This window comes from Paenibacillus algorifonticola (genome assembly GCF_050481745.1).
GTDB lineage: Bacteria > Bacillota > Bacilli > Paenibacillales > Paenibacillaceae > Pristimantibacillus > Pristimantibacillus algorifonticola_A.
Map to the genome: position 1 here is coordinate 1 of NZ_JBCNGR010000044.1, position 52,591 is coordinate 52,591.

A 52,591-nucleotide genomic window follows, 5' to 3' on the forward strand; every position below is an offset into this window, starting at 1 on the left:
GACTGAAACGCGCCGCGCCGCCAAAGGACGGCGACAGCCGTTTCACCTTATTTTGTGCTATAATGGCAAAAGGTTTATGGATTTAGTTAATGGAGGGATTATTTTGTCTGGAATGATGAACAACAAAAAAATCGTAGTCATGGGCGTCGCGAATGAGCGCAGCATTGCTTGGGGAATTGCCAAGTCGCTGCATCGGGAAGGGGCTCAGCTTATTTTTACATACAGAAAGGAACGTTCTTTCGAGAAGCTGAAGGGCTTGCTGGAGCAGACAGGCATTACGCCGCTGCTGACGGTACCTTGCGACGTATTGGATGATGAAAGCATAAGCGCAGCTTTTGCCCACATTAAAGAGCAGGCGGGAAGCATTGATGGAATTGTGCATTCCCTTGCTTTTTCGGATAAAGACGAGCTTAAGGGCGAGTACCTGGAAACGTCGCGTGAAGGCTATTTGCTCGCGCAAAATTCCAGCGCTTTTTCCCTTGTGGCGATTGCCAAGCAGGCAAAGGGTGTCATGTCTGAGGGCGGCAGCATCGTTACCCAATCCTATATTGGCGCAGAGCGCGTCATGAAAAACTATAATGTCATGGGCGTTGCCAAGGCAGCGCTTGAAGCAAGCGTAAGATATTTGGCGGAGGATCTTGGCAAATATAATATTCGTGTTAATGCGGTTTCTGCTGGCCCGATCAAAACATTATCAGCAAAAGGCGTGTCTGGCTTCAATGACATTATGCAGACGATCGAAGAGCGTGCGCCGCTGCGGCGCAATATTGATCAGGAGGAAGTCGGCGATGCAACGCTATTCCTTCTTAGCCATCTTTCACGCGGAATAACTGGCGAAGTGCTTCATGTTGATGCAGGCTATCACATATTAGGCATGTAACTTTAAAATAGTACGCAGAGAGTGGAGGGAAACATTTGAACGTCAAGCAATTGGCAGCAGAGAAAGCCGTCCAGCTTGTGCAGGATGGCATGCTTATAGGGCTTGGAACAGGAACGACGGCGTATTGGGCGATTTTGAAGCTGGCACAAAGAATGAAGCTCGAAGGACTGGACATTAAAGCCGTTGCCAGCTCCAAGCAGTCGGAGGATTTAGCGGCTGAATATGGTATTCCGTTAGTTCCGCTCGCTGAAATTACGGCGATTGATTTAACGATAGACGGTGCGGACGAAGTAGACGGCGAGCTTCATTTGATTAAAGGCGGCGGCGGTGCGCTATTGCGGGAAAAAATTCTGGCCGCTCACAGCAAAACCTTTGTCGTAATCGTGGACGAGTCCAAAAAAGTAAGCCAGCTTGGACATTTTCCGCTTCCGGTGGAAGTTGTGCCCTTCGCCTCTAATTTGACGCTGCAAAAGCTGAGAGAGCTTGGCTGCACCGCCGAGCTGCGGGCATCGGCAGACGGGACCTTTGTAACGGATAACGGCAACTATATTGCTGATTGCCGTTTCGGAACGATTGCTTCGCCTTTTGAGCTGCATGAACAGCTGAATGCGATTCCTGGCGTAGTGGAAAATGGCTTGTTTATATCGATGGCAACCCAAGTGATTGTCGGCTTCAATACGGGGGAGACCGAGATGCTGGCTCCGGTCAAACGTTAATCAATTTATAAGGGAATATCGCCTTGAAGGCGGTGTTCCTTTTTTTTTGTATAAAATTGGATCAATAAGGAAACCTATAAGCGCTATTATCGTTTAAATAAACGCTTTGGGTGGGATTTAAAATGGTTAAAGCGCTGCATAAAGTAAGCTTCCTGCAAATATGCATGATTCTCATGATGACCGTTGGTTTAACGAATCACGTCATTGTTAATCCTTTGATTTTGGATGCTTCAGGCAGGGATGCATGGATTTCCGTCTTATTGACAGGTGTATTATTTCTGCCGTGGTGCATTTTGCTGGTGCTATTTATGAAGAGATCGGGTCAACAGAAGCTGCACCCATGGCTGGCGTCCAAAACGAATCCGGTCATAGCTTGGCTGATGATCATTCCGCTCGGTCTGCAATTGCTTTTCATCGGGGGATTTACCTTAATTGATACGGTCCGATGGGCGACCACCAATTATCTGCCCAGCACGCCAAGATCGGCTTTAATTATCACCCTCTGTCTCGTATGCTGCTATTTTGCAATATCTGGAATTCGCATGATTGCGATTGCTGCGGGCATTATGCTTCCTATTGTAATAGCGTTGGGTTACTTTGTGGCGATAGCCAATACGCCAGAGAAGGATTATCGTCTTTTGCAGCCTGTTCTTGAAAATGGCTGGCAGCCCGCCATTCATGGCATGATCTATGTCGGTGGCGGATTTGTAGAAATGATTATGCTTTTAGCTGTCCAGCACCGGATCAAGTCCCGCGTAAAGGCATGGCAGCTTCTCATTTTGGCTGTTCTCTTAATTTATATTACGCTCGGGCCTATTATCGGGGGCATTACGGAGTTCGGACATGTAGAAGCGGCGAAGCAGATGGAGTCCCCTTTTGAGCAATGGAGGCTTGTGAAATTCGGCAACATTGAGCATGTGGATTTTTTATCGGAGTTTCAATGGCTGTCTGGAGCCGTTATTCGTACAAGCTTTGCTATGTTTTTATTGGGAGAGCTCATTCCCTTTAGGAAAAAGGAAGGGACGCGGCGACTCATTCTATTGCTGACACTTGGCTATATTCTCTTGGGGTTCATCCCGATTAATGGTTATTCCTCTTATCTATGGCTCTATCACTATTACTTCCCCGTCACGCTGGCGACGGTTTTGGTTCTTTCAGCCATATTCCTCGCAATCGCTTTGATGAAGCGGCAAAGGGAGGGGAGACTGGCATGAACAAAACCAAACTTCAGCCTGCTGAGCCATGGAGCCTGCAGTCGATATCCGCCTTATTTCCTCAATCTGCGGATGTGTTGATCCAGCGATTTCAATTTGATGAGGATATCCGATCTGAGATCATTCTTGTTTATAGCGAAGGGTTATGTGATACTTCCCAAATTGGAAAATATATTCTTCCGGATCTCGAGCAGCTATACCGTAAAAATGGATTTGCTCATTTGCAAACGGGGAAGCTATACGGGACGCTGCCGCTCATTCCAGCAGCTGCGGATGCGCTGCCAGAGCAGCTTTGCGAGTGGATTTTTCAAGGTGATTTGCTGCTCCTGTTTAATGAGTCAAATGCCTTATTTCGAATGACGCTTGGACATCCCCCTCATCGTACGCCAGAGGAATCAACCACAGAAGTGTCGATTAAAGGGGCTAGAGACGGCTTTGTGGAGGATGTAGGCATTAATGTCGCGCTCATTCGGAAACGAATTCGCAGCAAGTCTTTATGCTATGAGATGGTAACGCTTGGCAGACGAACGAGAACGAAGGTCGGTTTATTGTACATCGACGACATTATAGCGCCAAATGTGCTGAGCGAGGTTAGAGATAGATTAAATAGCATTGATCTGGATGGACTATACAGCATTAATCAATTGGAAGAGATGCTTGTGGAAGAGAAGTATAGCCTATTTCCTTTGCTCGACTTTACGGGACGGCCGGATTATGCAGTAAGCAGCTTGCTCGCAGGCAGATTTATCGTGATTGTGGATGGCAATCCTATGGTTTTAATTGGCCCAAGCACCTTTTTTCTCATGCTGAAATCACCTGAAGATTTATATTTTAATTTTCAATATGTTTCGTTTGCGCGCTTGCTGCGCATTTTTAGTTTTTTCATTTCTATTTTGCTGCCGGGGCTGTGGATTGCGCTTTCCGCCTTTCATCAAGATCAAATCCCGTTTAGGCTAATGTCGACGATTGCTGCTGCCCGAATTGGACTGCCCTTCTCAGGAGCATTGGAATTTTTAATTTTGCTTCTGCTGCTGGAAATATTCAGAGAGGCCGGCGTTCGTCTGCCAAGCTCCATCGGCCAAAGCTTAACCGTTATTGGCGGATTAATTATTGGCGATTCTGCTATTCGGGCCGGCTTTGTGTCGCCGAGCGTCGTCGTTGTGGGGGCGATTACGGCAGTTGCTGGAGCGACACTTGTCAATCAATCGTTAAGTACGACGGTGAGCGTCATCCGTTTTCTGCTGTTTGTAGCAGCCTCCCTATTGGGAATGTACGGATTCATATTAGGAATTGTCGTACTAATCGGATATATGGGACGGCTCAGCTCTTTCGGGGTCCCGTACCTGTCGCCGCTTTCTCCTCCTATTATGAGGGAGCTTCTTACGGCAGCGCTTCGGCTGCCCTGGGTCAAGCAGAAACAAAGGCCGGAAACATTGCATACGGTTGATTCGGACAAGCAAGGGGAAGATTAGCATGAATGTATGGATAAAATGGTGCCTGATCGCTAGTTTGCTGCTGCTGAGTCCAGGCTGCTTTGATTCAAAGCCGATTCAAAACATGGCTTATGTCACAGCTATCGGCCTGGATTATAAGGATGGGATTTTTATATCTTACGCGCAGGTGCTTAACTTCTTGAATGTCGCCAAATCCGATAAAAATGAAATAGGGAAAAACATACCGGTATGGATCGGCCGTGGCACAGGAAAGACGGTAACGGAATCGTTGTCCTCGCTGTCCGAAACTTCGCAGATAAGATTGTTCTGGGGACATGTCAAAGCGATTGTGGTAGATGAGGAGCTTTTAAAATCACAAGAGATTGTTCGGCAAAGCTACGAAGCAATCAATCGTTACCGCGAAGTTCGTTACAATATATTGCTCTATTCAACGAAGACGCCGATCGTAGATATTTTTAAGCAAAAATCGATTTTGAATTTGCCTGTCTTGGATACCATTCTGGATACTCCCGAAGATACCCATGCCCAGCGCTCCAACATTGATCCCCAATATGGCTTCAAATTTATAGCCGAATTTAATGAGCCGGGTAATACCGCCATCATTCCTACGATTGGCATAACGAAGGAGGTATGGAGGGAGGATGCCCGGAAAATGCCGATGTTTAAAATAACGGGCGCCTTTTTCATTCGGCAAAACGAGAATTTAAGCTGGTTTTCTGAAACAGAATTGCTCGGAAGAAGATGGGTGCAGAAAGAAAATAAGCGCTCCGTTCTGCTAATTGGAAATAAAGAGGCTCCGACGGCTAACCTCATTATTGTAAAACCGCAATACCGGATACGGTACGTTAAGAACAGCAAGCCATTGCAGTTTAAGATTGAAATTAAGGCGAGAGCCTATGTGGAGGAAATGATTAAAGATGCCTCAGTGAAAGAGATGGAGGTTCTTGCAGCGAAGGCGATTCGCGATGAAATGATGGCCACCTATGAGAAAGGCCTTGCCACTCAAACCGATCTATTAAATTTATTTGCCGAGCTTTATCGCAGTGACGCCAAGGTGTGGCATCAGCTGCATAATAGCAAACAGCTTCTACTAAATCAAAAAACATTGGGCCAAATCGACGTGAAAGTAACGATTACCAATACTGGAAAATACAAAGGGAGGCTGTAACGTTTGCTAGCCAGATGGAGGGGGCTGTCGGGTTTGGGAGCCTTGACGTATGCGGCCATGAAGTGATATATTATGTCAGATTGCCTGAACGTGTAAATGAAAGGGATGTAAAATATATTGGCTACGAGCGAAGACATTACGAAACCGAAATTATTACCTACCAAAATTTTGAAATGTAAAAACCCCGAATGCAAAGCGTGGGTAAGAGATGAATTCGCCTCGGCAGAGCAAACCTGCCCGATATGCAAAGGACCGATGCTACGAAGCATGAAGCATTTGCCAGCCGTGCAGAACAAGCCAAAACCGCAGCCTAGAAAACCGAAATCTGACTTTTAATTCAATTTGAAAAAAACCGCCCGAACGGCTGCGTGATTTTAGCGCAGCCGTTCGGGCGTCTATTTGGAGGCGCTGCTAAGCATGACACAACACCATTATCCGTTTGATTTTGACCCGTCGCAGCCTTATATGCAGCAGGCAAGCGACTGGATCGCGGATGTTTTTTACGAGAAGCTTCCCGAAGCCGGGCTTGAGCTGCGAGATGAGCAAATTTATATGGCGTTTCAGCTGGAACGAGCTTATGCGGACAAGCAGACGATTTTCGCCGAGGCTGGCGTCGGCACAGGAAAAACCTTCGTTTATTTGCTTTATGCCATTAGCTACGCGCGTTATACCCGGAAGCCCGCTATTATTGCCTGCGCTGATGAATCGCTCATCGAGCAGCTGGTAAAGCCGGAAGGTGATATTGCCAAGCTGTCCCGACATTTAGGACTGACCATCGACAGCAGATTGGGAAGATCGCCTGATCAGTATGTGTGCTTGAACAAGCTGGATGATGCACGGGGCGACGCTCAATTAGAGGGCGCAGAGCATTTTGATGACATTTATCGCAGCTTGCCTGATTTTGTTCATAAGCCAGAAACGATGCAAAGCTTTTATCCTTATGGCAACCGCCGGGATTATCCGGAACTCAGCGATGAAGTATGGGACCATGTCGGTTGGGACGTCTTTCAGGACTGCATGGTATGCAGCCGCAGGCATCGCTGCGGACAAACGCTGTCACGCGATCATTACCGCAAATCAACGGATTTAATTATTTGCTCCCATGACTTTTATATGGAGCATGTATGGACTTATGAAGCACGCAAACGCGAGGGACAACTTCCCTTGCTGCCGGAGCATAGCTCAGTTGTATTCGACGAAGGGCATTTGCTCGAAACGGCGGCGCAGCAGGCACTAACGTATAAGCTCAACCATGCGGTTTTTGAGAGCATTATTACAAGGCTGCTGGAAGGGGAAATCCGCGAATCGCTGGCGCTGGCCATTGAGGATGCGATTGTGCAAAGCGAGCAGCTTTTTGACCGTATACAGCAAAGCAGCCGCGCTGTAGCAGCATCTGATCGTCGTGAGCTGCTGTGGGACAACACGCTTATACAGGAAGTCAACCGACTGCATCAGCTGCTTGATCTCATTGAGGAGGAGCTTGTGTTCGAAAGCGGCTTGTTCACGCTTGATGAATATCAGCTCAAAATCGTCGAGGAGCATTTGGAGATGATTCAATACGCCCTTTCGCTGTTCCGCAAACCCGAAAAACCGATTAGCTGGGTGATGGAGGACAAGTCGGGCATTACTCTTGTCATTATGCCTAAGCTGGTAAAAGAAGTGTTGAAGGAGCATGTGTTCTCTCGCAAAATGCCAATCGTGTTCTCATCGGCTACGCTGTCGGTTGACGGCTCCTTCGAATATACGATGGACAGCCTGGGCATTAAGCAGGCCGAGTCGTTCTCGGTTGCTTCGCCTTATGATTATGAGAATAAAATGCGGGTGCTTGCATCCGATTCGGAAGCATTGGATGAATTCACGAACCAAATGCAGGCAACGGTGAGGCTGCTTGGGGAAGCGGAGGGCGGTACGCTTATTTTGTTTCCTTCCCGTGAAGAGCTTGCACGCTTTAAGCAGGCGATGAATGATGAGCCGCTTGCGCAGCAAAGACGTTTCCTTTATGAAGGAACGTCGGAGATTAGCCATCTAATTGGAGCATTTCAAGCCGATGAGTCCAGCATACTGTGTGCAGTGACACTTTGGGAGGGGCTGGACATACCAGGGCCTTCTTTATCGCAAGTCATTGTATGGTCGCTGCCATTCCCTCCGAACGATCCAGTGTTTGCTGCAAGGCGTGCGGATGCCAAACTGCCTTTCGAGGAAGTGGATATGCCTTATATGCTGCTGCGATTAAAACAGGGTATGGGACGTTTGATCCGCACGAGCAGCGATGAAGGAACGGTAGTCATTTTTGGCGAGGAAATGCGCCAGCCTGCTGTTAAAGAACGTATTAGCGCCATTATGCCCAAAGGGGTTAAGCTGCTGTCTCTATAATTGTATAAATTCATAACCTTGTTATTTTCATATGACACCAGAGAGGAAATTAGCTTCAAATGAAAATAAATAAGAATCATAACCGGCTTAGGCTCGCTTTGCTGCTAGGTTCTTTCTCAGCGCTGGGTCCGCTGACGATTGATATGTATTTGCCGTCATTTCCGCAAATAGCCGAGGATTTTGGTACGAAGGCTTCACTTGTGCAATTGAGTTTGACTGCCTGTTTGATCGGCCTTGGTCTCGGACAGCTGGTCATGGGACCGATGAGTGACGTTCATGGCAGGCGCAAGCCGCTGCTGCTGTCCTTAGTCGTTTATTTGATTGCTTCGCTGGCCTGTGCGCTGGCACCGAATATTACTTTGTTTATCATCGCCCGTTTTATACAAGGCTTTGCTGCTTCATCGGGCATCGTTATTTCAAGAGCCATTGTCCGTGATCTATATAGTGGACATGAGCTCACCAAATATTTTGCACTTATCATGCTTGTAAACAACGTTATGCCTTTGCTGGCGCCTGTTGCCGGAAGCGGAATTATTTCCTTCACCACTTGGATTGGTGTGTTCATCATACTTGGGGCGATAGGCCTTACACTAGCGCTCATTGCAACGTGGCAGCTGGAGGAAACGCTCCCGCTTGAAAAGCGAATTTCCAGTAATTTCGGCGAGCTGCTGCGCAATTTCGGGCAGTTGCTCAAGGATCGCGAGTTTACAGGTTATGCGTTGACGCAAGGACTGATGATCGGCGGCATTTTCGCATATGTCTCAGGTACACCGTTTATTTATCAGCATATCTACGGCACCTCGCCGCAAGTATTTGCCTTTTTGTTCGGTACCAACGGCCTTAGTCTTATTTTGGGCTCGCAGATCGTCGGTCGGCTCAGCCATAAGTGGTCGGAGCAGCAGTTTTTGCTGCTCGGGCTGCTGCTCTCCGGGGCATCGAGCGTTTCATTGCTGATTGCGGTGCTTGTGGAGGGGCCGCTGTGGTCGCTCGTCGTTCCCTTATTTTTCTTTGTATGCTCGATCGGTATTACAGCTACTGCTTCGTTTTCGCTGGCTATGGAAAATCAGGCTCATATTGCGGGCAGTGCATCGGCCTTGCTTGGCTTGCTGCCGTTTATGCTTGGCGCTGTAGCCGCGCCACTCGTCGGTATTGCTGGGGAGGAAACAGCTGTGCCGATGGGCGTTATTATTTTCACCGCCAGCATGCTTGGAATGGTTGCTTATTTCGGCCTTGTCCGCTCTAAGCAGCGTGCTTCAGGAAAATAAGCTAAACTTGCATACGTTGTGAGATGAAAATAGATTAGCAAGCAAAAATTAAATAAAGCACGCCTTATTTAACGGGTACCTATTGTCAGGACACTTTGAAAAAAGTGATCGGACTGTGGGTACCTTTTTTAATTATAAGCATGAAACGGCGACAGCCGTTTCACCTTGAAATATAGGAAAGTATAGCATAGCGCAATGCTTTCTCTATATTTCTCGGAATGAAACGCGCCGCGCCGCCGTAGGTTGGCGACAGCCGTTTCACCTTGAAATATAGGAAAGTATAGCATAACGCGATGCTTTCTCTATATTTCTCGGAATGAAACGCGCCGCGCCGCCGTAGGTTGGCGACAGCCGTTTCACCTTGTTTTTCACAGTAAGTGGTTAAAAACAGGGAAATCAGGAAAACATACACTTTATTCTATGAAGTACAAAACGAAGGGATGGCCATGCAAAATGAACGCATTTCTAGCCTATATACCGAATTACCCTGTCTTCCTTCAGGCGCTGGCCGTGCTTGTCGTTCCACTCATACTCTCCGTTCTATTCAACTGGGCGGGAGTCGAAAGGAATTGAGCCATGATTAGGGAAAACAGCGTTCAAAGCCGTTTAGAGGCAATAAGAGAGCAGCTAAAGGAATACGGGGATGTCAGCGTACGGCAATTTGAACTGGGACAGACAGGGATCAAAGCGGCAATTGTGTATTGTGCTGGACTGACGGACAAGGAGCAAATTGATTTTTATGTGTTAAAAGCGTTAATGTCCTATTCGTTTGATGATCGACCGATTTCGAAGGAGCTTATTCAAAATACGCTGTTATCCATAAGCGAAATTATTGAAGTAGAATCGCAAGAAGAGATGTTTTCTAAAGTGCTGACTGGTTTTACGGCCTTAATGATTGATGGGATAAAAGAAATCACCTTAATCCACGCACTGGCGGGCAAAAGCCGCAGCATTGAAGAGCCTATTTCGGAAGCTTTGGTTCGCGGGCCAAGAGCGGGATTTAATGAAAATCTATCCGACAATATCGCTTTGCTGCGCAAGCAGGGTGAAAATAAGGACCTGTGCTTGCTAAAGCTCCAGGTTGGCGAGCGGGCAAAGAAGGATCTGTATATCGGCTATATGAAAGGGATCGCGAATCCTGAACTAGTGGAGGAGGTGCGCCGGCGGGTATCTAAAATCCGCATCGACAACGTGCTGGAGTCGGGCTATATTGAGCAGCTAATTGAAGATAACTATTTAAGCCCCTTTCCGCAAATTCAAAACACGGAAAGGCCAGATAGAGTGACAGCAGCCCTAATGGAAGGGAAGGTAGCGATTTTGCTTGATGGTACGCCTTTTGCTCTAATCGCACCTGTAACCTTCAGCATGCTGCTGCAGTCGCCAGAGGATTATTATGAGCGCTGGCTTGCGGGCACACTGCTAAGGATTATGCGCTTTTTCGCCGCAATTATGGCCTTGTTTGTTCCGGCTACTTATATTTCCTTCATCTCCTTTCACCCGGGCTTAATTCCAACTAAATTGGTCATTTCCATCATCGCTACGAGAGTAGGCGTACCTTTCTCTTCTCTTGTAGAAGCATTAATGATGGAAATTGCCATTGAAATTTTGCGGGAAGCGGGCCTCCGTCTGCCGAAACCGATTGGTCCGGCAATGGGAATCGTAGGCGGTCTCATTATTGGAGAAGCGGCTGTTCAGGCGGGAATTGTAAGTCCGATTCTCGTTATCGTCGTGGCATTGACCGCCATTTGCTCGTTTTCGATACCGCAATATAGTGCCGGCATTTCTATACGTATGCTGCGCTTTCCCGCGATGTTTTGTGCAGCCGCCTTCGGTATGTATGGCGTTATCTTATATGCTTTGCTGTTAGGCGCCCATATTTCGAGACTGCAAAGCTTTGGCGTTCCGTATGCCAGCCCGGCTGCTCCATATCGGTTAGGGGAATGGAAGGATTTTCTTATGCGCGCGCCACTACGGTTGATGAAGCGGCGGCCAAAGCTGCTGTATCCGCAGGATTCTACTAGAAAAAGGTGAGCCAATGAGCTGGAACCAACAGGAGAAAGGCGGCCTTCCCCAGGAAAAAATCACGACCATCCAGGTCGCGGTTATCATTTCTAACTTCATGCTAGGTTCTGGCATCCTATCGCTCCCCCGGGTAGCCGCGGAAAAGGTGGGCACGCCAGACGCTTGGATATCGGTTATATTGGGTGGTCTTGTAGCCATTGTGGCGGGGGGCATTATGGCGCTTTTATCGCAAGCTTATCCCGGTCAAACCTTCTATGAGTACAGTCGCAAAATTGTGGGCTCATGGCTAGGACATTTGCTAGGCCCGGTCATGATTTTATATTTTGCGGCAACTGCCGCTTTTCAAGTCCGCTCTTTAGCCGAGGTTTCCAGTTTTATATTATTAGAGGGAACACCGCAATGGGCGATCACTTCCGTATTTTTGTGGGTGGGACTGTATTTAATGCTAGGTGGACTTGGAGCCATTGCCCGCCTGTTTGAGCTTATTTTACCGCTGTCGATTTTCATCTATTTACTGGTATTGTTGATGGGGTTTAAAATATTTGATCTGGATAATTTGCGCCCTCTGTTGGGGCAGGGTATTTGGCCTGTTCTAAAAGGGGTTCAGACGACCTCGCTCGCCTTTACGGGTTTTGAGGTCATTATCCTATTAACGGCCTATATGAAAAACCCTAAACAAAACATTAAAGCGGTGACCGCAGGAATAGCTGTTCCGCTCGTTATTTATATTGTTACCGTTTTTATGGTCATTGGCGCGTTGTCCGTTGATGGCACTTTAACGAAAAACTGGCCTACACTTGATATGGCCAGAAGCTTCGAATTGTCGGGCTTGATTTTTGAAAGATTCGAGTTTCTGCTGTTGATTATTTGGATCATGCAAATTTTCTCCAGCTTTTCTACCGCCTTCTATTGTTCAGCTTTGGGCATTTCCCAGCTATACAAGCGCAAAATGAAAACTTGTCTTTATGGGCTGCTTCCATTCGTGTATATTTTCGTTGCTGTCCCGAAAAAATTAAACGATGTATTTATGCTGGGGGATTGGATTGGGAAAGTAGCGCTTTATTTGTTTGGGGTCATTCCGATTGTGTTATTGATTGTGACGAAATGGAGGTCGAGCAAGCATGCCAATTAGACATAAAGTCAAACGCTCGCTTCTTATTGCTTTGTGTGTGATAGCTCTGCCCTTTCAAACGGGCTGCTGGAGCAAGGATGAGATTGAGGATCAAAGTATTTATGTCGGCATGGGCCTGGACCCAGCGAGTGAAACAGAGCTAGAGAAAGAATTGCGCAGCAAGGGAAGCGACTATCTTAAACGCAAACTGCTTACATATACGCTGCAAATTATTAATGTGCAGACCGAAAGCCAGCATAGCGGGGGACAGTCCCCAACATCGCAAAAGCCATATTACAATATTTCCGAAACGGGGGATTCCATGTTTCAGCTCATTCGCGAGTTTTCGACGCGAATGGAGCGTCCAGTCATTGGTCATCATTTGAAGGTCATTGTCATTAATGAGAAGCTTTCCCGAAAATACAGCATGAATGAGCTGCTCGATTTTTTTCTGCGAGACAATGATATTCGGCCAAGCTGTCTCGTTCTGATTAGCAAAGGAAGCGCGCGCAGCACATTGATTGCGAAAGACAAGTCTATTATTCCGTCCTTTCGACTTTCGGGACTCGTGGACAACCGTTACCGCTCCTTGAATATTTTAGAGCCGATGTCATTATCGAAGCTGGAGGGGAAAATACATGGTGAGCAAAGCTATTTACTGCAAAATGTCATCGCCGCAGATGGAGAGGTCAAATTTTCCGGCGGGGCCGTTATTAAAGGCAAAACGCAAAAATTGCAAGGGCTACTAAATGAAGAAGAAACGATTGGCTGCGTATGGCTGACTGGAAAAGGAGAAGGAGGTTTGGTCAAAAGCTATCATGAGGACAACCATCAGCCGATTGTCTATGAGGTCAAAAGCATGAAAAGCAAAATTGACGCCAAAGTAGCAGGAGATGAAATTTCCTTCCATGTCAGCATTAAGTCGAAGGGGCGGCTAATCGAAGAATGGTTGAATAATAATGAACCGATTGACCCTGCTTTCAAAAAACAGGCGGAGGTAGGCAGCCAGAAGGAAGTACGGAGACTGACCAATATGGCGCTAAAAAAGCTGCAGAAGCAATATGGAACGGATGTGCTCGGCTTCGGCAAACAGCTCAGTATTCAGCATCCGCGCAAGTGGGAGAAAATAAAAGACCGATGGGAAGAGATGTTTCCTGATATTCCGATTACAGTCAGCATCGATATGGAAATTACCGAATACGGGGCTAAAATTACGCGTTAGTGCCGAAAAAAGCGGCATTTTGAGCCTATTTTAGAGCTAAAAAAACTGCGTGAAATACATATTTCACGCAGTTTCCCTTTACGCGCATTATATTTATCAGCTATGATAAGGAATATATCAAATTTTAGCTGGAAAAGTTCGAAAATGAGGAGCCGGAGGTAGCAAGCAGCATGTGGCAGCATGAAATTATTGATACGTATACGCAGGAGCTGGAGCTGTTCTCTATCTGGATGAAAAACAAAGGAATGACGGCAGCGACGCAGCGGGCCTATTTAAGTGATACTCAGCAATTTTTACATATGGTACATCCGAAGGCGCTGGATCAGGTGGGGAAATTGGATATGGTGCGATTTATGTCGGCTTGCCGTGAAAAAGGGGCAGGGGATGAAGCGCGCAATCGCAAGCTATCCTCCTTGCGTTCCTTTTATAAAGCGCTGATCGAGCTTGAGGCTCTTAGTGTTAATCCAGCTGCGCTAATTGCCAAGTCAAAGCAAGAGAAGGGGCGCATTCCTGTCTACTTGGAGGAGGGCGAGCTGGAGCAACTTGTTTCTGTGATTGGCGGAAAATATTATGAGCGCAATCTCGCGATTATGCTGCTCATGTGTTATGCCGGACTGCGGGTAGGCGAGGTTCATCGTCTGAACCTGCAGCATTTTCATTCCGACGGCTCGCTTCATATTCTCGGAAAAGGACGGAAATGGCGGGTCGTTCCACTGCCCGCACCGCTTCAGGAGGTGCTGCACCGGGCGATGGAGGCACGAAAAGTGCCGGGACAATTGAAGGAGCAGGCCATGTTCGTCTCGCAATTCGGCAGGAGGCTGTCCATCCGCATGATTCAGACCGTCGCCGATGAGACGATTGGGCAGTTGAAGGACAGGCTGCCAGAGCTTGCGGGCAAAAAAATTTCCAGCCATAAGCTGCGGCATTCCTTTGCTACGCTGCAAATTCGCAGCGGTACGGACATTCGTACGCTGCAGGAGCTTATGGGCCACGCGAGTATAGCGACGACACAAATTTATACGCATATAGACAATAAACAGCTGCAAAATGCGATGAATAATATTGCGGGCAAAATGAAGATTGGCAGCAGAAAAGCTTAGTCGTCTGATTAGCACAATGGTACAGCACAAGAAGGGAAGCGTTGCATCTTTGATGCAGCGTTTCTTTATGTTGTGGATGTAGATTGAAAATAATCTGCTTCCAGCTTGCTGTTTTCCACAACACTAAGTTAACATAACTATAATTACGGTAACTAAATTATTACCCTCAAATTGTATCGAAAATAAATTTAATCTCACATTATTCCCATTGGCGAATTTCTCGTAGAGCTGGGCCTTATTTTAGGAGCTTTCACCACGACAGCTGGCTAGAAGGTTATCTCTTAATTTCAGCCAGCTGCTCTGCGCCACTTACATAATAAGCAGCATCAGACTTTAGATTGATGGGCGCAGCGCAATGGTCGAACAGCCTCGTGCTTGCGTTCAAATATACGACACAAATAGACGAAATCAGCGAATCTTTTTGTATATTGTGAAAAAAATCACATATTAATGTTCTACGATCCCTTATGATAAAGACAGAAACAAACAACACATAAACACATAAGGAGTGAGTGGTCATGTTATACAAATGGCTGAGAGAAAATCGAATTGCAGCAGGTGTGCTTTTACTGCTTAGACTATATGTCGGGTACCACTGGCTGGAATCGGGCTGGGGCAAGCTGACAGGCGGGGGCTTTGATACGGCAGGATTTTTGAATAATGCCGTTCAGAACCCGGTAGCTGACAAGGCGACAGGGCTCCCCGTCTACCCGACGTATACCGCATTCATCGAGCATTTCGCACTGCCTAATGCAAAGCTGTTCAATTTTTTAATCCCGCTTGGCGAATTTCTAGTAGGTTTAGGTCTCATCGTTGGTGCACTTACAACAACAGCAGTATTTTTCGGACTTCTGATGAACTTTATGTTCATGTTCGCTGGAACAATCTCGGTTAACCCATGGATGGTGCTGCTGGGTGTTTTCATCATCGTCGGTGGCGCGAATGCTGGCAAATATGGTCTTGACTACTACGTGCTGCCACTGTTGCGCAAATGGTATAATCGACTTGTTCATCACAAAAATGACGGCGAAAGCACCGGGCTGAAGCCCTCGGCGAGATGACACTGATCCCGGGGACAATTGAATAAATCAAGGCTGCATCGTACAATTCAAGGTTCTCCACGAACCGCTGATGGCTGCGATGCAGCTTTTTTTTGCGTGATAATTACGGATTTTAACAATTTTATTCCTCTTTTGTATGCACAAAGACGTCATATATTGGTATGATGTACAAAACGGGAGGGGGATGAGCCAGATGAGCGCAAATAGCTCCAACGAACGAGGCAGCTTTGCTCGCCCTGCCATTGCACAAGGAGAAGGCATTGCGGCCTTTTTCACCCCAGCTGATTTGGAACGTTTAACCGAGCGGATGAGCATGCACCGTTATGAGTCGGGCAATCATTTATTTTGGGAAGGCGATGCAGCGAGCTACCATTATTTGATTGTTTCAGGAAGAATCAAGCTGACCCGGATGATGTCCGATGGCAAAAGCTTAACGCTGTCTTTTGCCGGGCATGGCGACTTTCTCGGTGAATATGGCGGGGAAGGCGAGCTTATGCATGGCATGAGTGCAGAGGCCACGGAAGAAGTGGTTGCTGGGCTTATTGCTTCAGACGAATTGGAGCTGCTGCTAAATACAAATGGGAGCATGGCGGTCAGTTTCGCCAAGTGGCTAGGAATCATGCAGCAAATTAGCCAATCGAAGCTGCGTGATTTGACCCAGTTTGGCAAGCTCGGGGCGCTCGCTTCGACGCTGATCCGGCTTAGCAATATGTATGGGGTGCTGCGTCCAGAAGGGCTGCATCTCGATATTCGGCTGACTAACAATGAGCTTGCTGAGCTGATTGGAGCGACGCGTGAAAGTGTTAATCGGATGCTCGCCGCGCTAAAGGATGAAGAGGTAATCAAGGTCGTCCGTGGTGAAATTATTATCCTCAAGCTGGATGAGCTTCGTCAACACTGTGAATGTCCGACGGCACCGACCTGCGCGAAAGGCGTTTGCCGTCTGTAAAATAACGTATGGCAATCGCTAATGGTGGTGCGGGGGAAGTGGCGCGCATGCTTCATTAGCGATTTTGTTTTTCCCTTTGATTTCTAAGCTTGCAGCCCAAATCGTTTGAGATATATGACAGTAGTTGTCATCTAGCACACGATATAATGGGAGAGACTAGAAGAAGCAATGAAAAGGGAGCGTGGCTGGTAATGAAAGCATTAGCCGGAAAAGTTGCTGTTGTAGCGGGAGCGACAAGAGGAGCGGGCAGAGGAATTGCAATTGGTTTGGGGAAAGCAGGGGCAACCGTGTATTGTACAGGGCGCAGTGTGCGAGGCGGCTTGTCGAATATGAACAGGCAGGAGACCATTGACGAAACGGCGGAGCTCGTTGATGCAGCTGGGGGTATAGGCATTGCTGTGCGTGTAGATCATACGGTGGAGTCGGAGGTTCGGGCATTGTTCGAGCGGGTTAAAGCTGAGCAGAATGGCCAGCTCGACCTGCTCGTAAATGATGTATGGGGCGGCGATCCATTAACTGTATGGGGCACGCCGTTTTGGGAGCATTCGCTGGCGGATGGGCTGCTTATGCAGCAGCGTGCTGTTTTTTCTCATATGATTACGAGTTATTATGGTGTGCCGCTTATGACCGCTAGAAAGCAAGGGCTTATTATTGAAATTACGGATGGAGTAGACAACGAGTATCGGGGCAATTTGTATTATAGCTTGGCAAAAACATCGGTTATCCATTTGGCTAAAGCGATGGCGGAGGATTTGCGCCCTTTTGGAGTAACGGCTGTAGCTTTAACGCCAGGTTTTCTGCGTTCGGAAGCGATGCTGGACCATTTTGGCGTGACGAAGGAGAATTGGCGGGATGCAGCCGCGCAGGAGCCGCATTTTCTCATGTCTGAAACCCCTGCCTACATTGGCGGAGCGGTTGCTGCGCTCGCATCTGATCCAGAAGTACACCTCAAAACAGGGAAAGCACTGAGCACATGGGGGCTTTCAGAAGAATACAGGTTTGATGATGAAGATGGCAGTCGCCCGCATTGGGGAAACTATGCGGCTACTATCGGTACGGAAGCAAGTTCGGAAGCGGGCGACAGGGAAAAGACATAAGAGGCAGGAGGGAAATCAACTGCGGGCAGATCGATTGATTGCCATATTGCTGCTGCTGCAAAATCGCGGCAGAATGACGTCGCAGGACCTTGCGGACAAGCTTGAAGTATCTGGGAGGACGATCCACCGTGACATGGAGGCGTTAAGCGCTGCAGGCATTCCTGTCGTGGCTGAGCGGGGGACGAATGGCGGCTGGATGCTTGCCGAAGGCTACCGGACGAATTTGACCGGCATGAAGAAGGAAGAGATCCAGTCGCTGCTTTTGTCTCAGCCGACAGGCATAGTCGGAGCTCTGGGAATTAGCGATAATTTTGAAGCTGCCTTTCAGAAGCTAATCGCCGCCTTTCCTTCGATGTATCAAGAGGAGGCGGAAAAGGTGCGGCAGCGCATTCATATTGACGGTGCGGGCTGGCGGGATGCAAGCGAGCAGGTTCCGCTGCTCCCGCTTATTCAAGAAGCGATTTGGCTGGAGCGTCAGCTGCTCCTTGTATACGCTCGCGGAGCGGAGCAGGCTGAGCGGCTAGTCCAGCCACTCGGGCTCGTGGCTAAAAATAATGCTTGGTACCTCGTGGCGGGCACGGAAGGAGGAATGCGCACGTATCGCATTTCTCGGCTGCAAGAAGCTGCTATACAGAGAGAGATGTTCGATCGGCCAGAACGGTTCGACTTAGCCTCCTACTGGCAGCAATCCATTGCGGAGTTCAAGTCTGCGCTGCCGCGTTATCCGGCGAAAATCCGCATAAAGGAAGCAGACCTATCTCGATTTCGCCAGCAATGGTATGTAACGGTTACGAAAGTAGGTGCTGTTTCGCAGGGTGAGCTAAAGGCGGATGTGCTGTTCAATACCCTGGACTCCGCATGCGAAATTTTGCTTAAATTCGGCTCAGCTGTTGAAGCTCTAGACCCGCCAGAGCTGCGCCAGAAGCTGCTTCAAGAGGTAAAGGCAATGGCGAAGCTTTATGCGAACAATCTGGAGGATTACGCTGACATATAGGCAACTGTAAACAAATGGGCTGCACACTCATATGCTGATCTATATTATGATCCTTATTTGTGGAGGCTAATAGATGAATTGGGTTAACCATCAATGGAGAAACACGGTTTTTATGCCAGTATGGGCAACAACCCCGCAGCATGCGCTAACGTTAATCAAAGAAGCTGTACAAGGTGAACGAAATGACGAGTTGTTTTATGATGAACTGATTAGGCTTGCACCAAATGCTGAACAGGCAGGGATCATTATGTCTATTCGCAATGATGAGCGTGGGCACAACCAAATGTTTCGCGGGATTTATAGACAACTTACTGGCCAGGAAATTACCGGAGTCAGCAATGAAGCCCATCAGCCGGTGAGCTCTTATCTTGCTGGGATAGAGGAGGCTTTATTAGGAGAGCTTGCTGCAGTTGAAAAATACCGCAACATTTGGTTCGGCTTGCCCGTGGGTATATATAAAGACACGGTTTTTGGCATTATTTTAGACGAGATGAAACATGCAAGCAAATACAATTATCTTATTACTTTAAATCGAACGAATGGCTAGTTTAGAAAAGGGAAAAGCCGGATGCTCCTGATAGGAGCATGTACCGGCTTTATTTTTTTGTAAGGAGTTCAGTTACTTTTTTTGTCCTCATCTTTCGTACGAACCCTGACATCCGCACTGTAGGCTCTTAAATGACGAACCCCCGGAATAAAATAGCCGATCGTGAGCGCGAATTTTCCAAATCCTTTGAACCAAGCTTGGGCATCTGCATATAATGAAGCCTTCCCTTCGAAATTAAGTATCCCGAAAACATCATCATCGTTGCTCCTTGTTTTGCAACCATTTAACCGTCCCAATGAAGCCTGCCAATCCTATTAAAAATACCAGAAAATAACTGATATCTGCCAAGGGAAAGGATGCGATGCCGTTTTCCTGCAAATGCAAAGCAGGTACAGACCAGGGCAGATACGTCCCAATGGCAGTGGGACCGAATACCAAGGCCAGCATCAAAGTTGTAAAAGCAAAGCCAATAGGCACCAGAAAACCGCGCGATATACAGGCTAATAGGGCAAGAGGGGCACTTAATAATAGGTGGAGAGCACCAATGATAAGTATTAGGAATAAATAATGTTGTACAATCGCAAACGAAAAGCCAGGAAGGCCAATTGCAAAACCAAGTACTAAGGCATAAGCAAAGCTGATCAACATCATTACAAAACACCAAAATATAATTGCGACATATTTGGCAATCGCTATTTTACCGCGCGATATAGGCAAAACGAGCAAATCCTTAAGCGTCCGATCAGAATACTCACGGCCAAATGTCCAGCTTGTCACCAATCCAAACCCCAGCAGCCCAAACACGGATGCATACAAAAACGCAGTCCGTTCAAAAAAAGCAGGCCAATCGGGCTGTCCCAAGAACAACGTGATGACAAACAATATAAACAGAAGCGTGCCCCATAAAACAAAGGATCGTCGCAATTTGTAAACTTCAACGCTACAGGCTGTCAGCAATGGTTTCATTCCGTTTTCCCTCCTCAACTCCGATCACTTTGAGAAAATAATGTTCCAAATTCTCTTCTTCAATGTTAAGCATCGTGAGCGGCACTTCATGCTGAGCAAGCAATTTCGCAATATGTTCGGGATGCTTCACGGCATGATCATCCGGTAGTGCAAGGCAGTTATTCGAAGTCGAATGTACCGCATACCCGGAGTCTGAAAGAATAGCTTGAGCCTTCCGAGCATCCTTCGTACCGATCATCAACTGCTTTCGGCGGATGGTTTCAAAGTCTTTTGTTGTCAGTTCTTCAAGCAATACGCCTTTGTGAATAATGCCGATTCGAGAAGCCATTTTGGACATTTCCTCAAGGATATGGCTCGATATAAACACGGTAACCCCTTGTTGAGAAGCTAGAGCTTTCAGCATCTCCCTTATCTCGACAATTCCGGCTGGGTCAAGTGCATTAGTTGGCTCATCAAGAATCAGAACGTCCGGCTTATGAATTAACGCTTTGGCCAATCCAAGTTTCTGCGCGTTACCAAGTGACAAATCTCTTGCCTTACTATCCGCATATTGGGTCAAATTCAATTGCTCCATAATTTCGTCAACTGCCCTCGGAACCGGTAATCCTCGCAACCTGGCCATCAAACTCAAGTTTTCCCTAACCGTAAAGTTAGGGTAGGCGTAAGGAACTTCCACCATATAACCTACTCGTCTCGACAAATCTGGCTTCCCATTCGCCCAGCGCTGACCAAACAAATACACTTCTCCGGAAGAAGGCTTACTCATTCCGAGAAGAGCTCGAATGGTTGTCGTTTTCCCTGCGCCATTCAACCCCAGGAATCCATAGATTTCTCCTTTTTTAACGGAAATCGAAACGCGATCTACAATGACTTTATTTCCGTATTGCTTTGTCAGGTTAACGGTTCGAATCATTTCTTCCATAGACACAGTCCTTCCCGTATCATCAATTTAAACTCAGTTCATTAATAGTGCCGGCGGTCACCTTAGATGTTGTAAAAGATCGCCGCCGGCTTTTCCAAATCAGTTTTCACGATAAATGAAATTCAAGTAACTCAAGATCGATGTGGTATCATCAATGGAGGTACGCAGTGCGATGTAACCGTCGGGACGAATCAATACGATTTCTTCACTTGCTACATCGTAAATTCTATAGGCATTCCCTGCTGTGTCTATTATGCCTTCCGCCCCCTCCACGTTCGATGGCAGGATATAATGCACATGGAGTTCGTCGTTGGTGAAGTTCTTCAGAGAAGGATCGATGCAGTTTGCAAAAGCCAAAAGCGTCCAGTGCGGGCCGCGCAATAGGTCAAAGACACTTCCTGCAAACCTGGTACCTTGTAGGCCCGTAGCATTAGGAGCGCGATCTCCAGGAAATGAACGGGTAGCATTTGTTCGATCAGACGGACGGGTAAGCGAACTTGACCGATAGGAAATGAGAAGCCCACTCGTCAGATCGTCAGATATGGTGCCCAAGGATTGGGACAACGCTCCACCTTTAGTCGCCGTTCTTACAACCTCACCCATCTTCTTCGTGCTGTCCTCGAGCACGGCTTGAGCCACAGGGCGGCGCTCCTCATCGTACGTGTCGAGCAAAGCGGTGTCCGCTCCGCGTATAACGGCCGCCAGCTTCCAGCCGAGGTTGTACGCATCCTGTATCCCCGTATTCATGCCATGACCGCCAGCTGGCGAATGAACATGAGCAGCATCGCCGGCAAGGAAAACCCGTCTGTTGCGGTAACATTCAACCATACGGACGTTGACCCGGTAGATGGACAGCCAGGAAGCATCCGTGAGCCGAACACGTCCGGCCCCGGCGCGCCGGTCAAACATGGCTTGATACGCCTCTAGCGACGGCTGCTCTGGTTCTTCGATGTCTGCCGGAATTGTAGCCTGCAGTTGCCAAATATCGGATTTCGGCAGCGGTGTCACCCCGACCATCCCCTCCGAAGATGTCCAGATATGGATACGGTCACGCTCCAACCCTTCCAATCGTACATCGCCAAGATACCATCGCTCATGATCGTGTGTTTCCCCAACCAGCGGCAAGTGAATAAGCTTGCGGATATTGCTTTTGCCCCCGTTAGCGCCGACTACATAACGAGCGCGAATTTTCTCTTCCCCTTGTGGTGTATTCACGGTTACCGTTACACCATCCAAATCCTGAACAAGCCCTACAGCTTCCATGCCCAACTCAACTTGACCGCCAAGCACTGCATATCGGTCGCGCAATGCTTTTTCCACATCAAATTGAGCAATCCAGACTGTATCACGATAGGGTGTCTCAAGTTCGGCGCTGGCTGCAACGGTAATAGCCGGCTTGTCCACACTCCTGCCATCTGCGGTATAATAACGAACAGGCATATCCACAACACCTGTGTCAATGATGTAGTGAACGGCCTCCAAATCATCGACGACTTCAAGCGAGCGAGGCTGGATTCCTTTGGCGCGAGATGCAACGTTATTTAAGGTGCTTCGTTCAATAATACGATGGACGACGTTTCGACGGGCAAGGTCGCAGGCAAGTGTAAGCCCTGTGGGTCCGGCCCCGACAATGAGAACATCAACAAAAGACGGTGTGGTATTCATGGTTAGAATCCTCCTTGATCATTGATTTGATATGCTGCATTTGTTATACTACACCGTACAGTGTAATTTGTAAAGCAGGACTCTAATCGATTTCTGATAGTATACCTATAAGGGGGAAACGTAAGAATGGATAATACGGAAAACAAGAAAATCCGCAAAGGCTCTTCAGAAAAACGAGCTAAAATTATTGCGGCGGCACGAGACCTGTTTCTTTCAGATGGGTTTGATCGTTCCAGCGTCGATGCGGTCGCAGCTAAAGCGGCAGTTTCCAAACGGACAGTTTATGATTATTATGGCGACAAACAGAACCTACTGCTTGCCGTTGTGGAAGAATCCAGTTCGGCGGTTCTGGACATGATTGAGCAAGGGATTTCAGACCACCTCTGGGAATTCGAGGATCTGGAGCAGGCGCTTATCTTATTTTGCGAACAAATCGTAGCATCTGCGAACGGTTCGTCCGATTACATGGCTTTGATCCGTCTGGTTATGGTGGAAGCCGCCAACCTGCCGGACTCGTTTTTTGAAAGGCTGGATAACGCAACTGAAGAGGGGATTATCAGGAGGTTTACAGAGTTTGGACAAAAAGGATTGCTCGATGTGCTCGATCCTAAAATGGCTGCAAAGCACTTCGCTGCATTAACGATTTTATTGGTATTTAATCAACCGAGAAAAGCCGGGACATTAGAGGAGGAACAAACCAAACGTATCATCACTGAAGGCGTACGCGTCTTTCTTTGCGCTTATGCACCACGTACCGTTCAAAACGAAAATCAACCATCATACTGATCGCGATTTTGCTTAACGATAAAAGGCTGGTGGGGCCGTATCGGAATCCATGATTCGCCAGGACCCTTCCAAGCCAGTCAGGTTGGTTCCTGAAGAAAAGGTGACCCCTCGTAAGTGAATTTTGTTTACATAAAAAATAATATGTCACCTTTTTTTGTGCGGCCTCTCTTAACTCCCTATCATATTCTCTTTTTTCCTGCATATGTTTAATTTGTTAAGGATAAATTCCAGTCGTATACGGGTGGGGTGTGATGAAAATGAATTCGGATGACATGCAGTGGGTGCGATTGGCTGCCGCCCATTTACCGATTGGTGCGGAGCTTGCTGAAATTTGTTGCCCGTCTCCACATTACGCAGTTGTAGTGGCAGATTTGAATGGGGACGGTTGCCCTGAGGTAGCAGCGGTGTATCGTTTGCATAACGAATATTTTGTTATGATTTTGCAGCATTGTCAGCTTGGCTGGGTTGTAGGCGCTTGTGTGAAAGGAATGGGGTACGGCGTAACGGTGATGACTGCCGCCCCTGTAACCAACTGCTTATGCTGTAATTTAATCATTGGCTGGCAGGTTGGGGCGATATGGTCCACGCTGTCTGTGTATGCCTACAGCAATTTCAAGCTTTGCCTTGTGCTGCCGGATGGCATCAATTTCAGCTATTTGGAAGTGGAGGATATGCCAGGACCGAACGGAAGGGATGGGCAGGCTGAGCTAGCGCTTTGGGCACATGACACGGGGGAAGCATATGATGTCCACGTTATGCGCTGGTCGAAAGGGATGCTTGTTCCAGCGCCAGATGTGTACCCCTATTACTTCAGCAAAGTTGTCCACTATTACGAACGAATGGTAGCTGGGTATCCGGATTATGGTTTTTATTGGTTCCACCTTGCAGACGCACAGTTTAAAGCGTGCCAGCTGCAGGCGGCGCTTGCCTCTGTCCACAAGGCGCTTAGCTTCCCCCAGCCTTATCCATCGCTTGAGGTGCTGAGGCAATTAAAGCATGCCATATTGGCTAGCAGCCGAGAGGAAATGGGCATAGAGGCAGCACGGCCAACAGCAAGTATAACTGCCGATATTGACGGCTTTGAAGCGGAAGATAGGGAGAATGAGCGCAGAGTGGTATTTCTTCCCGCAGCAGTAAAGACGACGAGCGGGACAAAATGGGGCTATATTGATGCAAAAGGCAGCTTCGTCATCGCGCCGCAATTCAGCAGTGCAGATGCTTTTCAGCCGAATGGGCTAGCAGTTGTTCAATTAGGCAATAATAGCGGCCTTATTGACATGTCAGGTGCTTTCCGTATTCGGCCAATTTATGATTTTATCGGCCCGTTCACGGAAGGACGTGCTGTCATCATTGATAGCGCAGGCTTTAAAATCATCGATGAGCGGGGAAATGTGCTGACCACTAAAGCCTATTCATACATCTCTGCGTTTGCAGATGAACGGGCGATGTTCTACATCATGAATGAAGCAGACAGCAGCTCCAAATATGGGTATTTGGACCGCAAAGGGACGGAGGTTATTCCGGCGCAGTTCGAAAGCGCTGGCGATTTTGCCAAAGGAAAAGCAGTCGTAAAGCTGCATGATCAGGCCTTTGCATTAATTGATCGAAGTGGACGCAAGCTTGCCGAATATCCGTTTTATGATGTAGGCCAGCTCGGAGAGGGGCTGCTTTCCTATCAGCCGGAGCAAAACGGCAAATACGGGTACATCAACGAGCGCGGCCAATCGGTCATTTATCCGGCGTTTACAGCGGCCATGCCGTTTCAGGATGGACGGGCGATTGTGAATACAGCGGAGGATTTTGGCGCGCTGTACGGCGTCATTGACAAGCGGGGCGGCTATGTTGTGCAGCCGGCCTATAATGATATTCGCCAGTTGGGCGAGCAGCGGCTGGCGCTGGGCAAGGCGAGAAATGCAGATCAGCCGTATCTCGGCTCGCTGTATGCGATTGCAGATCAAGATGGCAAGCTGCTGACGGACTATTTTTTCACGGATGTGGCGGATTATAAATATGGGCTGGCTTCCGTTACGGATGGGAAACAGACCTATTTTATAAATACGAAGGGGCAGCCCGCACAGGGGTATCCACGCCTGTCCGGAAGAGGCGTATTAACGATTATGGATGGCGTTGTGCAAGCGGTAGTCGATAACCGGGAGTCCTATTATACGCGCAGCGGTCGCCTTATTTGGCAAAGCAACACGATCATTCCGCTGCGGGTTCCACTGCGTGTCAAGGAGCATAAATACAAGCCAAACGTCGATTATTTGGTGTATTATCCAAGCGTTGAGGGCATGGTCAACCAAGCGGCACAGCAGCAGGTGAACCGCAAGCTGGAGGAGCTGTCGCAGGTCAAGAGGGTCCCGGCGAATGTGCAGCTGGAGTATTCGTATGACGGCGATTTTGACGTCACCTGGTTCCACAAAAACCTGCTCGTTTTGCAGTTGAACGGCTACAATTTCCCGTTCGGTGCCGCGCATGGGATGCCGACGATGATTTACAGCCATATCAATGTCATCGACGGGTCGATGTACGAGCTGAGGGATCTGTTCCAGCCAGGCAGCAACTATGTAAAGGTGCTTAGTGATATCGTTGGCGAGCAAATTAAGACAGATCCCCAGTACAGCTACGTGTTCCCGGACACGTATACGGGCATTAAGGCGGATCAGCCTTTTTATGTGACGGAGGATGCGCTGCATCTTTATTTTAACCCGTATGATATTGCACCGTATGCTGCCGGGTTCCCGACGTTCCGCATTCCGTATGCCCAAATAAGCTCCATTATTGCAACAGAAGGTGCTTTTTGGCGATCCTTTCATTGAGAGAAGCGGCTTTTATAGCATAATAGTCGCGCAAGCGGAGAGCATGCTATAATAGCAGGAAGGACTACGTAGCAGAATGGAGCAACGCGCAATGAAGAGGTTTAAAAAGTTTTATGTGGAAATTACGAGCATCTGCAATCTGGCCTGTACCTTCTGTCCCCAGACACAGCGGGCGAAAGGCTTTATCCAGGTCGAGGATTTTGAAAAGCGGCTGGAGCAGATTAAACCGTTTACGGATTATATTTATTTTCATCTCAAAGGCGAACCGCTGCTGCATCCAAAAATTGACGAGCTGCTGGATCTAAGTCAAAAGCACGGCTTTAAAGTCAATTTGACGTCGAACGGGACGCTGCTTCATAAAGTGAAAGAGAAAATTTTGACAAAGCCGGCGCTGCGCCAAATGAATTTCTCTCTGCATAGCTTTGACGGACACATCGGCTCGACGAATAAAGAAGGTTATGTTCGGAGCGTATTGGATTTTGCACGTGAGGCGGTTGAGCGGACAAATATGATCATTTCGCTGCGCCTTTGGAATTTGCATACCGACAATGCGACGAATGCGGAGCGCCAGCGCAATCGCGACGTTTTGGCGATGATTGAACAGCAATTTGGGCTGGATTACTTCATTGAGGAGCGGGTTGCTCCGGGTAAAGGACTGAAAATTGCTGATCGCATTTACTTGAATCAGGATCATGAGTTTGAATGGCCGGATTTGAAGGCGGAAGAGGATGACGGCAAAGGCTTCTGCTACGGGCTGCGCAACCAGGCAGGCATTTTGGTCGATGGAACGGTCGTTCCGTGCTGCCTCGACGGCGAAGGCGTCATTGATCTGGGAAACATTAATGATAAACCGTTTTCGGACATTATTGAGGATGATCGGGCGATTAAGCTGGTCGAAGGCTTCTCCCGCAGGGAAGCGGTCGAGGAGCTATGCCGGAAATGCGGCTATCGCAAGCGCTTCGGAGCTGGGGCATAAGATACGGGGCCAATGCAGCCCAATGCAGCACGTTTGGATCTGCCAAACAAGATGTGAACGATGATAATGCTGAGCTTGATACTGCGTTACAAAAGCACTTAAAGCATGATTGGAATGAATATGGGGAAGAAACTCATGCTATTTAAAAGAAAACTTGTTATGCTAACGGCGAACGTTAGTTCAGCGATCCAGGGAGCAGTTTGCCACAGCGGCAGCTGCTCCTGCTGTTATTAAGCTAAAGGCAGAATCCTTCCAATATTTGTAGAAGTATGATTGGACTGAAAGGGTTTTTCAGGGGAAGGAACAGGACTGTCTTCTTGGTTGTTCAATTCAGAGAACGCTGTCCTTTTCATACCCGCTTTGTGTATACCCTCATTGCAAAGAAATAAGCGATAAGCAAAATCCCGACGCACCACGCAAGAGCGATCCATATATCATTGCCCACTGGCTGCCCTGACAGTAGTGCACGGATGGCTTCCACTATCGAGGTCACCGGTTGGTTTTCGGCAAAGGCACGAACGACCGCAGGCATCGACTCGGTAGGTACAAACGCCGAGCTGATAAACGGCAGGAAGATAATCGGGTAGGAAAAGGCGCTTGCGCCGTCCACCGACTTTGCTGACAGTCCTGCAATTGCCGCGACCCAAGTTAATGCCAACGTAAACAGAGCGAGTATGCCAACTACTGCAAGCCATGACATTGGCCCCGCGGACGAACGAAAGCCCATAACGAGCGCTACGAGTATGATGACGACAATCGATAGTGCGTTGGATACCAGCGAGGTCAGCACATGTCCCCATAGTAAGGTGGAACGTGAAATGGGCATAGAGTGAAACCGCTCGAATATGCCGCGTTGCACATCGGTAAAAAGGCGGAAAGCCGTGTAGGATATACCGCTAGCAATAGCAATGAGTAGGATGCCAGGCAACAAGTAATTTACATAGTTATCCGTTCCGGTTTCAATTGCACCGCCGAAGACATAGACGAACAGCAACAACAAAGCGATCGGCATGATGGTAACCGAGATAATGGTGTCCATACTGCGGAAAATATGGCGCATGGAACGTCCAAGCATAACGCTCAAATCGCTGACAAAGTGTTTCTTTACCGTCTCCAATTATTTTCCCTCCTTGTTGCCGACGATTGCGAGGAATATCTCCTCTAATGTCGGCTGTTTTTCAACATATTCCACCTTTGTCGATGGGAACAGCGTTTTCAGCTCCGAAAGCGTACCGTTGGCAATAATTCTACCCTCGTGCAAAATGGCAATTCGGTCGGCAAGCTGCTCAGCTTCTTCCAAATACTGTGTGGTCAGGAGTACCGTCGTGCCACCATCGGCAAGCTCTTTGACAATCTTCCAGACCTCGATACGCGACTCGGGATCAAGTCCAGTGGTCGGCTCGTCGAGGAAAATGATCTGTGGTTTTCCCACTAGGCTCAGGGCAATGTCGAGCCTGCGGCGCATACCACCTGAATAAGTAGACACCTTGCGGTCGGCGGCGTCTGTCAGGCCGAAGCGTTTAAGGAGATCGTCCGCAGTCTGGCGCGGATTATTGAGGTATCGCAGCTTGGCAATCATGATAAGATTTTCTCGTCCGGTCAAAATTTCGTCCACGGCGGCGAATTGACCGGTCAGACTGATCGCCTGCCGCACATGGTCAGGTTTTGTTGTAACATCGAATCCGTTTACGTATGCGGTTCCGCCGTCTTTTTTGAGCAGCGTGGTGAGGATTTTGACAACGGTTGTTTTGCCCGCCCCGTTGGAGCCGAGCAGGGCGAAAATACTGCCTTTTTCCACCTCGAAATCTACGCCCTTTAGGACTTGCAGCTGCTTGTAGGACTTTTGCAGGCCAATCACTTGAATCGATTTGTGCTCCATATTTTCCCCTCCTTATATAACCGTAACTTTAGACAAATCGGCATCCATGCCTTTAAGGGCAGCATAGGTCAGCTTATCCATTGTCGCGCCTTCAAAGCAGATCGTTTTGATCGCACGGTAATATTTCTTGGACAAAGAAAAGCCAGAAAGGAATGAAACATTTTTGAGTATCGCGCCTTTAAACGAAACCTCATTCAGCGCCGACTTGTCGAATTTGACGCCTATGAAGGTCTGCTCGTCAAATCGCACCCCTCGCAGATCCGAATATTTGAAGTCCACTCCGTTAAAAGTACATCTATCAAAGATTGTTTTTCTAAGATCGGTCATCGTTAACTGGACGTCAGTTAGCTTTACATCTATAAATTTTGCTCCATCCAGACCCGACTTGCTGATGTTGGTACGTATAAGGATGGACTTATTGAAGCTTGAATCCTTAAGGTCAATGGCAGAGAGGTTGCAGTCAGTGAGATTGGCATGGTCAAAAATAGCTTCACCCACATCGCTGCTCGCAAATGTGCTGCCCGTCAAGTCAGCACCCGTAAAGTCGGAGCCCCGTAACGCACTCGCTGCAAATTTTCCTTTATGCGCGATAACGCCCGCAAGGTCACTCTTGGGCAGATAACTCGCACTAAAGTTCGTCACCACTTGCCGTTCCATCGAGCGGGAGAGGTTAGCGACCTCGAGTATCGTTTGTTCGATGTCGCCGATGCTCTCAATGGTCATATGAAACGCGGTTGCATCATCTTTGCCCTCGGTTTTGAGCTCAGCATATCGCTCCTGCAAATCGGAGTGCAGGTCCGCCTTTAATTCGCTGACGCTTTTTACCCCATCGTATGGCGTGAATACACCGTTCAAATAGTTCGTCAATTTCTGATTCATCTCATCAAATCTCCTTTATAATAAATTTTCTAGCACGCGCTTCGAATACTCCCAATTGCTTTTGTTGCGAACGTAAGTCTCCTTGCCCTTGTCGGTAATCCGAAAATACTTGCGCCGTCCTCCCTGAGATTCATCGCCCCAATACCACTCGATATCGCCGTCTGTTTCAAGCCGCCGGACGCTGGAGTACATCGTGGCTTCCTTTAATTCATACTCGCCGCCCGAGCGCTCTGCGATCAGCTTGACAATTTCGTACCCGTAGCGGTCAGCTTCGGATAGGAGCCGTAAAATCATTGTATCGGTATGTCCGCGCAGCAGGTCGGATGTAATTTTGTTCTCGCTCATGTAATCACCTCCGCATTTTTATAATACGATACACTACTGTGACTGTCAAGGTAGTTTATCTAGTGAGATACTTTGCTTGAAAAGAAATATTTATCGCTGAAGGAGTAAGTCGTGGAGAGGCTTCAGTGGATAATGAACAAAAATATACCGATGCCTACTCCGACTTATACATCGGTGTAGACATCGGTATGAAAGAACGAAGGAACATATAGAAGTTTGCGCAATATGGGAATTTAACAGTCATGAAGAGAATTTAAAAAATGAAAACCGAAGCTTACGCTTATGCGTGCGACGAGACCAGTATATGCCCGTATGCCCGGAGAAAAGGTAGCTGATGAGGCAGCTCAGCAGCAAATAAGGAAAGGCCTCGATGCCAAATAACTCCATGCCCATTATGGCAGCGGCGAGCGGGGTATTGGCGGAGCTGCCAAATACAGCAACGAAGCCAATGCCCGCAAGCAGGGGAACAGATACAGTCAGCAGGCCGCCAAGCGCACTGCCTAGTGCAGAACCGATGACGAACAGCGGCGTTACTTCGCCGCCCTGAAATCCGGCGCCAAGCGTAACGGCAGTGAACAGGATTTTCAATAGAAAAGCGAATGGAGATAATGCTTCATGAAAGGCTTGTTCCATTAGCGGAAGCCCAAGGCCAACATAATCCCGCGTCCCTACGGCGTAGACGAGCAAAATGATAAGCAGACCGCCGATGAAGCTTTTGAAAGCTGGATTCGGGATATAATGGCTGAATACCGCTTTGAGCTTATGGGTAAGTACGACGAATAGCCGCGCCGTCAAACCGAACAATATTGAAGCGAGTACAATAGCGAGCAGCAGCTTTATATTGAAGCCTGGCAGGCTGCCGATGGCATAATGGCTATGATGCGTGCCTAACCCAAGGGCGACGGCATGTCCAGTAAAGCCAGCCGCCAAAGCGGGCAGCACCAGCCAGTAGGGGACAAGGCCTATTGCGAGCAGCTCTAAGCTGAATATGGCGCCAGCAAGCGGGGTGCCGAAGACGGAACCGAAGCCGCCGCTTATACCGCAGATAAGCAGCATCTTTCGCTCTAATCCACCGAGCCGACAAAGGCGTCCGATATAGCTAGCCATACTGCCGCCCATTTGCACGGCTGTCCCTTCACGTCCGGCTGAACCACCGAATAGATGGGTGATCATCGTACCGAAAAGAACGAGCGGTGCCATGCGCAGCGGCACTCCGCCATCTTCTGCATGCAGCTGCTCCAGCACAAGGTTATTCCCTTTGCCAGCATCTCCGCCAAGCTTCATATACAGATAGCTGACCAAAGCTCCACCTAGTGGAAGAAGCCAGAGCAGCCATGGATGCGCCAGCCGCTGATTCGTTGCTGCATCCAAAAGCGCCAGCAGCAGCGCAGAAGCAGCTCCCGTGAGTACACCAGTGGATCCAGCAATGCCAAGCCAAATAAGGAAAATGCGTATTCGCTGCTTCATGAATTATAATTCCCCTGACATGATAAGTTGATATTTAAGTCTATATCCCTTTATCGGATGAGTCAATGAATGGCGAGCTTCGCCATATCCTCAAATAATTGTACGTCATACAATTATTCATTTGATGCCATACAAGAGCTCTTGTTACAATGCTCATATATGGAGCATAAATGAAGGAAGGTTGATGAATATGAAATATTATGTCATTGATGCGTTTGCCAATCACCTTTTTGAAGGGAATCCAGCTGGTGTTTGCATTATGGATGCGTGGCTGCCGGATGAGCTCATGCAGAAGATTGCTATCGAGAACAATTTATCCGAAACGGCGTTTGCGGTAAAGGTTGCGGATGATGGTTACCATATAAGGTGGTTCACACCAGGCGGTGAAATTGATTTGTGTGGCCATGCAACGCTGGCAGCAGCTTATGTGCTTGCGAACTTTTATGATACAGCTCTTAGGCGTATTCGTTTCACAACAATGAGCGGCGACTTAATCGTTGTAAGGGACGGAGAGCTGTACGAATTGGATTTCCCGAACAAAATGCCAAAGCCCCATGCGCTCACACAGCAGATGGTTGAAGCGCTCGGAATGGTGCCCGTTGAAACGTATCTTGATCGCGATTTAATGTTTGTACTGGAATCGGAGTCTGATGTCAGCAGCCTGAACCCGGATTTCACAAAACTCGCCGCACTGCCAGAAGGACTCGGCGTGCTGGTTACTGCTAGAAGTGAGCAGTACGATTTCGTATCCCGGTGCTTTTTCCCAAAATTAAAAGTGGAAGAAGATCCTGTATGTGGATCAGCCCACTGCAATTTTATCCCTTATTGGGCTGAGCGTCTGAGCAAGCAGGAAATGACGGCAAGACAGGTTTCTAAAAGGGGAGGCACCTTGTACTGCAAGCTTGCTGGTGATCGCGTGAAGATAAGCGGCCGAGCTGTATTGTATTCGATTGCTGAGCTCTTTGTCGATTAAGATGATGCATATGGAGAAACGGGCATAATTTTATATATATATAAAATTTCACTATTCAACTGTAGCCGTTACTGCCTATACTTATGGCTATAAACAGAAATAGATAGGAAGAGGAGAATGGCATTGAATAACCCATTGCAAATACAATTGAACCGGGAGTACATACTGGAATTTTTGAACCGCTTGCTTCAAACGCCAAGCCCTAGCGGTTACTGCATGGCGATTATGAGGCTGCTGGAGGAGGAAGCTCGCAAGCATGGCTTTGAGCTGGAGCTGACGCCGAAAGGCAATGGAATCATTACGATTCCGGGAACAGGAAATTGTACAGCGGGCACGCTTGCGTTAACCGCTCATGTGGATACGCTTGGCGCGATGGTGCGAGCGATTAAGCCAAGTGGCATGCTGCGCTTTACGCCCATTGGCGGTTATGCCATGCATACAGTGGAAGGCGAATATTGCCTCGTCCATACGCGCGATGGCCGCCAGTATGAAGGAACAGTGCTGTCGACGAAAACGTCTGTCCATGTATATCCAGAGGCACGGGACTGGAAGCGCAGCGAGGAAAACATGGAAATACGCCTGGATGCGGATACGACGTCTAAAGAAGAGACGAAACGACTTGGCATCGAGGTCGGGGATATTATTTCATGGGACCCGCGTACAAAAATTATGGACAATGGCTGGGTAAAATCGCGGCATTTGGATGATAAAGCGAGTGTCGCTGCCTTGTTCGGGCTCTTGGAGTGGTTTGGACGCGAAGGGAAGCGACCGGAGCGCACGCTTAAGCTGATTTTTTCCACGTATGAAGAGGTAGGACATGGCAATGCTTATATGCCGCCGGATGTGACGGAGCTGATCGCGATTGATATGGGCGCTTTAGGCGACGACTTGTCCGCAAGTGAGCGGGATGTATCCATTTGTGCCAAAGATTCCTCGGGCCCTTATGATTATGCGATGACCTCGAAGCTGATTGAGCTGGCAAAGGCTTCAGGCATTTCCTATGCGGTCGATATTTATCCGCAATATGGCTCGGATGCATCGGCTGCACTGCGGGGCGGTAGCAATATACGAGCCGCGCTCATTGGGCCGGGTGTGCATGCTTCGCATGCCATGGAAAGGACGCATGCAGATGCTATTATAAACACGGCAGCATTGTTATTATCCTACATAAGCGAGGGATATTCATGGACAACGAAATCAAGCTAAAGCTGGACACGCAGCAGTTGGGACAGATTGCCCAGCATCATTTCGGCAGGGAGCTTGCGCATTCGCGCGAGCTTACCGATGGCTGGGCCAATACGGCGTATCAACTGACGCTGGTGGACGGCTTCCAGTCGGTTATAAAGGTGGCTCCTACGGCGGTCGGGTCGCTGATGCGCTATGAGCAAGAGATGATGAAAACCGAGGTGGAGGTTATGAGGCTCGTGTCTCAGAATCGCCGTATTCCAATTCCCGAAGTATACGCTTATGACCAATCACGGTCGCTTGTACCGACTGATTATTTTATTATGCAGTGGCTGGAAGGAGAGCCTTATAACAAAGTAAAGGAAAGCTTTACCCAAGAAGAACGCGAGCAAATTGAGCTTCAGTTGGGCGAGTACAATGCCTATATTAATGAGTTCAGCGGGGAAAAGTTCGGTTATTATCCACTGAAGGAGGCGTTTGCGAGCTGGACGGATGCTTTTTGGGCGATGCTGCAAGGCGTGCTTGATGATGCAACGGATGCAGGCGTTACGCTTCCGGCAGAGCGCCTGGTCATTGAACAGGAGGTAAAGGAGCGATTGCCTTATCTGCATGCCGTGACGAAACCAAAGCTGCTGCATTGGGATTTATGGGATGGCAATATATTTGTTAAGGATAAGCAAATTTGCGGGATTATCGACTTTGAACGGGCGATGTGGGGCGATCCGCTGATGGAGCATTATTTTAGCCATTTTAATCTATCAGAGACGTTTTTGCGGGGTTATGGTCGTGAAGCGCTGACGACTGAGGAGCAAATACGACGAAGCTTGTATGATTTGTATTTGGATTTCATTTTATTAATTGAATGCGCTTTCCGCAAATATAGCGACCAAACGCATCTGGAGTGGGCAAGAGACAATGCAGCTGAAGGCTGGGAGCGGTTTATGAAGCTAAGCTGAAATAGCTGAAATAGCTGAAATATTAAGAAGAAGAGCCGGGCAAGGAAAAGAAAAAGTCTGTAATAAGCTTGCTTAACGTTTCCTTGGCCCGGCTCTTTTGTGCAATCAGCGTCCGGAGAGCTGCTGTTCCGCAATTTGAATAAGACGACGGGTAATGGATCCCCCGATGGAGCCCATGTCACGCGTGGTCATATGTCCATAATAACCATCCTGCGGCAAATGAATGCCAAGCTCCTGTGCAACCTCAAACTTCATTTGCTCAAGCGCTGCACGCGCCTGTTGTACAACCAGCTGATTCGAACCTCTAGCCATAAGGGTGACCTCCTCAAGTAATAAGCGGCAGCATTTTTATAAGAAACCAAGCTTTCCCATGATAAAAGAAAAATGGCTTCCAAGCGCTGGCTTATTGCTATTATGTGGAGGTATTTCCTTGAATATTCACCAATTTATCCTGAATTTACCTCAGATCAGCTGAACCGTTCCATGCTAAAATGATAGGACGGCAAGGGGGAATCGGCATGTTTAAGCGACCGATGCTGATGACGGCATGTGATCAGCCTTTTGATAACGAGCAATTTTTATTTGAGCCGCTCATTGATGGGCAGCGCATGCTGCTTTCTTTTATCAATAGGAAGGCGCGTTTGTTCACAAAGCATGGTTATGAGGTCACTCGGCAATATCCGGAGCTACTCAGGCTGCCACTGTCCCGGCCTGTGGACGTTGTGCTGGATGGAGAGCTTTCTTACATGAACCCAGACACACGGAGACTTGAATTTGCTCCGCTCATTGACCGATATAAGATGACGAAGGAAGCACGCATTCGCGAAGGCGCGATAAAATGGCCTGTTCGTTATTATGTGTTTGATTTGCTTTATTATGACGGAGTGGACTTGCGCAGCAAGCCGCTGCTGGAGCGGAAGAAGCTGCTGCAAGCGCTGCTTGAAGATAATGGATTTTTTATGAAGCTGCCATATGTAACCGGGTGCGGCACACAATTGTGGGGACGAATTACCGCTTACGAGCTGGAGGGTATGGCTGGGAAAAGAAGCGAGAGCCTATACCTCGCCGGACGGAGCGCGCATTGGCTGAAAATGACGAATGCGGCGTATTCCCGCATACATATGGACTCGAATACTGCTGCATGGCTCTGATATAGAAGCTAAGCAGTATTTTTTTTTGGAGCACAGCCGATTTTTTGTTTGGCTTTGACCCATTTACACGCAAAGTAATCAATAGCGTAGGAGAACAGCAGGCCAATGCTGTATCTGACTAAATCAATACCGCTGAAGCCTTGTCCTAGCACAAGTCCTCCGAGCGTCGTATGGCGCACATTTCTAATCCATTCCGCCTGATAAAGCTGGCTGAATTCAATGCCGAAGCTGAAGGCCGCGCTGCAAGCGAGCGACAGGAGCAAGGGACGCCTGACCTGCAGCATGCGGAAGCCAAAGTAAACCATGCTGGCCCATAATATATCGCCAAAATGGGCGACGACGAATGACGGCAGCTGGCTGGCGAAATGCCGCGAGCTAAAGCCGAGCGCCATCGTAAGGAGGACGGCTGCGACATAATAAAAGATTGGTTTAAGCATCGTTTGTACCCTTCCTAAATCATTATTTAAAACCGTGCATTTGCTTGAATTCGCCTGGCGTGCAGCCGACATAGGCTTTGAACAATGTATTAAAATACGTCGGGTTTTCGAAGCCGACCTGGCGGGCGATTTCATACAGCTTCATGCCGCCGCCGCGGATGAGCAGCTCTTTGCCTTTATTGATCCGCTCTTTATTGACATATTCCATGGGGCGCAGCTTGAACGTTTTTTTGAAAAGCAGGCATAGATGCTGCGGCGTGACATGAAGCAGCTCCGCCAGCTCGGGCAAAGTAATCGGACGATGCAGGTTCGCCTCGATATAGCGCAGCACAGGATGAAGCCGCTCATTCATTTGCTGCGTGGCCAGACTGCCTTCGGCAAGCTGCTGGCGCAGCCCAAGCAGCACGCTATAAATTTGCTTGGAGCCGAGCATGCCAAGGCCCGGCTCCTTCTCCCGCATAAGGCGCAGCATATCGCTCATCATCTCTAATACAGGGCGGGAGTCGTTAATCGTATAGATGCCAGGGCGAGTCAAGCCTGCCAGCTGGTTTAGCGATTCGGCGAGTGACCCGTCATACGTAAACCAGTAAGCTTCCCAAGGCTCTTTGACCGCATGGTAGCTATGGGCAAGCCTTGGAGGGAGGAGGAAGCCATCGCCTTGCTTCACCAGATAACGTTCCTGATCGATAATAAGCTCTCCTTCTCCTGAGACGACCTGCGTCCACTGGTAATCGGGAAAGCCTTCCGGGCGACGAATACCCTCCTGATGATCCCAATGTCCCACACCGGTTATATAGACGGGCAGCTGATAATCCGTCGTTGTCAGCGTCGTATAAATAATTTCATTCATGGGAAGCATCCCCTCTTAGTTGTTAATATTCAAATCTTTAAGTAAAATACGAAAATAGTTTAATGATCTTTACTTTTCTAGCTTTTATAATGTGAATATTATAACTAAACTTATACTGAGTTGAAAGAGGTGCCTTCATTGTCGAAGAGAAAATTTACGTATCAGGCTCCAGCTAACGGATATCCAGAGTGGAATAACAACCCTACTATTTTTGAGCTTAATCGGTTGGATGCACATGCAACCCGTATTTCTTATACAAGCGTACAAAAAGCGCTTCAAGGCGAGCGTACAGGCTCCGAGCGCTATGTTTCGCTGAATGGAGATTGGAAGTTTTCCTTTGCGGAAAATGCGGAAGCACGCATCGCTGATTTTTATAAATTGGATTATGACTGCAGCAGTTGGGCTTCGATTCCAGTACCGAGCCACTGGCAGCTTCAAGGGTATGATTACCCGCAATATACGAATGTGACTTACCCATGGGTGGGCAAGGAGGATATTAAGCCGCCATTCGCGCCTGTTAAATATAACCCGGTCGGTTCCTATGCGACAACCTTTACCGTTCCTGAGGGCTGGGATGGACAGCCAGTGTTTATCAGCTTCCAAGGTGTGGAGTCTGCCTTCTACGTTTGGGTAAACGGTGATCTTGTTGGTTATAGCGAGGATACATTTACGCCGGCAGATTTTGATTTGACGCCTTATTTGCAAGAGGGTGAAAACAAGCTGGCGGTAGAAGTATACCGTTGGTGCGACGCAAGCTGGCTGGAGGATCAAGATTTTTGGCGGATGAGCGGTATTTTCCGTGAGGTGTACTTGTATACGGCGCCTCAGGTTCATATTTATGACTTCTTCGCTAAGGCGGCGCTGGATGCAAATTATGAAGATGGCGAGCTGACGGTTGAAGTGAAGGTTCGCTTCGAGGAGGAAGCTTCCGAGCAGCAAACAGCTGTAGAAGCGATGCTGTATGATGCCTCCGGCGAGCCGGTTTGGCAGCAGCCGCTGAGTGGAGAAGCGATTCGACAGGAGAAGGGCGAAACCGTTGCAGCATTAGCGCTGAATACAAAGCTTGCGCAGCCGCTCAAATGGAGCGCTGAGGAGCCGCATTTATATACGCTTGTGCTGTCGCTTAAAGATGCAGAGGGCAAGCTGACAGAAGCCGTTAGCTGCAAAGTCGGTTTCCGCACGTTTGAAATAAAAGACGGCTTGATGCAGATCAACGGTCAGCGCATTCTTTTCAAAGGCGTCAATCGTCATGAGTTTTCCTGCGACACCGGGCGTGCGCTCAGCTATGAGGATATGGTGACCGATATTAAGCTGATGAAAGCGCATAATGTCAACGCCGTACGTACTTCGCATTATCCGAATCATCCGCTATGGTATGATCTGTGCGATGAATATGGACTTTATGTCATTGACGAAGTCAATCTCGAAACGCATGGCTCATGGACATATGGGCAAAAAGAGGTTGGAGACGCTGTGCCTGGCAACTTCCCAGAATGGACGGCAAATGTGCTCGACCGCAGCCGCTCTATGCTCGAACGCGATAAAAATCATCCATCAATCGTTATTTGGTCGCTAGGCAATGAATCATTTGGCGGGGATAATTTCCTGAAAATGGCCGATTATTTCCGTAAGACAGATCCGTCCCGCATTGTGCATTACGAGGGCGTTTTCCATTGTCGCGAAAGCGAAGCGGCTTCGGATATTGAGAGCCATATGTATACGAGTCCAGCAGGAGTAGAAGCCTATGCCAAAAATAATCCGCAAAAGCCGTTTATTATTTGCGAATACAGCCATGCAATGGGCAATTCCTGCGGCGGCTTGCATAAATATTGGGAGCTGTTTGACAAATATCCGATCCTTCAAGGCGCTTTCATCTGGGATTGGATCGATCAGGCTATTCGCACGCAAACACCGGATGGCATTACGTACATGGCCTACGGCGGCGATTATGGCGATAGCCCGAACGATGGCAACTTCTGCGGCAATGGTTTGATTTTTGCTGATCGTACCGTTTCCCCTAAGCTGCATGAAGTGAAGGCCTGCTACCAAAACATCAAAATTCATAGCCCGAACTGGGAAGCTGGAACGGTGCGCGTCGACAATAAAAATCTGTTCGTATCGCTGGATGCGTACGAGCTGCACTGGAAGCTGAACAGCAACGGTATTATTATGCAAAAAGGCGTGCTAACTGTAGACATCGCAGCGGGCGCCTCTGCCGAGCTGGCCATCCCGTTCCAAATGCCGACAGAAGCAGGTCTGAATGAAGAAATTACGCTTACGGTCAGAGCTGTCCTGAAGGAAGCTACGCCATGGGCGGAGCAAGGACATGAAGTGGCATTCGGTCAATTTATTGCGCCTGCTTTGCCTGTCTCCCCTGTTGCTGTTGAGATTGCATCGCCACAGTATGGTGCAATAATGGTTGAAGCTGCATCTAATGGAGCCCTTGTGTTGACGGGAGAAGGCTTTGACATTCGCTTCAATCAGGCGAGCGGCGAGCTGGAGTCCTACCAAATTGGCGGTTCTGAGCGGCTGTCTTCGCCGATTGTCCCGAATTTCTGGCGGGCATACACGGATAATGACCGCGGAAATGGACATGTCGAGCGCTGTGCGCCTTGGCAGGCTGCTTCGAAGGAGCGCCAATTGATCCGCTTCAGCTGGGAGGCGCTTGGAGATCGCGTGAGAGTAAAATCGCAATACCGCTTAAGCGCTGCTGCTGAGACACGCTGCGAGCTGGCTTATACGATTTACGGCGATGGGCTGATTGAAGCTGAGCTGCTGCTGCAGCCTGGTGAAGGCTTGCCGGAAATACCGGAAATCGGGCTGCTTTTCACAATGAATGAAACGTTTGATTCTATTGCTTGGTATGGCAATGGCCCCCATGAATCATATTGGGACCGTCAAACTAGTGCGCGTCTGGGACGTTTCGGCGGCAAGGTGAAGGATCAGCTTATGCCTTACATTCGTCCGCAGGAATGCGGCAACAAAACGGAAGTGCGCTTCGCAGCAGTAACCGATGCAAACGGAAGCGGCATTTCGCTTCAGGGCGAGCCGCGCTTTGAATTAAATGTGCTGCCTTATACAGCTGATGAGCTGGAGGGGCATGATCATCCTTACAAGCTGCCTGTGAGCGATAAAACAGTCGTTCGCGTCAATTATCGTCAAATGGGCGTTGGCGGAGATGACAGCTGGGGAGCGCGGGTTCATCCGGAATATACGCTTCCAGCGAATCGCGACTATCGTTTCCGGATCTCGCTGCGCGGACAATAATCGAGGACTAACGCTAGGATTGCTTTGTGTTAATTATATAGCTATGATACGGCAAACTGCCGCTATGACCGATCAGGTCACAGCGGCGGTTTTTTTGCATGTAGCGGGCATATTTGAAGGAAAGAGGATAAGCAGGTATAACAAAAGTGTTGACGAAAACCAAACGAAATAATATTATGTCTAAATAAAAGACAAACAAAAATCAATTTTGTCTAATTAAAATCTAGAGGAGTTGCAAAAATGTTTAGTAATCGATTTTTCCGTACGATCATCCTGTCCAGAATTTTGCTCCAATTGGGTATTTGGATTAGGAACTTTGCGATCTTGCTGTATGTGACGGAAGTCACGAACAACGATCCCTCAGCTGTATCGCTTATTTCGGTGGCAGAGTTTGCGCCGATTTTTGTATTTGCCATCATTGGCGGCACGTTTGCTGACCGCTGGAAGCCTAAACGGACGATGATCGGCTGTGATTTCTTGTCCGCTTTTTCCGTCCTCGGCGTATGGATCGCATTGCTTAGTGGCTCATGGCAAGGGCTGTTGCTGACGACGCTGGTTTCGGCCGTGCTGTCGCAATTTTCCCAGCCATCTGGCATGAAGCTGTTCAAGCAGCATGTGCCACAAGATCAACTGCAAGCTATGATGGGCATGTATCAGACTATAATGGCTATATTTATGGTCATAGGACCGCTGCTCGGTACATTTGTATATCAGCATTATGGCATTGAGGTGGCGATTACGGTTGCTGCTGCGCTGTTTTGCGGCTCAGCAGCCATATTGATGCTTCTGCCGCGCGATGCACAGTCAGAACGTACACAGCAGGCATCGAGCTTCAGGCAAGAGCTTACGGCGGGACTTCATTATGTATGGGGCCAGCATGCCCTGCGCTCTCTGGGACTTACGTTTGCAGCAACTGGCCTCGCTTCTGGACTTACCCAGCCGCTGGCTTTGTTTATTGCCATCGATAATTTAGGACAGGATAAGTCGTTTTTACAGTATTTATTAGTGGTTAGCGGGGCGGCGATGCTAGTTGGCGGAAGTGTGGTTTTGTCGATCGGGAAAAAGGCAAGTCCGCGCAAGCTGCTCCTATTCGGCTTGTCGGCAAGTGCACTGGCTACGCTGGGCACCGGATGGTCGGAGAGCATTCCGCTAACGCTCGCTCTGCTCATGGTCGGCGGCTTCTGTGTTCCGCTTATTCAGGTGGGCATTAACACCATTATTCTGCAAAACACCGATGCAGCCTTCATCGGCCGGGTAGGAGGTACGATTACGCCCATGTTTACCGGCATGATGGTCATCGGAATGTCGCTATCCGGCGTATTAATGGCAGCCTTGACGCTGCCCCTTGTTTACAGCATAAGCGCTTTTATCTTTGTTATTGCCGCCTTTACGGTAAAACTAGGGAATACGGCAAGGTCAAGTATTTCAAAAGCGTCAACGCAGATTTGAAAAATAATCACTGAATTATGGTAAAATAAAGCGATCACACGCTTTTTTGGGGAAGGATACCGTATGCTTTATTATTTTGCAGCGCTGCTTGCCGCTGCTTTACTGCTGCTGCTGACAAATCCGAGGAGCGAGTCAAATCGCTGGGCCGCTTTTTTTCTCGGATTTGCGTCCATAGGTGGGCTGGCAGATACGCTTGCCGCAGCTGAAATGAATACTTTAGCGCATCTCGTTCAAATGCTGAATCACACATTCACGCCTTACGGCGTACTGGTATTCAGCATCGTTTATTCCGATAAAGTGGCAAACGAGAAAGTGCGCCTGCTGCTTAAAGGACTGCTGCTGCTTCCGGTAGTCGGCATGCTGCTGTTAACGCCGATTACACCCAGGCTGGAGCTGGACTACCCTATATTGCTAGCCTGGACAGCCCCTTATTATTTAGCCTCCTGCTATTTGCTGCTCGTCTCGCTATGGAGTGAGGAAAATAGCCGCCGGAAGCGGAGTCGCTTTATTATTGCCCTTATCATGGTGCCGACGCTGCTGGCGGTGCTTGTTCTTATTAATGTAGCGAACGTTATTTCGCCTGCATTCGATTATTTTCGTTACATTTCACTCTTCATCTTTTATTCGCTTACTGTAGCTGTATTGTGCACATTTGCTTATGGCGTGCTTGGCGTCAAGCTGCGGTTTGAACGCGATCAGTGGGAAAGCACTCGCAAGGCGGTCAGTTCCGGGACGACGATACTTAACCATACGATTAAGAACGAAATCGGGAAAATCGCGATCAGCACAGAAAATTTAAAAAGCGAGCTGTCTGCCGGGTCGCTTGAGGCAGCGGAGCAGCTGCGCATCATTGAAACGGCTTCAAGCCATATGCTTGCGATGGTGACGAGCATTCACAGCCAGACTAGAAGCATTGTGCTGCGCGAGCAGCCTGTCCGTTTGGATGAGCTTGTCGAGCGCTGCTTGCAGCAGCAGCAGGTGGAAGGAAGGCCCATTCGGCTCAAGCTGCATTTGTTATGTAGGCCAACTGTGCTGTGCGATCCGCTTCACCTGCTGGAAGCCATAAATAATCTGGTGCAAAATGCGATTGAAGCGATTCCCGAAGGAATAGCTGGAGAAATACACGTGACGCTGAGCTCGCACAAAAAGGCGGTGAGACTCCTCGTGAGCGACACAGGCACTGGAATGAATGAGGAACAGCTGAAGCAAGCGCTGGAGCCTTTTTATAGTACGAAAAACCGCAGCCGCAATTTTGGACTGGGGCTCGCTTATGTGTATAATGTCGTACACCAAAGCGGATGGACGATCGAGCTGTCCAGCATTCTTAATGAAGGAACAGAAGTGCTGCTGCATGTTCCTGGTCGCAAAGTGATGGAAATCAAGGAGGGAATTCGATGAGCCATATACGGGTGCTGCTAGTAGAGGATGATCCCGATTGGGTGAAGGCGATGACGCTCTTTTTGAACAAGGAAGCGGATTTGCTCATAGTAGGGGTGGCTTCGACGGCGGAAGAAGCGCTTAGCCTGGCTCGAACCTTGTCGTTTGATGTCGCATTGCTTGATATTCAATTGGCTGACCACCAGCAAAATGGCATTTATACGGCCGTAGAAATGCATCGCATCCACGCTGCCAAAATCATCATGCTAACCTCAATGAGCGAGGAGGAAGTGATGACCCAGGCGTTCACTGCTGGGGCTATCAATTATATTGAAAAAACAAATTTTCGCCAGCTGCCGGAAGCGATCCGCAGCGCTTACCATCATCCTGCGCCGATGGAGGCGCTGCTTAAGGAATTTGCCAGGTTAAAGCGTGAGGAGCAATTAAAGGATTTAACGTCTGCCGAACGGGAGGTATTCGAGCTGATTGAGCAGGGCTACACGCAGACGCAAATCGAGCAGAAGCTGTATAAGGCGGAGAGCACACTGAAAAATCAAGTGAACAAAATGCTCAAGAAGCTTGGCGTCCGCAGCCGCAAGGAAGCCGTTGAGAAGGTACGGCGCAAAGGGCTGACCGCCGGCATGGAGGAATACAAAGAATAACCGCATAAGCGAGGGGAGGGTACTACGATTTGTAGTACCCTTTTTCGTATGCCCGCTACAAAAGTTAGCACTGAGCAAACTTTGCTTTTGCTACTACAATTAAGGAAGAACGGAGGGGGCATGATGCAGGCGCCTAGAAAAAAACAATCAGGACGAGCGCTGCTGCTCGTTGACGGACAATGCCAGTTGTGCAGCAAAATCTCGCAATTCGTTATTGCACGTGATCCGAAAGCCTACTTTCGCTTCGCTGCGCTGCAATCGCCGGCAGGGCAATATGTGCTGGAAGCGTATTTGCTGCCTCCGAGCGATTTGGACACCTTCATCATGATCGAGGATGGCTGCTGCTACACAAAATCGGAAGCAGCACTGCGCGTCTTGCGGCAATTAAAGGGACTATGGCCGTTGTTATATTGCCTAATAGTCATTCCTGCTTTACTGAGAAACGTTGTGTATGATTGGATCGCGGCTAAGCGTTATGGTTGGTTTGGACATGTGGAGCATTGCTTGCTTCCAAACGCAGATCAGCGATTCCTTCTAATAGAAGAAAGAGAGGAGGCAGCTCCCTATGTCAAGTAAGCGAAGAGATAAGTCGATATATGTCGAAACGACCATTCATACCGATCTGGATACGCTTTGGAACTACACGCAAATTCCGAGCAAGCATGTACAGTGGGATATGCGCTTTACAGAAATTTTATATTTGCCCCGTCTTACGGAAGAAGAAATGCAGAAATTTCATTATCAAACACGCATCGGCTTTGGGCTTGCGATAGCGGGCACAGGAGCGACTCGGGCAAGCTGGATAGAAAAAGAAAAAATTCAGTCCCGCCTGTCTACCCTATCCTTCAGCTCGGAACAGAAGCTGTCGCTGATCAGCAAGGGAAGAGGCTACTGGCAATATACCGAGCAAGGAGACGACGTCATTTTTCTCACCCGCTACGATTATCAAACACGCTTTGGGGCTGTCGGCCAAGCATTTGATCGATTCCTATTTCGCCCGTTATTCGGTTGGGCAACCGCATGGAGCTTCGATGTGCTCAAAATATGGCTGGAGCAGCACATCCCGCCTGCGGCAACGATTCAGCGCACAATCATTCATTATGTGAGCCTGGCGCTGCTCGCTGTACTATGGCTTTATCAGGGCATTGTGCCCAAGCTGCTTTACCCGGAGACGGGAGAGCTTGCACAGATACATGCCTCGGGGCTATTTTCAGGCTGGGAGCAGCAGGCACTCGTCCTTCTTGGGCTCAGTGAAGCGGCGCTGGCCATTATTTTCGTTATATTTCATCGTTTCCCGATTCTTTATAGCTTGCAGCTAGTCCTGCTTCTGCTCTTGCCGGCCGTTGCTCTGGCGAACAGTCCAGAACTGCTGCAAGCCTCTTATAATCCTGCAACCATAACGATTCCGATGATTGGCCTATGCTTTGTGGCGTGGCGGACATGCAAGGGTCTGCCCAATGCGTCGCGCTGCTTGCGCAAACCTAAAGGTAAAGCTAAATAATAGAAGGGGGACATGAACGATGGCTTCGATTTATGAGCAAGTATTAGGAGCGGACTTTGCAAAGCTGCATCCCCGCATTCAAGAGCGGTTTGGCTTCAGCAGTTTGGATGGCATGGCTTCGATTGGCGAAGGCGTCATGGAGGAAATTTGGTACAGCAAGCGGGTAGCCATCCCGCTTTATATTGGCAGCTCGCGCCATATTATGTTCCCGCAGGGAGGCAGACAGATTCCGTTCACGATTGGGAATTATGCCTATGCAGACCGATTCGGCCGGGAAACGGTAACATGGAACAGAACTTTCAAATTTCCGCAAAAAATACGAAAGTTCGACGCTACGATGATTTATAGTCGAAAAAACAATAAAATTGTCGATTATTTAGGGACGAAACAGCATCTCGCTGTAGACCTCGATATTTCTGCCGTACCGGGAGGAGGCATTCGCATCCGTTCAGGCGAGCAGCGCTTCTATGAGCGTTTTCTGCAGTTTCGTTTTCCGCGCCTGTTTACTGGAGAAGCCAATGTAACCGAGTGGTACGATGATGAGCAGGAGAAATTTCGAATTTCGGTTCAAGTGGACAATCCGCTGCTTGGTACGATTTTTCGCTATTCGGGCTCCTTTCAGGCTTATTTCATCGATACCGGCAAGCAGCGGATCCCGCTTGATGCGAAGCCCCTGCGTGAGGAGCACAGAGAGTAGATTCACAACTTGTTCAAAGTATGAATGCGTATTTCTCCCGCCTTGCTGGTATGATTAGGATGTGTTTGAAGATCATTTCGCCAGGAGGTAACACAGATGTCAACCCATACGATGAAAACAGCGATCGGCCGGCTGCGCCTGTTCGGCATAACGGAAGGGATTTCGTTTTTAGTGCTGCTCTTTATTGCCATGCCACTAAAGTACGGTGCAGGCATTGACGAAGCGGTTGCGATTACAGGGATGCTGCATGGCTGGCTGTTTGTCATCTATCTAATCGGCATAGCCAACGCATTTTTCGTCAAGCAATTATCCTTCTTTCATTCTTTTTTGGCAGTTGTTGCTGCCTTTATACCATTTGGCCCATTTCTACTGGATCGAAAGCTGCGTTAACAGAGGTAAATGTGATAAATGTCTCAATTGTTTATGCAGTCTGGAGCCCCGTACTCGGGAAGCCAGACTTTTTCTTATATTCCGTGCACTTTCAGTAAAATTTTTTTGAAAAACGGTGTCATAAGCACTAGTACGATTAAACCGAGATATGCTATGTTATTTCTATGGTTCAACCAACTCCCAATAGAGAACGAAGAAGTATTTTTTGGAAATACATCCAAAAGAAGAGGAATTCGCCGAATCGTGTGGAAACTTACTTAACCAGTATTTGAGACATGACGAATAAGAATCCGAGGTAAATGAATGCAAAATTCAGTATTTTTCAAAAGTGTGATAAACTCTGATTCGATCTTGGATTCAATTGGGTTGTTAGGGCAATACCTGGAGACATTGATCGGTTGCCAGCATATTTGTTTATTGCTGCCGCACGATAATGGGCGAAATAAGCTTATACCATATTCTTTCAAAATCAATCAAGCGGATCTGAAACTGCTGCAGCAAATGGCGATAGACACCGATTTATTTTCAGATATGTCCTCGGGCATGCACCTCTGTATAACGATGAGCAGCGCCAAACCTGCGATTAAACTCCTGTCCATGACAACTTTCCAATCGCTATATACCTTTCACCTAAACCGTTCTGTCTATGGCGCGATTTTATTGTGCTTCCGTTCCCCAGTTCAGTTGACAGACGAGCAGCTTCACATCTGCCAGATGGTTACAATGCAAATGGAACAGTTAATCGAGAAAATTTATTTTCGCAAACAGGTGTTGAAGCAGCAATCCTACGAGAATTTGGTCAACACATTGCGGATGAAGGATGGCTTTACGCTTAATCACTGTTATAATGTGGCCTTCTACGCTTCTTTGTTGGGTGCCAAAGTAGGGGTTGATGCTGAGCAGCTGGAGCAGCTCAAAATCTCGGCACTGCTGCATGACATTGGGAAAATTGCCATACCGGACTCGATACTGCTCAAGCCTGGTCGACTGACGGATGACGAATTTTCGGTCATCAAACAGCATCCTGCAATCGGTTACGAGCTACTCAAGGATTTGCCCGATGTTCAGAAAATATTGCCTGTCGTACGGTGGCATCATGAGCGTATTGATGGCAGTGGCTATCCGGACGGACTTAGCGGAGATGACATTCCTTTGCTCGTGCGGATTGTCAGTCTGGCAGACGCCTTCGACGCCATGACTTCCACGAGAGTGTACCGGCACTCCCTGCCTGTTTTCGAGGTTCGCAGGCAGCTGGAAATCAACGGAGGCAAGCAGTTTGACGGGCAGCTTGTACAGGCATTTCTGCAAATGCTTGATGATCATATGATTATGGACAGATTGGTTTGGGATGAGTGATTTTATAGTGAAGAAGGTTGGGGACATATATGCGCAAGAGGATTTTTATTGTCGACGATGAGCCTCACAACATCCATATACTCCGTGTTTTCTTGACATCGCTGAATTATGACATTTATGTAGCCGAGAACGGCAGGCAGGCGGTGGAAATGATTGACGCTGTTGCTCCGGACTTGATTTTACTGGATGTTATGATGCCGGATTTGTCGGGATTTGAGGTTTATAAACGCTGGCTGGACAAAGATGATTTTGATGTGCCAATCATTTTTCTGTCTGCCAATGTGCAGAAGAAGGCGATGCTGGAAGGACTACAGCTTGGCGCATTCGATTATTTGACCAAGCCCTATGATCTCGATTTGCTGGAGATGAAGGTATCGATTGCCTTGCAGCAAAAAATGAAGCTGTTCAATTTGAAGAAGGATAATGAGCAGCTTGCAGAGCTGGCTTATGTGGATGCACTAACGGGGCTTTACAATCGTACATATTTGGACGTGGTAGCTCAGCAAATTAAAGACGGCGATAAGCATTATGAGTCTGTTTTAATGATTGACATGGATAATTTTAAAACGATTAACGACACCTTCGGTCATATGATCGGCGACCAGACGCTGCGCGACATTGGAAACATCCTGTATCAGGTGATGTCGCCTTATGTCCATGTGACTTTCCGCTATGGGGGAGATGAGTTTCTCGTAATATTGCAGGATAGCGGGGAAGCGCTCGCAGCGGCGGAAGCCATTATTGCGGCTGTTGATCAAATACAGGTCGGCCATCCTTCTCAAAAGCAGATTCAAGTTTCCGTTAGCATCGGAGTGTCTCACAGCTTAGACTCTAGCACCCTTCATCAGATGATATCGCAAGCGGACTCTGCATTGTTAGGCTCCAAACGAGGCGGCAGGCACCAAATAACAGTGAAGTAATCTACGATGAATGGATGATGTGAAGTGATGGAGTTAAAGAGTTTCAAGAAGCTTTTTCATATGACCAAAATTATTAACTCGCAATATGAGCAATCCGAAATTTTACAAGTGTTTGTTGACGCAATAGCGAGTGAGATTACCCAGGCCGACCTTGTTGGCTTTTTTCTCAAGCAGCCGGATGGAACGTATAAGGGCTACAAAGGCAATAAAATGCCTGTCGATATAACAGAGCTAATCATTGATCCATCGAAAGATGCTTTCGTTCACAATATTATGGAAAATCGAACGATTGGCTATATCCCCGATACGAGCAAAGACAATCGCATTGACGATACGAAAAAAAATCTGCTGAGCATCAAGTCGATTCTCGGGATTCCGGTTATTGTCGATGATAAAATATTCGGCCTTGTGTTCGTTCATGACTTTGGCAAGCCTATGAATTTAACGCAGGAGCAAATGGACGTAACGGAAGCGTTCGTCAATATGGCGAGCGTGGCGATCCGCAATTTGCAAATGTTAGAGCAGTCGCAGGAGCTGCTGGAGAAGCAGCAATTGCTGCTTGATGCGACGAAGTCGCTGTCCAAGTCGCTTTCCGTGCGTGAAGTATTGAAAACCTGTTTTTATTATATGCAGCGTGCCAGCGGCTCGGATGATATTGGCATTCATCTTTTCAATGAGAAGGATCGGACGGTCGAGCCTTTCCATCTCTCTTCTCTGAATGTCAAGGAGGAGGACTGGCGTGGAAAGCATCGTGATGTTATTAAGCTGAGCATTGACAGTGACAAGCTGTTTTACGAAGTCATTATGCAAAAGCGGGCGATTTTCATTCCAGACGTTTATGCGGACGAGCGTCCAAATCATAAAGCGTGTGAAATGTTCGGAATTAAAAGCCTGCTTGCTATACCGTTAGTTGCCAAGGGCAGCGTATTCGGTATCGTGGCTATTCCGTCGATTCATAAACCTACAGAGTACGAGGAAGGCAAAATAGAATTTTGCCATTCCATTGCCGATGTAACGGCGACGGCTTTGTCTAATGCCCTGCATACCGAGCATTTGGATCAGGCAGTCAGCGAGCGTTCAATGGAGCTGCAGCAGGCTAACTTCAAGCTGGAAGGGCTTGTCAAGGAGCTGGAATATTTAAACGAGCTGAAAAATGATTTCATTGCAACGCTGTCGCATGAACTGAGAACGCCAATCACGGCAATCAAGGGAACCGTCGATATTTTGGGCAAAGGGCTGCTTGGCCAATTAAATGACGCGCAGCATGACTTGCTCGATACGGCAGGCAGATCCATTGAGCGTTTATTAAATCAGGTGAACGAGCTGCTTGATTTTGCCAAGATGGAAAATGGGAAATTTGAGCTTTGCTACAAGGTTGTCGATTTCAACGATCTGATTCATGAGGCTGCTCGTATCGTTCAATCGCTGGTCAACAAGAAGAAAATCCACTTGGAAGTGGAAATCGAAGAGACGGCAGATGTGATTATTCAGGCAGATCGGGAACGGATTTTGCAAATATTGCTGAATTTGTTGTCCAATTCGGTGAAATTCACGCCGCAGCAAGGGCAAATTACGATTCGTGCCTCTTCTGACGATGATTATTTAAAGCTGGAAGTTTGCGACAATGGCATCGGCATACCGCTAGAGAAGCAAAAAAACATTTTCACGAAATTTTATCAGGTTAACAATCAAATTAATGGCACGGGGCTTGGGCTCGCCATCTCCAAGCAGCTAATTGAACTGCATGGCGGTCAAATTTGGTTTGAAAGCAATGAGGGAGCGGGCTCCGTATTTACGTTTATGCTGCCAAAAAGGGGGAGAAAATAATGCGTGCTATCGAAGTGGGTCTGCGCTTTTTGATCAAGCAGGGGGTTAAATATATCTTCGGCATTCCTGCGGGTTCGATTAATGCCCTTTACGATTGTTTATATGATTTGCCAGAACTGCAGGCGGTAGTCGCCAAGCATGAGACTAGCTCTGGCTATATGGCAGCAGCTTATACGCGCATCACCGGAATCCCGGCAGTTTGCGTAGGCTCCAGCGGCCCGGGAGCAACTAATTTGGTGACACCAGCAGCGAGCGCAGCGAAAGAGAAGCTGCCCGTCATCTTCATCACTGGCTCGGTACCATCGACGAAGCTTGGCAAAGGAGGCGCACAGGAGCTCGGAGCAGATCCGATTTTTGCGCCTGTCACGAAGCTCAGCCGAAAGGTAATGAATGCGGAGGAGCTGCCGGCAGCTATTGCCGAGGCGTATTGGACAGCGATTAGCGGGGTTCCGGGGCCGGTGCACTTGTCAATTCCTATCGACCTGCAAATGGCCAACATAGGTGAAATGGAGCTGCCAGAGCTGCCGTTGGCACGGAACCCGGTGACTGTTGTTGATGAAGTGCTCATGGATGCAGCTTTGCAAGCTGTGCTGCAAGTGGGCGAGCGGGGAGCGATCTTGCTTGGGCATGGAGCGAAAAGCGCCCGGACGGAAGTGCTCGCATTTGCAGAGCGGACAGGCTGGATGGTCGCCACGACGCCGCGGGGCAAAGGAGCGTTCCCTGAGAATCATCCGCAATCGCTCGGTGTGTACGGACTGGCCGGCAATGATAAAGCGGTTGAATTTCTAAACAGCGATGGCCATAAGCTTCTTCTCGTGCTGGGGTCAAGCCTCGGCGAGCTTGCAACCTGTAATTGGGAAGCACGGCTGACCGCTGGCAAGCAGCTTATTCATGTCGATTATGATGAGCGCGAGCTTGGACGCTGCTATGAGGCGGACATTGCGCTGCATGGCGAAATCGCTCCTGTACTGCGTCAACTGAGTGCAGGGCTTGCACACACAGGAAGCGGCTTGACCGCAGAGCGAAAAATGCTGCTGGAGCAGCTGCATCTTGCCCGCTTAGAGGCGGCGGCGGATGCTTCGGCGATGGAGACGTGGAATACACGTACAGCGATTCGTTTGCTTGGGGCAAACGCTCCGGAGCAGACCCGCTTTTATATCGATATCGGCGAGTTCATGACCTATTCAATTCAAAATTTGCTTATTCGTGAGCAGCAGCAATTCGATATTAATATTAATTTTGGCGGTATGGGTTCAGGCATAGCGGGCTCGCTTGGTGCGAAGCTTGCAGAGCCTGAGCGTCCCGTGCTTTGCATAACGGGGGATGGCTGCTTTTTCATGCATGGCCTTGAAGTAATGACGGCAAAAGAATACGGGTTGCCAATCGTTTTCGTTGTCATTAACAACGCTCGTCTGGGCATGGTGTACCATGGCCATATGCTGCAATACGAGCGTTGTCTCAGCGATTTCTCACAGCAGCGCGTCAGCATTGCAGCAGTGGCACAGTCGCTTGGCATCCGCCATGTGCAAGTCGAATCCATAGAGCAGCTTCAAGCCGAGCATGTTCAGCAGTGGTTTGCTGAAGGCAAAAGCGGACCTTTTGTGGTAGAAATTATTGTGGATGGCAATGAAATTCCACCCATGGGGGAACGAGTGAAGTTTTTGCAAGGCGCGACGTATTAAAACTCCAACAAGAAACTAGGGCGTGTCTGAAAAC

Annotated in this window: 46 protein-coding genes and 1 pseudogene; 36 read left to right on the top strand and 11 right to left on the bottom strand. The window is 48.4% G+C overall.

Translation table 11 applies throughout. From position 1 onward, the window contains the following. The first annotated feature begins 103 nt into the window (after window positions 1-103). From fabI to ABEW34_RS28690, 17 genes and pseudogenes are all read left to right on the top strand, one after another. Entirely contained in the window at window positions 104-880 is a 777-nt protein-coding gene (gene fabI, locus ABEW34_RS28610) for an enoyl-ACP reductase FabI (protein WP_430164299.1), read from the top strand. A gap of 35 nt (window positions 881-915) precedes the next feature. After that, a complete protein-coding gene (gene rpiA, locus ABEW34_RS28615; protein ID WP_430164182.1) occupies window positions 916-1,596 on the top strand; it encodes a ribose-5-phosphate isomerase RpiA in 681 nt (226 codons plus the stop codon). Between the two features lie 122 nt (window positions 1,597-1,718). After that, window positions 1,719-2,810, top strand: a complete 1,092-nt coding sequence (locus ABEW34_RS28620) for an endospore germination permease (protein ID WP_430164185.1) — start codon at window positions 1,719-1,721, stop codon at window positions 2,808-2,810. Then, entirely contained in the window at window positions 2,807-4,282 is a 1,476-nt protein-coding gene (locus tag ABEW34_RS28625) for a spore germination protein (protein WP_430164188.1), read from the top strand. The genes ABEW34_RS28620 and ABEW34_RS28625 overlap by 4 nt, the downstream gene beginning before the upstream one ends. A 1-nt stretch (window position 4,283) precedes the next feature. Beyond that, entirely contained in the window at window positions 4,284-5,432 is a 1,149-nt protein-coding gene (locus ABEW34_RS28630) for a Ger(x)C family spore germination protein (RefSeq protein ID WP_430164191.1), read from the top strand. Window positions 5,433-5,600: 168 nt separating this feature from the next. After that, complete coding sequence (locus ABEW34_RS28635) at window positions 5,601-5,768, top strand: cold-inducible protein YdjO-related protein (RefSeq protein ID WP_231594233.1); 168 nt, start codon at window positions 5,601-5,603, stop codon at window positions 5,766-5,768. A gap of 81 nt (window positions 5,769-5,849) precedes the next feature. Continuing rightward, the gene (locus ABEW34_RS28640; protein WP_430164193.1) at window positions 5,850-7,805 is read left to right on the top strand and encodes an ATP-dependent DNA helicase; all 1,956 of its coding nucleotides are present in this window, start codon (window positions 5,850-5,852) and stop codon (window positions 7,803-7,805) included. Window positions 7,806-7,864: 59 nt separating this feature from the next. After that, a complete protein-coding gene (locus ABEW34_RS28645) occupies window positions 7,865-9,070 on the top strand; it encodes a multidrug effflux MFS transporter (protein WP_430164195.1) in 1,206 nt (401 codons plus the stop codon). A gap of 588 nt (window positions 9,071-9,658) precedes the next feature. Then, window positions 9,659-11,101 (top strand): annotated as a pseudogene (locus ABEW34_RS28650) (spore germination protein); the annotation flags it as partial. Window positions 11,102-11,105: 4 nt separating this feature from the next. Then, window positions 11,106-12,224, top strand: coding sequence for a spore germination protein (locus ABEW34_RS28655; protein WP_430164198.1), 1,119 nt, complete (start codon window positions 11,106-11,108; stop codon window positions 12,222-12,224). Further along, window positions 12,214-13,425, top strand: a complete 1,212-nt coding sequence (locus tag ABEW34_RS28660; RefSeq protein WP_430164201.1) for a Ger(x)C family spore germination protein — start codon at window positions 12,214-12,216, stop codon at window positions 13,423-13,425. Before ABEW34_RS28655 ends, ABEW34_RS28660 begins: the two co-directional genes overlap by 11 nt. A gap of 170 nt (window positions 13,426-13,595) precedes the next feature. Continuing rightward, complete coding sequence (locus ABEW34_RS28665; RefSeq protein WP_430164204.1) at window positions 13,596-14,525, top strand: tyrosine-type recombinase/integrase; 930 nt, start codon at window positions 13,596-13,598, stop codon at window positions 14,523-14,525. 518 nt (window positions 14,526-15,043) lie between these two features. Beyond that, window positions 15,044-15,586 carry a DoxX family membrane protein gene (locus tag ABEW34_RS28670; RefSeq protein ID WP_430164207.1) on the top strand — a complete coding sequence of 181 codons (543 nt, stop codon included), beginning with the start codon at window positions 15,044-15,046 and terminating at the stop codon, window positions 15,584-15,586. Between the two features lie 193 nt (window positions 15,587-15,779). Then, on the top strand, window positions 15,780-16,535 hold the full coding sequence (locus ABEW34_RS28675; protein ID WP_430164210.1) for a Crp/Fnr family transcriptional regulator: 756 nt from the start codon (window positions 15,780-15,782) through the stop codon (window positions 16,533-16,535). A gap of 191 nt (window positions 16,536-16,726) precedes the next feature. Beyond that, complete coding sequence (locus ABEW34_RS28680) at window positions 16,727-17,632, top strand: SDR family oxidoreductase (protein ID WP_430164213.1); 906 nt, start codon at window positions 16,727-16,729, stop codon at window positions 17,630-17,632. Window positions 17,633-17,651: 19 nt separating this feature from the next. After that, window positions 17,652-18,626, top strand: a complete 975-nt coding sequence (locus ABEW34_RS28685; protein ID WP_430164303.1) for a helix-turn-helix transcriptional regulator — start codon at window positions 17,652-17,654, stop codon at window positions 18,624-18,626. Between the two features lie 73 nt (window positions 18,627-18,699). Then, entirely contained in the window at window positions 18,700-19,173 is a 474-nt protein-coding gene (locus ABEW34_RS28690; RefSeq protein WP_430164216.1) for a ferritin-like domain-containing protein, read from the top strand. Between the two features lie 255 nt (window positions 19,174-19,428). On the opposite strand, the gene ABEW34_RS28695 is transcribed toward ABEW34_RS28690, so the two are convergent. The 3 genes from ABEW34_RS28695 to ABEW34_RS28705 form a co-directional block, all read right to left on the bottom strand. Then, window positions 19,429-20,139, bottom strand: coding sequence for an ABC transporter permease (locus ABEW34_RS28695; protein WP_430164218.1), 711 nt, complete (start codon window positions 20,137-20,139; stop codon window positions 19,429-19,431). Continuing rightward, window positions 20,114-21,061 carry an ABC transporter ATP-binding protein gene (locus ABEW34_RS28700; RefSeq protein WP_430164221.1) on the bottom strand — a complete coding sequence of 316 codons (948 nt, stop codon included), beginning with the start codon at window positions 21,059-21,061 and terminating at the stop codon, window positions 20,114-20,116. Before ABEW34_RS28700 ends, ABEW34_RS28695 begins: the two co-directional genes overlap by 26 nt. Window positions 21,062-21,160: 99 nt before the next feature. After that, window positions 21,161-22,726 (bottom strand): FAD-dependent monooxygenase, encoded by a 1,566-nt coding sequence (locus ABEW34_RS28705; protein ID WP_430164223.1) that lies wholly within the window; start codon window positions 22,724-22,726, stop codon window positions 21,161-21,163. A 126-nt stretch (window positions 22,727-22,852) separates the two neighbouring features. Here ABEW34_RS28705 and ABEW34_RS28710 point away from each other — a divergent pair, with 126 nt between their 5' ends. From ABEW34_RS28710 to ABEW34_RS28720, 3 genes are all read left to right on the top strand, one after another. Continuing rightward, a complete protein-coding gene (locus tag ABEW34_RS28710; protein WP_430164226.1) occupies window positions 22,853-23,512 on the top strand; it encodes a TetR/AcrR family transcriptional regulator in 660 nt (219 codons plus the stop codon). Between the two features lie 251 nt (window positions 23,513-23,763). Next, on the top strand, window positions 23,764-26,331 hold the full coding sequence (locus ABEW34_RS28715; RefSeq protein ID WP_430164229.1) for a WG repeat-containing protein: 2,568 nt from the start codon (window positions 23,764-23,766) through the stop codon (window positions 26,329-26,331). A 91-nt stretch (window positions 26,332-26,422) separates the two neighbouring features. Next, the gene (locus tag ABEW34_RS28720) at window positions 26,423-27,307 is read left to right on the top strand and encodes a radical SAM/SPASM domain-containing protein (protein ID WP_099520280.1); all 885 of its coding nucleotides are present in this window, start codon (window positions 26,423-26,425) and stop codon (window positions 27,305-27,307) included. A gap of 349 nt (window positions 27,308-27,656) precedes the next feature. Here the strand turns inward: ABEW34_RS28720 and ABEW34_RS28725 are convergent, their stop codons facing one another. The 5 genes from ABEW34_RS28725 to ABEW34_RS28745 form a co-directional block, all read right to left on the bottom strand. Continuing rightward, window positions 27,657-28,424, bottom strand: a complete 768-nt coding sequence (locus tag ABEW34_RS28725; RefSeq protein WP_430164234.1) for an ABC transporter permease — start codon at window positions 28,422-28,424, stop codon at window positions 27,657-27,659. Then, window positions 28,425-29,186: an ABC transporter ATP-binding protein gene (locus ABEW34_RS28730; RefSeq protein ID WP_430164237.1), complete on the bottom strand. Its 762-nt coding sequence runs from the start codon at window positions 29,184-29,186 to the stop codon at window positions 28,425-28,427. A 12-nt stretch (window positions 29,187-29,198) separates the two neighbouring features. Continuing rightward, window positions 29,199-30,065: a pentapeptide repeat-containing protein gene (locus ABEW34_RS28735; protein WP_430164240.1), complete on the bottom strand. Its 867-nt coding sequence runs from the start codon at window positions 30,063-30,065 to the stop codon at window positions 29,199-29,201. 15 nt (window positions 30,066-30,080) lie between these two features. Continuing rightward, complete coding sequence (locus ABEW34_RS28740) at window positions 30,081-30,410, bottom strand: PadR family transcriptional regulator (protein ID WP_430164243.1); 330 nt, start codon at window positions 30,408-30,410, stop codon at window positions 30,081-30,083. Window positions 30,411-30,650: 240 nt separating this feature from the next. Then, on the bottom strand, window positions 30,651-31,877 hold the full coding sequence (locus tag ABEW34_RS28745) for a chloride channel protein (RefSeq protein WP_430164245.1): 1,227 nt from the start codon (window positions 31,875-31,877) through the stop codon (window positions 30,651-30,653). A gap of 190 nt (window positions 31,878-32,067) precedes the next feature. Between ABEW34_RS28745 and ABEW34_RS28750 the strand changes: the two genes are divergently transcribed. The 3 genes from ABEW34_RS28750 to ABEW34_RS28760 all read left to right on the top strand — a co-directional run bounded on the left by ABEW34_RS28750 (window position 32,068) and on the right by ABEW34_RS28760 (window position 34,991). Further along, entirely contained in the window at window positions 32,068-32,850 is a 783-nt protein-coding gene (locus tag ABEW34_RS28750) for a PhzF family phenazine biosynthesis protein (RefSeq protein WP_430164306.1), read from the top strand. Window positions 32,851-32,985: 135 nt separating this feature from the next. Continuing rightward, entirely contained in the window at window positions 32,986-34,056 is a 1,071-nt protein-coding gene (locus tag ABEW34_RS28755; RefSeq protein WP_430164309.1) for a M42 family metallopeptidase, read from the top strand. After that, window positions 34,035-34,991, top strand: a complete 957-nt coding sequence (locus ABEW34_RS28760; RefSeq protein ID WP_430164248.1) for a phosphotransferase family protein — start codon at window positions 34,035-34,037, stop codon at window positions 34,989-34,991. Before ABEW34_RS28755 ends, ABEW34_RS28760 begins: the two co-directional genes overlap by 22 nt. A 105-nt stretch (window positions 34,992-35,096) precedes the next feature. Here ABEW34_RS28760 and ABEW34_RS28765 read toward each other — a convergent pair whose 3' ends face one another. Next, window positions 35,097-35,303: a small, acid-soluble spore protein, alpha/beta type gene (locus ABEW34_RS28765; protein ID WP_430164251.1), complete on the bottom strand. Its 207-nt coding sequence runs from the start codon at window positions 35,301-35,303 to the stop codon at window positions 35,097-35,099. Window positions 35,304-35,509: 206 nt separating this feature from the next. Between ABEW34_RS28765 and ABEW34_RS28770 the strand changes: the two genes are divergently transcribed. Further along, window positions 35,510-36,142, top strand: a complete 633-nt coding sequence (locus ABEW34_RS28770; RefSeq protein WP_430164254.1) for a hypothetical protein — start codon at window positions 35,510-35,512, stop codon at window positions 36,140-36,142. Window positions 36,143-36,150: 8 nt separating this feature from the next. Here the strand turns inward: ABEW34_RS28770 and ABEW34_RS28775 are convergent, their stop codons facing one another. Both ABEW34_RS28775 and ABEW34_RS28780 read right to left on the bottom strand, forming a co-directional pair. Next, complete coding sequence (locus tag ABEW34_RS28775) at window positions 36,151-36,579, bottom strand: DUF2809 domain-containing protein (RefSeq protein ID WP_430164256.1); 429 nt, start codon at window positions 36,577-36,579, stop codon at window positions 36,151-36,153. 22 nt (window positions 36,580-36,601) lie between these two features. Then, the gene (locus tag ABEW34_RS28780) at window positions 36,602-37,429 is read right to left on the bottom strand and encodes an AraC family transcriptional regulator (RefSeq protein ID WP_430164259.1); all 828 of its coding nucleotides are present in this window, start codon (window positions 37,427-37,429) and stop codon (window positions 36,602-36,604) included. A 138-nt stretch (window positions 37,430-37,567) separates the two neighbouring features. On the opposite strand from ABEW34_RS28780, the gene ABEW34_RS28785 reads away from it, so the two are divergent. From ABEW34_RS28785 to ABEW34_RS28840, 12 genes are all read left to right on the top strand, one after another. Further along, a complete protein-coding gene (locus ABEW34_RS28785; RefSeq protein WP_430164262.1) occupies window positions 37,568-40,696 on the top strand; it encodes a glycoside hydrolase family 2 TIM barrel-domain containing protein in 3,129 nt (1,042 codons plus the stop codon). Window positions 40,697-40,936: 240 nt separating this feature from the next. After that, window positions 40,937-42,145, top strand: coding sequence for an MFS transporter (locus ABEW34_RS28790; protein ID WP_430164265.1), 1,209 nt, complete (start codon window positions 40,937-40,939; stop codon window positions 42,143-42,145). A gap of 63 nt (window positions 42,146-42,208) precedes the next feature. Continuing rightward, window positions 42,209-43,543 carry a sensor histidine kinase gene (locus tag ABEW34_RS28795; RefSeq protein ID WP_430164268.1) on the top strand — a complete coding sequence of 445 codons (1,335 nt, stop codon included), beginning with the start codon at window positions 42,209-42,211 and terminating at the stop codon, window positions 43,541-43,543. After that, the gene (locus tag ABEW34_RS28800; RefSeq protein WP_430164271.1) at window positions 43,540-44,184 is read left to right on the top strand and encodes a response regulator; all 645 of its coding nucleotides are present in this window, start codon (window positions 43,540-43,542) and stop codon (window positions 44,182-44,184) included. Before ABEW34_RS28795 ends, ABEW34_RS28800 begins: the two co-directional genes overlap by 4 nt. 123 nt (window positions 44,185-44,307) lie before the next feature. After that, a complete protein-coding gene (locus ABEW34_RS28805; RefSeq protein WP_430164274.1) occupies window positions 44,308-44,760 on the top strand; it encodes a thiol-disulfide oxidoreductase DCC family protein in 453 nt (150 codons plus the stop codon). Next, window positions 44,750-45,685: a DoxX-like family protein gene (locus ABEW34_RS28810; RefSeq protein ID WP_430164277.1), complete on the top strand. Its 936-nt coding sequence runs from the start codon at window positions 44,750-44,752 to the stop codon at window positions 45,683-45,685. Before ABEW34_RS28805 ends, ABEW34_RS28810 begins: the two co-directional genes overlap by 11 nt. Window positions 45,686-45,704: 19 nt before the next feature. Beyond that, the gene (locus tag ABEW34_RS28815; RefSeq protein ID WP_430164281.1) at window positions 45,705-46,382 is read left to right on the top strand and encodes a DUF4166 domain-containing protein; all 678 of its coding nucleotides are present in this window, start codon (window positions 45,705-45,707) and stop codon (window positions 46,380-46,382) included. A 96-nt stretch (window positions 46,383-46,478) separates the two neighbouring features. Beyond that, complete coding sequence (locus ABEW34_RS28820; protein ID WP_430164284.1) at window positions 46,479-46,772, top strand: DUF3817 domain-containing protein; 294 nt, start codon at window positions 46,479-46,481, stop codon at window positions 46,770-46,772. A 366-nt stretch (window positions 46,773-47,138) separates the two neighbouring features. After that, window positions 47,139-48,128, top strand: coding sequence for an HD-GYP domain-containing protein (locus ABEW34_RS28825; protein ID WP_430164286.1), 990 nt, complete (start codon window positions 47,139-47,141; stop codon window positions 48,126-48,128). A gap of 29 nt (window positions 48,129-48,157) precedes the next feature. Then, the gene (locus tag ABEW34_RS28830; RefSeq protein WP_430164289.1) at window positions 48,158-49,048 is read left to right on the top strand and encodes a GGDEF domain-containing response regulator; all 891 of its coding nucleotides are present in this window, start codon (window positions 48,158-48,160) and stop codon (window positions 49,046-49,048) included. Between the two features lie 60 nt (window positions 49,049-49,108). Next, window positions 49,109-50,875, top strand: a complete 1,767-nt coding sequence (locus tag ABEW34_RS28835) for an ATP-binding protein (protein WP_430164293.1) — start codon at window positions 49,109-49,111, stop codon at window positions 50,873-50,875. Continuing rightward, a complete protein-coding gene (locus tag ABEW34_RS28840) occupies window positions 50,875-52,557 on the top strand; it encodes a thiamine pyrophosphate-binding protein (RefSeq protein WP_430164296.1) in 1,683 nt (560 codons plus the stop codon). Before ABEW34_RS28835 ends, ABEW34_RS28840 begins: the two co-directional genes overlap by 1 nt. The last annotated feature ends 34 nt before the right edge of the window (window positions 52,558-52,591 follow it).

What these genes read in the sequence shown, in the direction of transcription:
- ABEW34_RS28665 (WP_430164204.1), top strand. Translation starts at nt 13,596, where the DNA reads ATGTGGCAGCATGAAATTATTGATACGTATACGCAGGAGCTGGAGCTG.
- ABEW34_RS28680 (WP_430164213.1), top strand. Translation starts at nt 16,727, where the DNA reads ATGAAAGCATTAGCCGGAAAAGTTGCTGTTGTAGCGGGAGCGACAAGA.
- ABEW34_RS28800 (WP_430164271.1), top strand. Translation starts at nt 43,540, where the DNA reads ATGAGCCATATACGGGTGCTGCTAGTAGAGGATGATCCCGATTGGGTG.
- ABEW34_RS28735 (WP_430164240.1), bottom strand. Translation starts at nt 30,065, where the DNA reads ATGAATCAGAAATTGACGAACTATTTGAACGGTGTATTCACGCCATAC.
- ABEW34_RS28805 (WP_430164274.1), top strand. Translation starts at nt 44,308, where the DNA reads ATGCAGGCGCCTAGAAAAAAACAATCAGGACGAGCGCTGCTGCTCGTT.
- ABEW34_RS28620 (WP_430164185.1), top strand. Translation starts at nt 1,719, where the DNA reads ATGGTTAAAGCGCTGCATAAAGTAAGCTTCCTGCAAATATGCATGATT.
- ABEW34_RS28745 (WP_430164245.1), bottom strand. Translation starts at nt 31,877, where the DNA reads ATGAAGCAGCGAATACGCATTTTCCTTATTTGGCTTGGCATTGCTGGA.
- ABEW34_RS28775 (WP_430164256.1), bottom strand. Translation starts at nt 36,579, where the DNA reads ATGCTTAAACCAATCTTTTATTATGTCGCAGCCGTCCTCCTTACGATG.
- ABEW34_RS28630 (WP_430164191.1), top strand. Translation starts at nt 4,284, where the DNA reads ATGAATGTATGGATAAAATGGTGCCTGATCGCTAGTTTGCTGCTGCTG.
- ABEW34_RS28765 (WP_430164251.1), bottom strand. Translation starts at nt 35,303, where the DNA reads ATGGCTAGAGGTTCGAATCAGCTGGTTGTACAACAGGCGCGTGCAGCG.
- ABEW34_RS28815 (WP_430164281.1), top strand. Translation starts at nt 45,705, where the DNA reads ATGGCTTCGATTTATGAGCAAGTATTAGGAGCGGACTTTGCAAAGCTG.
- ABEW34_RS28645 (WP_430164195.1), top strand. Translation starts at nt 7,865, where the DNA reads ATGAAAATAAATAAGAATCATAACCGGCTTAGGCTCGCTTTGCTGCTA.
- ABEW34_RS28700 (WP_430164221.1), bottom strand. Translation starts at nt 21,061, where the DNA reads ATGGAAGAAATGATTCGAACCGTTAACCTGACAAAGCAATACGGAAAT.
- ABEW34_RS28780 (WP_430164259.1), bottom strand. Translation starts at nt 37,429, where the DNA reads ATGAATGAAATTATTTATACGACGCTGACAACGACGGATTATCAGCTG.
- ABEW34_RS28690 (WP_430164216.1), top strand. Translation starts at nt 18,700, where the DNA reads ATGAATTGGGTTAACCATCAATGGAGAAACACGGTTTTTATGCCAGTA.
- ABEW34_RS28655 (WP_430164198.1), top strand. Translation starts at nt 11,106, where the DNA reads ATGAGCTGGAACCAACAGGAGAAAGGCGGCCTTCCCCAGGAAAAAATC.
- ABEW34_RS28660 (WP_430164201.1), top strand. Translation starts at nt 12,214, where the DNA reads ATGCCAATTAGACATAAAGTCAAACGCTCGCTTCTTATTGCTTTGTGT.
- ABEW34_RS28820 (WP_430164284.1), top strand. Translation starts at nt 46,479, where the DNA reads ATGTCAACCCATACGATGAAAACAGCGATCGGCCGGCTGCGCCTGTTC.
- ABEW34_RS28830 (WP_430164289.1), top strand. Translation starts at nt 48,158, where the DNA reads ATGCGCAAGAGGATTTTTATTGTCGACGATGAGCCTCACAACATCCAT.
- ABEW34_RS28670 (WP_430164207.1), top strand. Translation starts at nt 15,044, where the DNA reads ATGTTATACAAATGGCTGAGAGAAAATCGAATTGCAGCAGGTGTGCTT.
- ABEW34_RS28750 (WP_430164306.1), top strand. Translation starts at nt 32,068, where the DNA reads ATGAAATATTATGTCATTGATGCGTTTGCCAATCACCTTTTTGAAGGG.
- ABEW34_RS28770 (WP_430164254.1), top strand. Translation starts at nt 35,510, where the DNA reads ATGTTTAAGCGACCGATGCTGATGACGGCATGTGATCAGCCTTTTGAT.
- ABEW34_RS28835 (WP_430164293.1), top strand. Translation starts at nt 49,109, where the DNA reads ATGACCAAAATTATTAACTCGCAATATGAGCAATCCGAAATTTTACAA.
- ABEW34_RS28810 (WP_430164277.1), top strand. Translation starts at nt 44,750, where the DNA reads ATGTCAAGTAAGCGAAGAGATAAGTCGATATATGTCGAAACGACCATT.
- ABEW34_RS28705 (WP_430164223.1), bottom strand. Translation starts at nt 22,726, where the DNA reads ATGAATACCACACCGTCTTTTGTTGATGTTCTCATTGTCGGGGCCGGA.
- ABEW34_RS28840 (WP_430164296.1), top strand. Translation starts at nt 50,875, where the DNA reads ATGCGTGCTATCGAAGTGGGTCTGCGCTTTTTGATCAAGCAGGGGGTT.
- ABEW34_RS28625 (WP_430164188.1), top strand. Translation starts at nt 2,807, where the DNA reads ATGAACAAAACCAAACTTCAGCCTGCTGAGCCATGGAGCCTGCAGTCG.
- ABEW34_RS28760 (WP_430164248.1), top strand. Translation starts at nt 34,035, where the DNA reads ATGGACAACGAAATCAAGCTAAAGCTGGACACGCAGCAGTTGGGACAG.
- ABEW34_RS28720 (WP_099520280.1), top strand. Translation starts at nt 26,423, where the DNA reads ATGAAGAGGTTTAAAAAGTTTTATGTGGAAATTACGAGCATCTGCAAT.
- ABEW34_RS28730 (WP_430164237.1), bottom strand. Translation starts at nt 29,186, where the DNA reads ATGGAGCACAAATCGATTCAAGTGATTGGCCTGCAAAAGTCCTACAAG.
- ABEW34_RS28715 (WP_430164229.1), top strand. Translation starts at nt 23,764, where the DNA reads ATGAAAATGAATTCGGATGACATGCAGTGGGTGCGATTGGCTGCCGCC.
- ABEW34_RS28710 (WP_430164226.1), top strand. Translation starts at nt 22,853, where the DNA reads ATGGATAATACGGAAAACAAGAAAATCCGCAAAGGCTCTTCAGAAAAA.
- ABEW34_RS28795 (WP_430164268.1), top strand. Translation starts at nt 42,209, where the DNA reads ATGCTTTATTATTTTGCAGCGCTGCTTGCCGCTGCTTTACTGCTGCTG.
- ABEW34_RS28640 (WP_430164193.1), top strand. Translation starts at nt 5,850, where the DNA reads ATGACACAACACCATTATCCGTTTGATTTTGACCCGTCGCAGCCTTAT.
- ABEW34_RS28790 (WP_430164265.1), top strand. Translation starts at nt 40,937, where the DNA reads ATGTTTAGTAATCGATTTTTCCGTACGATCATCCTGTCCAGAATTTTG.
- ABEW34_RS28675 (WP_430164210.1), top strand. Translation starts at nt 15,780, where the DNA reads ATGAGCGCAAATAGCTCCAACGAACGAGGCAGCTTTGCTCGCCCTGCC.
- ABEW34_RS28740 (WP_430164243.1), bottom strand. Translation starts at nt 30,410, where the DNA reads ATGAGCGAGAACAAAATTACATCCGACCTGCTGCGCGGACATACCGAT.
- ABEW34_RS28695 (WP_430164218.1), bottom strand. Translation starts at nt 20,139, where the DNA reads ATGAAACCATTGCTGACAGCCTGTAGCGTTGAAGTTTACAAATTGCGA.